The sequence below is a fragment of the Parabacteroides sp. AF48-14 genome, from assembly GCF_003477465.1.
In the GTDB taxonomy this organism is placed as follows: domain Bacteria; phylum Bacteroidota; class Bacteroidia; order Bacteroidales; family Tannerellaceae; genus Parabacteroides; species Parabacteroides acidifaciens.
In genome coordinates this window covers 57,672-115,342 of sequence record NZ_QUDI01000003.1, presented here as the reverse complement: position 1 = coordinate 115,342, position 57,671 = coordinate 57,672, and the positions used below count along the sequence as shown (strand labels likewise).

General features: G+C 46.1%; 33 protein-coding genes and 3 pseudogenes (2 of these 36 cut by a window edge). 21 read left to right on the top strand and 15 right to left on the bottom strand.

Translation table 11 applies throughout. The features are described from left to right. From DW083_RS02570 to DW083_RS02520, 10 genes and pseudogenes are all read left to right on the top strand, one after another. Positions 1-1,002 (top strand): annotated as a pseudogene (locus DW083_RS02570) (ABC transporter permease); it begins 1,370 nt to the left of the window's first position. A 15-nt stretch (positions 1,003-1,017) separates the two neighbouring features. Next, the gene (locus DW083_RS23295) at positions 1,018-1,698 is read left to right on the top strand and encodes a DUF4933 domain-containing protein (protein ID WP_122331325.1); all 681 of its coding nucleotides are present in this window, start codon (positions 1,018-1,020) and stop codon (positions 1,696-1,698) included. Further along, a complete protein-coding gene (locus DW083_RS23290; protein WP_122331324.1) occupies positions 1,695-2,384 on the top strand; it encodes a DUF4933 domain-containing protein in 690 nt (229 codons plus the stop codon). The genes DW083_RS23295 and DW083_RS23290 overlap by 4 nt, the downstream gene beginning before the upstream one ends. Positions 2,385-2,404: 20 nt before the next feature. Further along, positions 2,405-4,813, top strand: coding sequence for an ABC transporter permease (locus DW083_RS02555; protein WP_122331323.1), 2,409 nt, complete (start codon positions 2,405-2,407; stop codon positions 4,811-4,813). Between the two features lie 22 nt (positions 4,814-4,835). Continuing rightward, the gene (locus DW083_RS02550) at positions 4,836-7,235 is read left to right on the top strand and encodes an FtsX-like permease family protein (protein ID WP_122331322.1); all 2,400 of its coding nucleotides are present in this window, start codon (positions 4,836-4,838) and stop codon (positions 7,233-7,235) included. Positions 7,236-7,273: 38 nt separating this feature from the next. Continuing rightward, complete coding sequence (locus DW083_RS02545; RefSeq protein WP_115500909.1) at positions 7,274-7,948, top strand: ABC transporter ATP-binding protein; 675 nt, start codon at positions 7,274-7,276, stop codon at positions 7,946-7,948. A gap of 25 nt (positions 7,949-7,973) precedes the next feature. Further along, on the top strand, positions 7,974-9,173 hold the full coding sequence (locus tag DW083_RS02540) for a 6-bladed beta-propeller (protein ID WP_122331321.1): 1,200 nt from the start codon (positions 7,974-7,976) through the stop codon (positions 9,171-9,173). A 746-nt stretch (positions 9,174-9,919) separates the two neighbouring features. After that, on the top strand, positions 9,920-11,086 hold the full coding sequence (nagA, locus tag DW083_RS02530; RefSeq protein ID WP_115500478.1) for an N-acetylglucosamine-6-phosphate deacetylase: 1,167 nt from the start codon (positions 9,920-9,922) through the stop codon (positions 11,084-11,086). A gap of 30 nt (positions 11,087-11,116) precedes the next feature. Then, complete coding sequence (nagA, locus tag DW083_RS02525) at positions 11,117-12,277, top strand: N-acetylglucosamine-6-phosphate deacetylase (RefSeq protein WP_122331319.1); 1,161 nt, start codon at positions 11,117-11,119, stop codon at positions 12,275-12,277. A 248-nt stretch (positions 12,278-12,525) separates the two neighbouring features. Then, entirely contained in the window at positions 12,526-14,511 is a 1,986-nt protein-coding gene (locus DW083_RS02520) for a glucosamine-6-phosphate deaminase (RefSeq protein ID WP_122331318.1), read from the top strand. A gap of 119 nt (positions 14,512-14,630) precedes the next feature. Here DW083_RS02520 and DW083_RS02515 read toward each other — a convergent pair whose 3' ends face one another. Beyond that, positions 14,631-15,224: a DUF4251 domain-containing protein gene (locus DW083_RS02515; RefSeq protein ID WP_115500475.1), complete on the bottom strand. Its 594-nt coding sequence runs from the start codon at positions 15,222-15,224 to the stop codon at positions 14,631-14,633. A 206-nt stretch (positions 15,225-15,430) separates the two neighbouring features. Between DW083_RS02515 and DW083_RS02510 the strand changes: the two genes are divergently transcribed. Continuing rightward, complete coding sequence (locus tag DW083_RS02510; RefSeq protein WP_115500474.1) at positions 15,431-16,147, top strand: 2-phosphosulfolactate phosphatase; 717 nt, start codon at positions 15,431-15,433, stop codon at positions 16,145-16,147. 16 nt (positions 16,148-16,163) lie between these two features. Then, complete coding sequence (locus DW083_RS02505) at positions 16,164-17,195, top strand: Gfo/Idh/MocA family protein (RefSeq protein ID WP_122331317.1); 1,032 nt, start codon at positions 16,164-16,166, stop codon at positions 17,193-17,195. Between the two features lie 4 nt (positions 17,196-17,199). Here the strand turns inward: DW083_RS02505 and DW083_RS02500 are convergent, their stop codons facing one another. Then, positions 17,200-18,447, bottom strand: coding sequence for a DUF3843 family protein (locus tag DW083_RS02500; RefSeq protein WP_122331316.1), 1,248 nt, complete (start codon positions 18,445-18,447; stop codon positions 17,200-17,202). A 62-nt stretch (positions 18,448-18,509) separates the two neighbouring features. After that, entirely contained in the window at positions 18,510-20,558 is a 2,049-nt protein-coding gene (locus DW083_RS02495) for an ATP-binding protein (protein WP_122331315.1), read from the bottom strand. Positions 20,559-20,808: 250 nt separating this feature from the next. On the opposite strand from DW083_RS02495, the gene DW083_RS02490 reads away from it, so the two are divergent. Then, the gene (locus tag DW083_RS02490) at positions 20,809-22,548 is read left to right on the top strand and encodes a DUF4114 domain-containing protein (RefSeq protein ID WP_158582078.1); all 1,740 of its coding nucleotides are present in this window, start codon (positions 20,809-20,811) and stop codon (positions 22,546-22,548) included. Positions 22,549-22,728: 180 nt separating this feature from the next. On the opposite strand, the gene DW083_RS02485 is transcribed toward DW083_RS02490, so the two are convergent. Continuing rightward, a complete protein-coding gene (locus tag DW083_RS02485) occupies positions 22,729-24,777 on the bottom strand; it encodes a HAMP domain-containing sensor histidine kinase (protein ID WP_158582077.1) in 2,049 nt (682 codons plus the stop codon). A 186-nt stretch (positions 24,778-24,963) separates the two neighbouring features. After that, positions 24,964-27,000 (bottom strand): HAMP domain-containing sensor histidine kinase, encoded by a 2,037-nt coding sequence (locus tag DW083_RS02480; RefSeq protein ID WP_122331312.1) that lies wholly within the window; start codon positions 26,998-27,000, stop codon positions 24,964-24,966. Between the two features lie 247 nt (positions 27,001-27,247). Between DW083_RS02480 and DW083_RS02475 the strand changes: the two genes are divergently transcribed. Genes DW083_RS02475 through DW083_RS02465 form a run of 3 tightly spaced genes read left to right on the top strand, consistent with a single transcriptional unit; the run spans position 27,248 to position 32,217 of the window. Then, positions 27,248-30,046, top strand: a complete 2,799-nt coding sequence (locus DW083_RS02475) for a TonB-dependent receptor (RefSeq protein ID WP_122331311.1) — start codon at positions 27,248-27,250, stop codon at positions 30,044-30,046. Positions 30,047-30,091: 45 nt separating this feature from the next. After that, entirely contained in the window at positions 30,092-31,735 is a 1,644-nt protein-coding gene (locus tag DW083_RS02470; RefSeq protein WP_122331310.1) for an Ig-like domain-containing protein, read from the top strand. Between the two features lie 5 nt (positions 31,736-31,740). Further along, positions 31,741-32,217, top strand: coding sequence for a toxin-antitoxin system YwqK family antitoxin (locus tag DW083_RS02465; protein WP_122331309.1), 477 nt, complete (start codon positions 31,741-31,743; stop codon positions 32,215-32,217). 6 nt (positions 32,218-32,223) lie between these two features. Here DW083_RS02465 and DW083_RS02460 read toward each other — a convergent pair whose 3' ends face one another. The 10 genes and pseudogenes from DW083_RS02460 to DW083_RS02425 all read right to left on the bottom strand — a co-directional run bounded on the left by DW083_RS02460 (position 32,224) and on the right by DW083_RS02425 (position 47,792). Beyond that, positions 32,224-34,146, bottom strand: coding sequence for an LTA synthase family protein (locus tag DW083_RS02460; protein WP_122331308.1), 1,923 nt, complete (start codon positions 34,144-34,146; stop codon positions 32,224-32,226). A 4-nt stretch (positions 34,147-34,150) separates the two neighbouring features. After that, positions 34,151-34,600 carry an ATP-binding cassette domain-containing protein gene (locus DW083_RS23520; protein WP_370038595.1) on the bottom strand — a complete coding sequence of 150 codons (450 nt, stop codon included), beginning with the start codon at positions 34,598-34,600 and terminating at the stop codon, positions 34,151-34,153. After that, on the bottom strand, positions 34,561-35,397 hold the full coding sequence (locus tag DW083_RS23515) for an ABC-F family ATP-binding cassette domain-containing protein (protein WP_370038617.1): 837 nt from the start codon (positions 35,395-35,397) through the stop codon (positions 34,561-34,563). Before DW083_RS23515 ends, DW083_RS23520 begins: the two co-directional genes overlap by 40 nt. Continuing rightward, positions 35,346-35,762 carry an ATP-binding cassette domain-containing protein gene (locus DW083_RS23510; RefSeq protein ID WP_370038593.1) on the bottom strand — a complete coding sequence of 139 codons (417 nt, stop codon included), beginning with the start codon at positions 35,760-35,762 and terminating at the stop codon, positions 35,346-35,348. The genes DW083_RS23515 and DW083_RS23510 overlap by 52 nt, the downstream gene beginning before the upstream one ends. 386 nt (positions 35,763-36,148) lie before the next feature. Beyond that, positions 36,149-39,523: pseudogene (locus DW083_RS02450) on the bottom strand (glycoside hydrolase family 2 TIM barrel-domain containing protein). A 115-nt stretch (positions 39,524-39,638) separates the two neighbouring features. Beyond that, the gene (locus DW083_RS02445) at positions 39,639-40,193 is read right to left on the bottom strand and encodes a DUF3332 domain-containing protein (RefSeq protein ID WP_122331307.1); all 555 of its coding nucleotides are present in this window, start codon (positions 40,191-40,193) and stop codon (positions 39,639-39,641) included. 19 nt (positions 40,194-40,212) lie between these two features. After that, positions 40,213-41,667, bottom strand: a complete 1,455-nt coding sequence (locus DW083_RS02440) for a PD40 domain-containing protein (protein ID WP_122331306.1) — start codon at positions 41,665-41,667, stop codon at positions 40,213-40,215. Positions 41,668-41,673: 6 nt separating this feature from the next. Then, entirely contained in the window at positions 41,674-43,053 is a 1,380-nt protein-coding gene (locus tag DW083_RS02435; protein WP_122331305.1) for a DUF6057 family protein, read from the bottom strand. A gap of 63 nt (positions 43,054-43,116) precedes the next feature. After that, positions 43,117-44,772, bottom strand: coding sequence for a RagB/SusD family nutrient uptake outer membrane protein (locus DW083_RS02430; RefSeq protein ID WP_122331304.1), 1,656 nt, complete (start codon positions 44,770-44,772; stop codon positions 43,117-43,119). 23 nt (positions 44,773-44,795) lie between these two features. Next, positions 44,796-47,792: a TonB-dependent receptor gene (locus DW083_RS02425; RefSeq protein ID WP_233551713.1), complete on the bottom strand. Its 2,997-nt coding sequence runs from the start codon at positions 47,790-47,792 to the stop codon at positions 44,796-44,798. Positions 47,793-49,351: 1,559 nt separating this feature from the next. Between DW083_RS02425 and DW083_RS02420 the strand changes: the two are divergent. The 5 genes and pseudogenes from DW083_RS02420 to DW083_RS02400 all read left to right on the top strand — a co-directional run. Beyond that, positions 49,352-52,446, top strand: a pseudogene (locus tag DW083_RS02420) (SusC/RagA family TonB-linked outer membrane protein). A gap of 35 nt (positions 52,447-52,481) precedes the next feature. Then, the gene (locus tag DW083_RS02415; protein WP_122331302.1) at positions 52,482-54,098 is read left to right on the top strand and encodes a RagB/SusD family nutrient uptake outer membrane protein; all 1,617 of its coding nucleotides are present in this window, start codon (positions 52,482-52,484) and stop codon (positions 54,096-54,098) included. A 180-nt stretch (positions 54,099-54,278) separates the two neighbouring features. Further along, complete coding sequence (locus DW083_RS02410; protein WP_370038615.1) at positions 54,279-55,184, top strand: ATP-binding protein; 906 nt, start codon at positions 54,279-54,281, stop codon at positions 55,182-55,184. Between the two features lie 40 nt (positions 55,185-55,224). Then, a complete protein-coding gene (locus DW083_RS02405) occupies positions 55,225-57,159 on the top strand; it encodes an ABC-F family ATP-binding cassette domain-containing protein (protein WP_122331300.1) in 1,935 nt (644 codons plus the stop codon). After that, a protein-coding gene (locus tag DW083_RS02400; protein WP_122331299.1) for an S-adenosylmethionine:tRNA ribosyltransferase-isomerase crosses the window boundary here: on the top strand, positions 57,156-57,671 show its beginning. 705 nt of this gene lie beyond the right edge of the window; the window shows 516 of its 1,221 coding nt (coding positions 1-516); the start codon lies at positions 57,156-57,158; its stop codon lies beyond the right edge, outside the window. The genes DW083_RS02405 and DW083_RS02400 overlap by 4 nt, the downstream gene beginning before the upstream one ends.

Here is a 57,671-nt window from a genome sequence, read left to right as displayed (position 1 = left end):
CAAAGAGAACATCGTTTCCGTCAAGACAAATCTTTGGTATGAGGTAGACGCTTATAAAAAGGAAGTCCTGAAAAATCCGAATGTGAAGAGCGTGTCGATGGGCACGCAAATAGATAATTATCTGGAAGGTTATGACGTAGAATCCTTAAAGGAATTTACCTGGCAGACGAATGACGAAATGAGTAAAATGAAGGCTGCTTTTCTCTTTGCTGACGGCGACTTTGTGAAGACGTACGGCATTCAGATATTGAAAGGAGAAGCCTGAAATCGGATTATGACGCCTATTGGAGGTATGAGAACCGCATGGTAATGATCAATGAAACAGCCTGGAAGCAGATGCACGTAGAAGACCCGATCGGGATAGAAACAAATTTAGGAAAGATTGTAGGTGTGGTGAAAGACTTTAACTTTTCGCCTTTGCGGAAGCCGATCCTGCCTGTATGTATCTTCTATACTCCTGAAAATATGTATTCCCTCCATTTTAAAATAGCTCCGGAGAATAAAGCGGAGACGATACGTTTTCTGAAAGAACTATATGAACGGATGAACCCGGGGCAGTTCTTCACTTATGAGTTTTTTGACGATGCTTTGTCCCGGACTTATGCTCCGGAACGGCAACAGGGATACGTCTCGTTGATATTTACTTTTATTGCGATCCTCATAGCGATGATGGGCGTGTTCGGACTGGTCGCCCTTTCGGCGCAGCAGCGGACGAAGGAGATCGGGATTCGTAAAGTGAACGGGGCGCATACGGAACGGATTGTCAAGATGTTCTGTCGGGAATATATGCTGAAGCTTGCGATTGCATTTGTGGTGGCATGTCCGGTCGCATACTTTCTGATGCACAACTGGCTGGCAGGTTTTGCTTACCGGACGACGTTGAGCTGGTGGTTGTTTCCGTTGGCAGGCCTGATTATCCTGTTGATTACGCTCCTGACCGTTATCGGCCAGAGTTACCGGTCTGCTTCACAGAATCCGGTCAAGTCATTACGATATGAATAATAATAAGAAGAAGATATGAAACTGATTTATTTTGCTCTTTGCCTGCTCGTGTCGTTGGGCAGCAGTTGTAAGAATAAGAACCCGAATCTGAGTAAGGATGAACTATTTTCGGAGATGGAACAGGTTTCCGAGGTGGAAGTCGCAGATACATCTTCGGTGATGACGGAAGGCCACGTACCGCCAGCCGGAATCCGTTATGCGGCAAAGCTGGACCGGAGCGAACCTTTGATTCATCTGGATATCGAGGCGGCATTGCGGAATGTCCGGCCTGTAAAGTTGAGTGACTTCGGGAAAGAGATTGTCTATCACCGGATTGGTGTATTCGAACATGGAATAGATGCTTCGTTCACTCCGGTGGAGGACGGCTACTTGGTGATTTGTGCGGAGGGATTATGGTGGCTGGATAAAAACTTGAAGAAAGACAAGCTGCTGATAAAGAACGATGTTGAGTTTATGTCGTCCGGTGATTTTGAAGGATACAGTCCGCACTCTATGCTGAAGAGTTATGATTACGATCCGTCTTCCCGCTCCGTTTATTGCCAGTTCTTTTTGGAAGATAAGAAGAATAAAAGTTTTGTAATGTACACGTCGCGTATTCCATTGGCGGAATTACGACAGCGTTCTTCTCCGATGGATCTGAATGATTTGCCGAAATGGCTTAAAACGAAGGATGAGCCGAATGTTTTTGCCGGATAGCGCGTGTTTTTACTGTTAAGAATGGCTTTGCACTGTATCGGGAAAGTCTGAATGCGCTTTATACGTTTGCTGCCAACGGAGATACACTATGCTATTTTGCTCCGGGGAGCGGTGAGTTTAAGGCGATGAAAGGGACTATCAGGAATGCCGAGAGCAGCGATCTCTATAAATATAAAGGGCAGGAGTGTTTCCGGTTGGCCTATACCGACACCTTGTTCCGTATTTTGGATGCGTCTACGTTCCGTCCTGCCTATAAGATCGATTTCGGTACGCATCAGGCAACCCGTGCGGAAGGGCTGAATCCTGCTGTCGATTTATCGGATAAATATCTGGTTCATAACCTCACGGAAACGGATGACTACCTGTTTCTTAGCCTGACACAGAACCATGATTGCCCGAACACCCGGAATGCCGGAACAGTCAAGTTCTTTCAGGTTATTTATAATAAGAAAAACGGCGAGCTCTATTCTTTTGTCGACAAAACAAAAAAGACGGTTCCCGGACTTATCCCGAACGATTTGGACGGAGGTATCGGTTATTGGCCTAAGATACAGATGAACGGGCAGCCTTATATGCTGCTGATCGGGCGTGCGTTGAAACGTGCGGTTCCTGCCGACCGGCTATCGAAAATTCCAGCATTGCAAGGGTTGGAGGATAAAGAAATGGTTTTAATAACAGTACGATAACTATTTTAAGAGGATTAGAGATGTTGAAACACTATGTCAAAGTCGCCCTCCGGTTGATAAAACGGAGTTTCCTGTTCTCGTCTATCAATATGTTAGGCTTTGTGATAGGGATGACTGCCGCTTTCCTGATTTATCTCTGGATTGTGGACGAGTTGACGTTTGAAGATTTTCAGAAGAACAGGGATTCGATCTACCGGGTAATTGCGGTAGAACAAGATGCCGGCGGAGAGGTGAAGGAATCTGCCTATACGGTGGCGCCGTTGAGCAAAGCCTTCCGGGATGAGTTCCCGCAGGTGGAGAATGCTACTTTTACGCTGAACTTCGGAACTTTGAATCTGCATTCGGGAGCGAACCTGATCGAGGCTAAATACATGTATGTGGATACTACTTTCTTTGATCTTTTCAGCTTTCCGGTCGTTGCCGGCGATCCTGCACTGATGAAACGGGACCCGCAACAGATCGTGCTGGCCGAATCGGCTGCACGGAAGCTGTTTGGCGAAACATCGGCTGTCGGCAGGGAAGTGACTTGCCGGTTCCTGGGGCAAACATTCCGCTATAAGGTGGCGGCTGTCCTGGAAATCCCGCGTAAAAGTCATATAAAGTTTGAAGTGTTGTTGAGCGAACAGGCTTATCCGGCTCCGGTCGGTTGGGATTTTACCGAGGGGACAACCGTGTATGTCCAATTAAGGAAGGGAACGGTTTTGTCCGACGCCGACCGGGAGAAGATGGGGCGCGTCTGGCTCAGCCATGATGAAAAAGGGAAATCTCTGGTGTTCCAGCCTTTGGAAGATATCCATTTGCATACTTCTTTTAAAGACCCGGAAGTGGATAATCATGGGAATATGTCCCAGATCTATCTGTTTATGGTTCTGGCTGCACTGATTATCTTTATGGGAGCGTTCAATTTTACAACCTTGTCTACGGCACGCGCTTCCCTGCGCTTCAAGGAAGTCGGAGTGCGGAAGGTGACGGGGGCGAAGCGTAAGACGCTGGTGGTGCAATTCCTGGCGGAGAGCCTGGTACAAGCTTTTCTCTCGCTGGTTCTGGCATTGGCACTGACGGAATTGTTGTTGCCGTTTTTCAATCACCTTGTCGGGAAAGATATCCTGTTGACATTCGGTTGGCAGACTTTGCTGTTTGTCCTGTTCGGGATTATCGGAGTCGGTTGCCTGGCCGGTGCGTTCCCAGCTTTCTATATGTCGTTGTTCAATCCGTTGCAGGCCTTTAAGGGCGGACGGGCGACCGGGAAGAAAGGTTTGCTGATCAAAGGGTTGGTGTGCGTGCAGTTTGTCATTGCCATAACGATGGTGTTTGCGACTTCTGTCGTATTCAGGCAACTTCATTATCTGCAAAATGCGGATTTAGGGTTGGATAAAGAAGATATGATTGTGGTCGATTGCGGATTCTTCGACCTGATGTCTTATATGGGAGGTTACGGGATAGACGATTATAAACAAGCCGTACTGAAAAATCCGAATGTGAAACAGGTCACCGGAGGGGCTGAACTCTCGAATTATCTTCAGGGACATAGTTTTGAGGAGAGTGTCTTCAGCTGGGCGGACGCGACCGGACAGGTCGATTCGTTGAAAGCGGTAGGGATGGCCGGTGACGCGGATTTTATGGAGACATTAGGGCTGACTCTACTGAAAGGCAAGCCGTTCGGCGCAGACAAGAACGCTTTTATGGAGGGTGCGTATGCGAAAGAGTTGTCGATCGTCATTAACGAAACAGCCTGGAGGATGATGCAAGTGGAAAACCCGGTCGGTATGCTTCTCCAGAACAAAGGCGGGTATGGAGAGACGTCGAGGATAGTCGGCGTCGTGAAAGACTTTAACTTCCAACCTCTGCGGGAAAAGGTAAAACCTGCTTTTTTGTATTATTCCCGCCGGTTCTTGAACATCCTTTATATAAAGATATCACCAGTGAACAAGGCTGAAACGTTGAAGTTCCTGAAAGAAGAATATGAGAAGATGCGTCCGGACAATGTGTTTACTTACCGTTTTTTCTCGGATGCCCTTCGCCAGAATTATGCCCATGAACGCCAACTTGGACAGATGTTTTTGATCTTTACTGTACTTGCTATTCTTGTCGCCATGATGGGTGTCTTCGGTCTGGTCGCCCTTTCGACAGCGCAACGGACAAAGGAAATAGGTATCCGGAAGGTCAACGGCGCTCATTCGGACCGGATCGTGAGGATGTTCTGCCGGGAATATATGATTTGGGTCGGCGTAGCGTTTGTGATTGCCTGCCCGTTGGGTTATCTCTTTATGGCTCGCTGGTTGAGCAACTTTGCTTATCAGGCAACGGTCGGCTGGTGGCTTTTCCCGATGGCGGGACTGGTTATTCTGCTGATTACGATACTGACAGTTATTGTCCAGACCTGGCGTGCCGCTTCCCGGAATCCGGTGAGATCATTGCGTTATGAATAAAGAATAAAATAGATATAAAGATATGCTGAAACATTATGTAAAAGTCGCACTCCGACTGATAAAGAGGAGTTTTCTGTTTTCATCCATCAATATGTTGGGTTTCGTGGTCGGGATGACGGCCGCTTTCCTGATCTATCTTTGGATTGTGGATGAGTTGACGTTTGAGGATTTTAATAAAAACAGGAATGAGGTTTACCGGGTGATAAGGGAGGTTGAGAATGCTGATGGGCAGGTTCCGTCTACGGCTACACCGTTAAGTGGAATATTCCGGAAAGATTATCCGAAAGTTGAGAATGCTACATTTATTAAATATAGTAATGCAGCTGATTTTCATTTCGGAAATGATTTTATTGTGGCGAAACTGGCGTATGTGGATACAACGTTTTTCGATGTGTTTGATTTCCCGGTTGTAGCAGGTGATCCCAAGTTGATGAAGAAAGATCCGCAACAAATCGTAATATCGGAAGAAACGGCAAAGAGAATGTTTGGTAATGCTTCGGCTATAGGGAAAGAGGTGATTCATAATTTTTGGAGGGAGCAACGGCCTTATAAAGTAGCCGCTGTATTGAAAGTTCCGCGCAAGAGTCATATCCAGTTTGATGTATTGATCGGTTGGAACTCTTTTTTGTCTTATCATAAAGAAGAGGAAAATAATTGGGGTTGGTCAGAACGAATGCATGTTTATATCCAGTTGAAAAAGGGACAGAAATTGACTGATGCAGATCGGTTGGCAATGCGTAATCTATGGCTCGATCATTCACAATGGGGGAAACCGTTGGATTTCCAACCATTGTCTGATATTCACCTGCGTACGACTTTCAAAGAGCCGGATGATGTGTATAATCACGGTAATATGCAGCAAATCTATTTGTTTGCGGCTTTGGCTGCTTTGATTGTCTTTATGGGTGCGTTCAACTTTACCACGTTGTCGACTGCACGTGCTTCTCAACGTTTTAAGGAGATCGGTGTGAGGAAAGTGACAGGAGCAAAACGCCATATGCTGATTACACAGTTCCTTTCGGAAAGTTTGGTACAGGCTTTCTTGGCGTTGTTGCTGGCACTTGCCTTGACTGAGTTATTATTGCCGTTGTTTAACCGTTTTGTCGAAAAAGATATTGTGCTGATATTTAATTGGCAGACGGTGTTATTCATATTATTCGGAATCTTGGGAATTGGTTGTTTAGCCGGAAGTTTTCCTGCTTTTTATATGTCGTCGTTTAACCCTTTGCTGGCTTTTAAAGGCGGACAAGCAACAGGAAGGAAGGGCGCATTGGTGAAAGGTCTTGTATGCGTGCAGTTTGTGATTTCGATTGTGATGATTATCGGAACGGTGGTTGTCTTTAAACAGTTACACTATTTACAAAACGCAGATGTCGGGTTAGATACGGAAAATCTGGTTATGGTAGATGTAGATGACTGGCGTGAAGAATCTATACCTTATAAGCAGGAGGTTTTGAAGAATTCACATGTAAAAAGCATAACAATAGGTGTTGATCTTTCTGATTTTTTACAAGGATATCGTTGGGAAACTTCGAAATTTAGCTGGCAAGATGAGATTGGAAGGATGGATTCGTTGGAGATGGTAGGACTGGTTGGAGACCGGGACTTCTTCCAAACTTTAGGCTTGGAATTGGTGAAAGGTGAAGCGTTTGAGGCTGATCCTGATAAATTTTGGAGTGGGGCTTATAATGTAACTCCAATTGTCATTAATGAAACAGCTTGGAAAATGTTGGATGTAGAAAACCCTGTGGGTATGATATTGAAGGGTGATTTAAATTTTACCGGTCGAGGAACTTCACGTATAGTTGGTGTCGTAAAAGATTTTAACTACCAACCATTACGGGAAAAAATTCGTCCCGTATTTATATATTATACGAATCAACTACTTGTTAAGATGTATGTTAAAATTTCTCCTGTAAATCAGGCAGAGACATTGAATTTCCTGAAGACAAAATATGAAGAGATGCGGCCTAACCATATTTTTGTTCCTCAATTTTTCAAGAGTGTCCTTAAGAATAACTATACCCGTGAGCGGCAGCTCAGCCAAGTGTTCCTTATTTTTACTATTCTTTCGATTCTTGTCGCCATGATGGGTGTCTTCGGTCTGGTCGCCCTTTCGACAGCGCAACGGACAAAGGAAATAGGTATCCGGAAGGTCAACGGTGCTCATTCGGACCGGATCGTGAGGATGTTCTGCCGGGAATATATGATTTGGGTCGGCGTAGCGTTTGTGATAGCCTGCCCGTTGGGTTATCTCTTTATGGCTCGTTGGTTGAGCAACTTCGCTTATCAGGCAACGGTCGGCTGGTGGCTTTTCCCGATGGCGGGACTGGTTATTCTGCTGATTACCATACTGACAGTTATTGTCCAAACCTGGTGTGCCGCTTCCCGGAATCCGGTGACATCACTACGTTATGAATAAAAAGAAAATGATAAATAAGAAATAAAAAGCAAACAGTTATGATAAAAGCAATTAATCTGACAAAAGTTTTCCGCACGGAAAGCGTGGAAACAACAGCCTTGAACGGCATTAATCTGGAAATAAACGAAGGTGAATTCCTGGCAATCATGGGGCCTTCCGGTTGTGGAAAATCAACTTTACTGAATCTGTTGGGGTTGCTGGATAATCCGACGGACGGCGAACTATGGTTCCTCGGGCAGGAAGTGTCGCGGTACACGGAGAACAACCGGACGGATTTACGGAATGGGAATATCGGTTTTGTTTTTCAGAGTTTTAATCTGATAGACGAACTGACGGTCTTTGAAAATGTGGAACTTCCTTTGCTCTACGCCGGTGTATCGGTGAAAGAACGGGTGGATAGAGTCAATGCCGCCCTCGACCGGATGCAGATAGCCCACCGCTCGGAGCATTTCCCACAGCAACTTTCCGGCGGGCAGCAACAACGTGTGGCGATTGCCCGTGCCATAGTCACGAACCCGCATATCGTGCTGGCGGATGAACCGACCGGGAACCTGGACTCTGTCAACGGCAACGAAGTGATGAACCTGTTGCAGGAACTGAACCGGGAAGGAACGACAGTCGTAATGGTCACCCACTCCGAAGAGAATGCCCGGATGGCCGGCCGTCTGATCCGTATGATAGATGGGAATATACTGACTGAAAGCAGAAAATAGGATAACATTTAAATCTAAGAAAAAGATGAATAAATTAAGTTTGAGTTGGGTGTTCTTTCTCTTAATCGCTTGCAGTTCACCTAAATCGGATACATCAACTTATCCGGTAGCAGATGTAAGGGCCGGAATCAGTAATCCGGGCACTCTGAAGCTGAGTGATGAAATAGAAGAAGTCATGTATGTGCCCCTGGAAGTAACCTCCGATGATGCTTCGCTGATAGATGGCGTTGCCAATTATGCTGTTACGAGTCAATATATCTATGTGCTTCCGGTGAAAGAGCAACGAATCGTCTTGTTTGACAGGCAAGGTCATTTTATCAAGACATTGATCCCGTTCGGACAGGGGCCGGGCGAGTTTAGCGGCTATGTAGCCAGTATGCAGGCGGATGAAAAGAATAACCGTCTTTATTTGTTCAGTACAGACCGTGTCGAGGTATATACGTTGGACGGGGAACCTGTCCGGCATTTTGCTCATGATTACCAGGTTGTCTATCAATACTCGGTTGGCAAGGACCGCCTGGCAGCTGTGTCAATGCCCTACGTCCCTTTTCAGGAGGGAAGTTTTGGTATCGGTGTCTTTACGGAAAACGGTGACACGGTTGTTATGAAGAATGATTTTTATTCTCCTTTGGTCCCACATGATAAATCAGGGTTGACTATTCGGATTGCTGCAGCTTATTCCGAACAGTTGAAATCCGTTTTATTTAAGACCGGCAGTAATGATACGCTATACCGGATGTCAGACAATCAGATTCAGCCTGCTTGTGTTTTGAGTTTACAGAATTCGGACAAAGAGATCATCAGTTCGGTCGATGTTACGGACTTTAATAGTTTGAGGGATTTCGGGGATGATAAAGATTACTTTGTTTCCGATATCTTTGAAACGCCTGCACGTTATTATTTCCGTTTGAGGAATAATCAAGGACATTTGGTTGCTTCCGTCGATAAGAAAACAGGTGAGACATTGGTGGAGAAGTGTGAACAGCCCGTTTCGTTGGCAGAACTGTCGGTTGCTACTTTGCTGCATGGAATGTTAGGAACAAGAAGTTATCAGGGTTTCCCGGTTTGGGGAAGTACGGCGGGGAATGATCTGGTCCAGGTCGTAACGGCTGGCGAACTTGATTTCTACAAGAGCCTTCATTCCGTCTCAATTCCCGACCAACTGAAAAGTATGGAAGAAGATAGTAATCCGGTCTTTATCTTTTACAAGTTGAAAGGAGTGTAAATCGTTATTTATGGCTCATATTTGGCAAGTTTTGAACCTCCTGCAAATCTGATGAATATTACAATAACCCCCATTTCGGACGTTTTTCTATTTCGTCCGAAATTCTGATCGATTTTAGATTGACTCTTTTCACGGTTTAAACTCCCCTTCCTGACAATAGAAAAAACGAGGTGCGCAGCCCGTTCCGAAAAGCGTGCAATTTGATTGCCGAAAGACGGAAACGCCGACAATGTGATAAAGCTTAACTCCCGGAGAATCGAATATTTGAAAATAAAACGGACGGCGTCCCAAATATCCCAAGGAAATTCAGGTGCTTTTTTGCCCTTACAACGGTCCTCTTTCCAATTACGACCGTCCAAATCTCCATTACGACCGTCCTAATCTTCGCGAGCTGCCGAGTACACTACACATTAGCACGGTCGCGATGGCAAAGAGGACGGTCGTAATTGCTGGAAACGCTCAAAAAAGAGGAAAAAGTCCCTTTTTGAGGTCCAAAAAGCGGATTAACATTTGTTTTGTTTCGGATGTCTTTTGAACCTTAAAAAAGCGTTTTATACAATAAGCCCCCCCGATAGTTGAAAGTATCGTCAACTATTCCGGCCTGACGGAAGAAGAGATTGCTTCTTTATAATCGGATTATTTGTTTGCCAAAAGCAAATATTAACGCTTGATTCTTAATTGTCGTTTAAATTTCTTTCTACCTTTGCCTACTTAAAACTAAAAAACACAAACTTAATTCTTGCGCTATGTTAACTCAGATTATAAATGGCAAGATCCTTACCCCACAGGGCTGGTTGAAAGACGGTTCTGTTCTGATAAGCGATAACAAGATTCTGGAAGTGACGAACTGCGACTTAGCAGTTGTTGGAGCCACTTTGATAGACGCCAAAGGCATGTATATCGTGCCGGGCGGAGTAGAAATCCATGTGCACGGCGGTGGCGGACGTGACTTTATGGAAGGCACGGAAGAGGCGTTCCGGGTGGCAATAGCCGCTCATATGCAGCATGGTACGACCAGTATTTTCCCTACGCTGTCTTCTTCCACAATCCCGATGATCCGCGAGGCGGCTGCAACGACCGAAAAGTTGATGGCTGAAAAAGACAGTCCGGTTCTGGGACTTCACCTCGAAGGGCACTACTTCAACATGAAGATGGCTGGCGGACAGTTGCCTGAAAACATCAAGAATCCGGACCCGGAAGAATACATCCCTTTGCTGGAAGAAACACATTGCATCAAACGTTGGGACGCAGCTCCCGAACTTCCGGGCGCTATGCAGTTCGGAAAATACATCACATCGAAAGGCGTGGTGGCTTCCGTCGGGCATACACAGGCTGAATACGAAGATATCCAGACAGCCTACGAGGCCGGATATACGCATGCGACCCACTTCTACAATGCAATGCCGGGTTTCCACAAACGTCGCGAATATAAATATGAAGGGACGGTGGAAAGTATCTACCTGATCGACGATATGACGGTCGAGGTTGTGGCTGACGGTATTCATGTACCGCCGACAATCCTTCGTCTGGTCTATAAGATCAAAGGGGTGGAACGCACTTGTCTGATTACCGATGCGCTGGCTTGTGCGGCAAGCGACAGCCAGACGGCGTTCGACCCGCGTGTGATCATTGAGGACGGTGTTTGCAAACTGGCGGACCGTTCCGCCCTTGCCGGCAGTGTCGCCACGATGGACCGCCTGATCCGTACGATCGTCCAGAAAGCGGAGATCCCGTTGGAGGACGCTGTCCGTATGGCTTCCGAAACACCGGCACGCATCATGGGCGTGTATGACCGTAAGGGCTCTTTGCAGCGTGGTAAGGATGCCGATATCCAGATTTTGGATAAGGACCTGAATGTACGTGCTGTTTGGGCGATGGGGAAATTGGTTGAAGGAACCAATAAGCTGTTCTAATTGAAAATTGAGAATTGAAAATTGAAAATTATGCTGACTCAGATTATAAATGGCCAGATTCTCACCCCGCAGGGATGGTTGAAAGACGGCTCCGTATTGGTAAGTGACGGTAAGATACTGGAAGTGACAAATAGCGACCTGGCTGTAATAGGCGCCAAGGTGATAGATGCCAAGGGAATGTATATTGTTCCCGGTTTTGTGGCTATGAACGTGCACGGCGGTGGCGGCCACGATTTTAAGGAGTGTACGGAAGAGGCCTTTCGTACGGCGGTTGCAGCCCACTTGAAACATGGGGCGACGACTATATTCCCTACTTTGTCCGCTTCCCCGAAAGAATCCATTTGCAAAGCGGTTTCTATCTGCGAGGGCCTGATGGCTGAAAAGAACAGTACGGTTTTGGGGCTCCATGTGGAAGGCCCTTACCTGAATGCAAAGATGGCAGGCAGCCTGTATGATGTGAAAGACCCGGATAAAGAGGAATATACTTCTATTCTGGAAAGTACCGGTTGCATCAAGCGTTGGGATGCCAGTCCGGAATTGCCCGGTGCGCATGACTTTGCCCGTTACCTCCGGTCGAAAGGCATTTTGGCGGCTATCACGCATACGGAAGCCGAGTTTGGAGATATCAAGGCTGCTTATGCTGCCGGTTTCACACATGCCGCCCAGTTTTATAATGCAATGCCCGGTTTCCATAAGCGTCGTGAATATAAATATGAGGGAACGGTGGAAAGCGTGTTCCTGATGGATGATATGACAGTTGAAGTGATAGCTGACGGCAAGCATTTACCTTCCACGATCCTCCGCCTGGTCTACAAGTTGAAAGGTGTGGAACGCACTTGTCTGGTGACCGACGCGTTGTCGTATGCCGCCAGCGATATAAAGCCGGATGAAGATTCGCGCATTATCATAGAAGACGGTGTTTGTAAGCTGGCAGACCACTCTTCGCTTGCCGGAAGTATTGCGACGATGGACGTACTGGTCCGCACAATGGTCCAGAAGGCGAATATCCCATTGGCCGATGCAATCCGTATGGCTTCCGAAACGCCGGCGCGCCTGATGGGGGTTGCCGACCGTACGGGAACTTTGCAGCGCGGCAAGGATGCCGATATCATCATCATGGACCGCAACCTGGCTGTCCGTGCCGTTTGGTCGCTGGGACATCTTGTTCCGGATGCCAATACATTATATTAATGTTTGTATTACCGGACGCAGACGGGCGCAGATGACGCAGAGGAACGCAGACTTATTTTCTTTTAAAACAATAATTATCTGTGTTCCTCTGCGTCATCTGCGCCTGTCTGCGTCCAGTAAATCTAAGTTTTATATATACTTCCTATCGATGTATTGATTTTTTAAATGGTTTGTAAAGCTGGATTCGTAGATTAATTGTTATATTTGTGATTCAAGTTATGAATGATATACTAAATCAATAATTAAACATGAAGACAGACCTTAGTTCGCAGATTACCCTGACGAGAATACCGCAACGGTACTATCGTCCGGAAAATGCTTTCGAGCATTCAGTTTTAACCCGTCTGGAAAAGATTCCGACAAACATCTATAAATCGGCCGATGAAGGCTCGTTTGCTATTGCCAAAGAGATCGCAGATCAAATCCGCAAGAAACAGGAAATCGGAGAAAACTTCGTGATGGCTATTCCCGGAGGCCGTTCTCCGTTGAGCATATATAAGGAATTGATCCGCATGCATAAGGAAGAGCAATTGAGCTTCCGCAATGTGGTTCTCTTTGTTGAGTATGAATTTTACCCGCTTGTTTCTTCTTCCGCCGGTAATGTGGCACAGTTGAAAGAGGCTTTGTTAGATCATATCGATATCGCTCCTGAGAATGTGTATGCACCCGATGGTTGTATGCCGAAAGATGCTATCATCGATTTCTGCCGGATGTATGAAGAAAATATCCAGAAGGCAGGCGGTTTGGATTACATTCTGTTAGGCGTAGGACATGCCAGCAATATCATGTTCAACGGTGTCGGAGCAAGTTTGAGTTCCCGTACACGCCTGGTTCTGCTGGAAGGTGCAGCCCGTAAAGAGGCTTCCCGTACATTCCCGTCATTAGATAATGTTCCGGCCGGCGTTATTACGATGGGTATTGCAACCATGATGAGGGCACGTAATGTGATCCTGATGGCATGGGGCGAGGATAAAGCCAATATCATTGCAAAGACAGTGGAAGGCAAGGTGAGCGACGCTGTTCCCTCTTCTTATCTGCAGAACCATACGAATGCGAAAGTAGTGGTCGACTTGTCCGCCGCTTACGATCTGACCCGTATCAGCCATCCCTGGTTAGTGACCAATTGCGAATGGGACAATAAGCTGATCCGCCGTGCAATCGTTTGGTTGTGCCAGTTGACCGGCAAGCCGATCCTGAAGCTGACAAACAAGGATTACAGCGAAAATGGCCTGGGTGAATTGCTTGCCCTTTACGGTTCCGCTTATAACGTAAATATCAAAGTATTCAACGATATCCAGCACACGATTACCGGATGGCCGGGCGGCAAGCCGAATGCCGACGATTCGAACCGCCCCGAACGTGCCACTCCGTATCCGAAGAAGGTGATAATATTTAGCCCGCACCCCGATGATGATGTGATTTCCATGGGTGGAACATTCCATCGCCTGTGCGAACAGCACCACGATGTGCATGTCGCTTATGAGACTTCCGGAAACATTGCGGTCGGCGATGAAGAGGTAATCCGCTACTGCGAATACCTGCGCGACGTATGTGAAAAGTACACAAAAGACGAAACGGTGAAGAAGAAAGCCGAAGAAATCATCCACTTCCTGCGTTATGAGAAGGTGGAAGGCGAGGCTGAAAAGCGTGACGTGCTCTTTATGAAAGGTACGATCCGCCGGGAAGAAGCCCGTGCCGGTGCCCGTTACAGCGGCATCAAGAGTGACGACCATATCCACTTCCTCGACCTGCCGTTTTACGAAACCGGGTTGGTGAAGAAGAACGACCTGGGAGAAGCCGACATCGCAATCGTAAAAAAGTTGCTGATGGATGTGCAGCCCGACGAAATGTTTGTGGCCGGTGACCTTGCCGACCCGCACGGGACTCACCGTGTCTGTCTGAATGCTGTCCTGGCAGCCCTCGATGAGCTGAAAGACGAAGAATGGTTGAAGAACTGCCGTATCTGGATGTACCGCGGTGCATGGGCCGAGTGGGAAATGGACCATGTGGAAATGGCTGTGCCTATCTCTCCCGAAGAATTGCGCCATAAGCGGAATGCGATCCTGAAACACCAGTCGCAGGCCGAAAGCGCTCCGTTCCTGGGTGATGACGAACGTTTGTTCTGGCAGCGTGCCGAAGACCGTAACCGGGCTACAGCCGAGCTGTATCACCAGTTGGGCCTTGCTTCTTATGAAGCGATGGAAGCATTCGTGCAATATGTTCCGGTTCGATAAACCCTGTTAAAACCGGACGCAGACAACGCAGAAGACGCAGAAAAACGCAGACTTTTATTTGTAATAAATATTGTCTGCGTTATTCTGCGTCTTCTGTGAAATCTGTGTCCGGTAATTTATTAGTAGGTAGTTCCCTGGAACACGTTAGAATCTGAATAAGGAAGCAAAGTTCCGTTCATTGTCAGATCGTTTCCTGAGAAGTTCGGGTCTACGGTTACCATTGCATTGTTGGTCCCGCTGTACAAGACGAGATTGACGGTAGCAGAGATAAAGATGCCCTGTACACTCATGGACAGATATACGTTTCCGTTGTTTTCCTGTTTGACCTGTACGTTGGAGGCAGATCCCTGTACGGTGATACCGCCTAATCCGTTAGGGCCGGGATAGGGAGAGTTGGAAGCAATCTGTACCATTGCCTGTCCGTCGTTCAGCGAAACGAAGTTGGTGTTGGAGTTTACATAGTAAACGCGCCCGTTCAACGGTTGTACGGAGTTGGCTTCGAGAACGAACGACTGGTTTGTGATAGCCTGCATGGCATTGTTGAATGCCTCTTCGCCCATAACGGCATCCTTAGCTAACCTTTCCTCTTTTTTCTCTTTTCTTTCCAGCTTTTTTTCAGCCTTTTCTGCAGCCTTGCTTGTCTGAGCCTGCACGTGTGTCATGCCACCCAACAGAAGGGTGCAGACCACCATCATTGATACAATTCTTTTCATACAATTTAGTTTAAAACGTTTATTCAAAAATGTAATAGAAAAACAACCGGATAGTGGAAATGTTTCTGGCAAGTACGCGATTACAGATACAATAACATTCTATCGGAGTATTTATGTTAATCGCGATATTTATGCGGGAAACTTGCCTGGAATGGTGCTCGGAAATGATTTATCCTGTATTTTTGTACGGATAATAATCGATTGATATGAAAATAGATGTTTGTTTTTCACCGGCTTTATACCCGGTTTACCATAATCCGGAAGCGATCGTTGTCGTGGTGGATGTATTCCGGGCAACAACGACAATGGCTGCCGCTTTCGGTAATGGCGTGCGCAGTATTCGTCCGGTGGCGACGGTCGAGGAGGCACAGGCGTATAAGGCAAAAGGGTGGCTGGTCGGTGCCGAACGGAATGTGAAACGGTGTGAGTTTGCCGACTTCGGCAATTCTCCGTTCGACTATACGCCGGAAAAGGTTTCCGGAAAAGATATCGTCTTTACCACCACCAATGGCACACGTGCGATCACGATTGCCCGTTCGGCTTACCGGGTGGTGACGGGAGCGTTTATCAATTTGCATGCCGTAGCCGGTTATTGCCTGGCGTATAAACGGGATGTAGTCGTGCTGTGTTCCGGATGGCAGGATAAGGTGAATATGGAAGATACGCTTTTCGGGGGAGCCTTGGCCGATATCCTGGTCAATACCGGCCTGTATGGGACGGGGAGCGATGCCGCTGTGATAGCCCGTGATATGTGGACGAATAACAAGAAAGACCCGGCTGGCTATCTGGAGCTGTCCGAGCATATAGCGCGCCTGAAAGCCAATCATCTGGAAGATGCCGTGCCCTATTGTCTGACGTTGAATCTGACAGACAAGGTGCCCGAACTTGTTGTGACCGAAGATGGAGTATTGATATTACGTTAATGAGGAGATAGAATAGATGGATAAACATACCGGAAAAGTACGTTTTGGAGTGGTCGGTACGAACTTTATAACCGACTGGGTGATCGCCGGGGCCCGGCAGGACGAACGCTTCGAGTTGGCGGCAGTCTGTTCCCGCAAGCAGGAGACGGCGGATGCTTTCGCAGCCAAACATCAGATACCGCATACATTCACTTCACTGGAAGAGATGGCGAAGAGCCCGCTGGTCGATGCGGTGTATATCGCCTCGCCGAATTTCCTCCATGCCGAACAAAGTATCTTGTGTATGAAACACGGTAAACATGTGCTTTGTGAGAAACCTTTCGCGTCGAATGCCCGGGAGGCGGGGGAGATGATTGCTGCATCCCGTGCATATAATGTTACGTTGATGGAGGCCATGAAGCCGACACTTACCCCTAATTTCCTGTCTGTACGGGAGAATTTAGGACGGTTGGGGATTGTGCGCCGCTATTTCTCTTCCTATTGCCAGTATTCTTCCCGTTATGACAAATTTAAAGAAGGGATTGTCCTGAATGCTTTCAAGCCGGAATTGTCGAACGGGGCGATGATGGATATCGGCATCTATACGGTTTATCCGATGGTTGTTTTATTCGGCCATCCGAACAAGATAGATGCTTCCGGAATCGTCCTGTCATCAGGAGCGGACGGGCAGGGGGCGGTCAACTTTGAATATGACGGAATGAATGCGACGGTTCTCTATTCCAAGATTGCCAACTCGTCTCTTCCGACGGAGATACAGGGTGAAGACGGCAATATGACGCTCGACCGGATCAATATCATCAGCAAAGTCACCTATACGCCTCGCCTGGCAGCGGCTTCCGGTAAAGGTCCGGTTGCCGAACCGCAGGATATCAGCGCCGTGACGGATCGGGACGAGTATTATTATGAGGTTGCCGAGTTTATCGACCTGGTCCTGTCCGGTAGACGCGAATCCGCGATTAACAGCCATGAGCATTCACTCATCACCCTGGAAATAATAGATGAGGTCCGCCGGCAGTTAGGGATTGTCTATCCGGCGGATCAGGAATGACAGATCAATATTCCCGGAGGAAATAGCGCATCAGGAAGTCCCAGTTCTCATGAATGATCGCCTTGCTGCGTTCTTCGCCGAGCAGGCTTTTGGCCTGGGCGTCTGTCAGCATGCCTTTTTCTTCCAGTATCCGGAGCAGATAAGGGCTGCATCGTTTGACCATAAAGAAAGAGATACCTTGGTCTTCCGCTTTCTTCTGATCGTAGAAGGGGTTGTTTTCATCTTTGATATATTCGACTCCGTTAGTCAGGACTTGCAGTCCTTCTGTTGGTGTGGCGTAAACGGCAAATTTCTGTGGAACGGTGTCACCGGCTGCGCCTTGCGTGTCTATGCCGATATTTGTGAGAAAATCCAGGAACTCTTGTTTGGTTTTGAAATAAAGAAGCGGTTTGCCTTCTGCGGCAGCAGTGAACTTCCTGAAATGTTCGGCTAATGTTTTTTCGGCTTCTTCCGATACCGGTTCTTTGAACGACTGGGTTTTCTCGCCTTCCCCGACAAACAGCTCATGGTCCGGGTGTTCGGCCGGAAGGATCAGGGAAAGCCATTTCGGAGACGTGTAGGCAAGGAAAGGACTTTTTGAGATGCGGGCCAGAGAATCGTGGATGACCATAATGGCCTGATCGTTCCGTTCTTCGGTTTGTTGCCAGTATTCTTTGATTGCTCCGGTTAATACTTCCTGTGCATCGGTAAACAGATAACATTTATAATGGAACCAGTACAACAGTTCATTATATTGCGATTCTTCTTCATACCGGGTTTCCGGTGCAAAAAGCTGTTGCATCCTTTCGTTTTCGGGAGCAGTAGTCCATTCGTCGCAAAATAACTGGTAAATCAAGCCTGCCGTATCCCCGTTTGCCGCATTGTCCGGACTGACAAATGTCCCTTTACGGGCTCCGTGGTATTGTTGTGTATAATGCCAAAGCAGGAACCGGATATCTTCGTAGTTGACCTCGTCTTCGTAGTAGTAGTCGCCGGGCGTATAGAACGGCAGGTATTTGCCGTATAGCGCCTTATGTTCCCTGATAAACGAACGCCAGATATTCAGGCCGGAAATGACATCTTCGAAATGGGCGGCCATACGCATACTGATCTGCTTGACTTCTTCTTTATCAAAAGAGTTGGCAAGATGCGTCTCTTCCAGCATATCATAAATACGGTTTGCTATATGGGTATAATATAGGTCTGTCGAGTCGGATTGTTTATAGGGATGCAGTTGCAACCAATCTTTCGGGTAAATTTTAATGTTCTTCATATCTTGGACTTATTTGTGCTCATAATTATTAGTTAATTAAGGGCACAAATGTAACAAATATTTTAGAGGTGGAGAGAATGCGTGAAAATAAAGCGTGCCCCGTCGGTGTAATCTTTATCCAACGTAACCTCTCCTTCAAAACGTTCGGCTATGATACGGCAGATGGAAAGCCCCAATCCGGTTCCCTGCACGCATTCGTTCAGTTTCTCAAAGCGTTCGAATATAGCGTCTTGCTTATCCGCCGGTATTCCGCAACCGGTGTCGGTGACGGTGAAACGTACGACTCCGTTTGCTTCGTCGATCGTGTAAGCCAGTTCGATGAAACCGCGCTCCGTAAATTTGGTTGCGTTCCCGACCAGGTTGATCAGCACTTGCTGGAGGCGTAGTTTGTCTGTTTTCAGGGTGAAGTTTTCGTTTTCGGGTGTGAGTCTCAGTTCGACTCCGGGTTTCACACGGTGTTCCACGCTCATCAGTGCGCTGCGGCAACACTCCGTCAGATTCTCTTCGGCAAAAGTGAAGCGGTATCTTTCTGATTCCAGGCGGGAAATATCCAGAATGTCATTGACCAGGTTGAGCAGGAGAGCCGAGTTATCCATGATGATACGCGTATATTCTTTCCGTTCGTCTCCTATTTCCGTTTCCACATCCAGAATCTGGGCAAACCCGACAATGGCATTCAACGGAGTGCGGATCTCGTGGCTCATATTTGAAAGGAACAGGCTTTTCAGACGGTCGGATTCTTCCGCATGGTCACGGGCGATTCTCAATGCTTTCTCCGATTCCAATAAGGCCTGTTTATCTTTTTGCAGTTCATTCTTCAGCTTGTGGGTGTGCATATAAATGATTGTACCCAATATCAGTATGACCAGAAATAAGCCGGCCAGGGCAAGCGTCCATTTCAACTGTTGCTGTTTTGCTCCCAGTTCGAGCTCTGCCACGCGAAGCTCTTTTATCTGGAGTTCGAGGTTGTTCATGTCGTGGAGTGCATGCAGTTGGCTCAACTGCCGGACAAAGGAGGCGCTGTTTATCTCTTCATTTTGTACTAATGCTTCCTTGTATTGCAGGGCTGCTTCGCGCGTGTTTCCCATATCCATCAGTATCTCGGCTCTCAGCTTTTTTACGTCCGGACTGTTATCCAGTTCCGCCACAGCGTTGATTGTATTCAGAGCCTGTGTATATTGGCCTGCTAATTTGTAGTAGCTGGCCACATTAAACATATAGAAGATGCGCACATATGTATCATCCAAATTGTCAAGATAGGGAATTGCGGCCTCCATGTGTTTTTTGGCTTCCGGAGTATTCTTCTGACGGACGTATAGACTGAGATAAAAGGCCTCCGACAGCAATGTGCAGCGGTCGTAGGGAAAGGAAGGGTCGGGACCGTAATTTCCGCTTTTGATGTCGGCAATCAATGTTTGCAACTGATCGAGATGTTTGTGGACGCTCTCGAACCTATTCAGTTTTAACTCGGATTCGATCATATTGTTGAGGTATTGGACGACGTAGCGATACTCTGTTTTTCTTGTTTGCAGTAGATCCAACCCTTCGAGGAAAAAATCGACGGCGACACTGTCACGGCCAATTCGTTGATTGATCAGTCCCTGTGTTTCGCAACTACAGATAATACCGGTTTCATTCTTTTCTTCTTTAGCCAGGTTATACAAACGTATGGCAGCGTCTGCTGCTTTCTCAAATTGGTCGTCCCAGAGCAGGAGTTGGCAGAGGAAGGTATGAGCATCGAAATAGTAATCTTTATACTCTCCCGTCACTTTGGCAAGAGAATCGATTCGGGACACATAGTGCGAGACGTTGTCTACATCTCCCATATTGTAATAGAAGCGGACCAGTGTACGGATCGCCCATCCTTCTTTATCCGTATCCCGTGCTTCACTTGCCTCTTTCCGTAATTGGTTCAACCAGAAATATCCGGTTGAATCGTCCATGGAAAGGTAAGACATCTTTTCCAGTAATTCCAGACGTTTATTGGTTTCGGATGTAACCATAAGCAATTCTTTAATACTGTCTTTTCGCTGTTCCAATTCGGAACCATATAACGTGACAATGCTGCAGAGGCAGAATATCAGTTGGAGGAAAATCTTATTCTTGCTCATGGGGCCTGTTTATGTATTAGTATGTATAGTATTTTTAATTCATGATATGTTTACAAAGATATATATAATGTTTGATAAATCATATCATATCATTCTTAATGGTTATTCTATTTTTGATATTCAAGCGTTAAAAAAAAAAGATCGTTGCCCGGCGAATATATGCATGTTTGAATAAATATGTCATTTATATGCTTGTTTATTGATAATTATTACTTTCTTTGTGTAGTAAAAAGGGTTATTAATGTTGCCTATGAACACAAAATGTATTCTTCAGAATTCTTTATGGAATCTTGTCTTGTTATTGCTCGTTTCCTGTTCGGATACGGACTTGAAAGAGATTGGAACAGGTGATTCCTATGGCCGGCAAAATGCAATTGCCGAGATCGGTGCACAACCGGTAATGTTCAATCTCAAATATGACGTGCCGGATGGTTACCGCGTGTCATTTGAGGTCTATGGAGAAAATCCGCTCGAAACTCAGGGTGGCTTATTGGTTAAGAAGTCGAATCTGTCGCCTATCTTTACCGGCATCACGAACGGTCGGGGAGAATATATGCTGTCCCGCCTGCTACCGGAGCAAGCCGGGGATTTGTATGTCTATTCTTCTTATATAGGAGTCCCCTCCCTGTTGTATGGTCGGATTGCAAATGGAACGGCGGATTTTAAAGAAGTCGAACAGAGCCGGAACGATGCGGAGACAAAAGCTTTGCTCGGTTGGTCCGATAATTTCCCCTATCTGAAGCTCGGCGGCTGGAATTCGTTGGGTAAGCCGGATTATATTACCAAGAAGGAAGACGTCAGCAGTTCTATCTTGAAGGCGATTAACCAGGCATTTCCGGAATGGAAGAGTGCCGCGCCGGAGTATCGTAAGCGGACTGACATCTATGTGCAGAAAGACGCTCAGATTTGGGTGAGTATGCTCCATTCCGGCAGTTTGTTTGATAACGTGCTGGGATATTTCTCTTACAAAGGGGATATTAAAGATGTAGATCCCGCTTCGATCAAAGAGATTATAGCGTTCCCGAGGGCAAGCATTGTCCGTCTTCTCAGTTCAGGCTTGAAAGCCGGAGAGGCTGTCCAGTTGAAGTATTATAATCCTGAGACAGGTCGGTTGGAAAACACCTTCCCGCAAGGGACTTCCATCGGTTGGGTACTCCGTTCCGATGGTTATAATTTGTTGAACCGTACGGTCAGTGACGGTAAGTTCCGTTTCTATTCTTATCCCGAATGGAACCCGGAGTCCGGTAATAAGAGCCATACGGTGTTGTTCAAGAAAGATAATTTCGTCGTTGTCGGTTTTGAAGACCTGCCGAACGAACGTATCAACCTTCTGAAGGGTGATGGCGATTGCAACGACCTGATGTTCCACGTTTCCTCTTATCCGGCTGACGCTATCACGTATGACATACCGGAGATCCCGGATGGCAGCGGTGCTACTGAAGAAACGGAAGATGTGGATGCCATACAGCAGTTGTCTGAAGTGATGGATCTCCCTTCCGACGATCCTGATTTCTGGAATGATCTTTGGATTGCCTCCAAGTCTACATTAAACTGGAATGTCTCCGATCAGGAGAATTTGGATAGCTACGGCAGTATCGTCGGGCTGAAAGAAGAACTGATCGTTGCTAACAGCCGTACGATGAACAGTTTGATAGTCGAACAGCCTGTTAACGCTGCGTCTTCCCGTATATTCGTTAAGACGACGATCCGCAGGACCAAGACGGCTACCACGGAAAAGAAACGTATCTTTGTCAAGACTACCGTACGTGGCATGACAGTCGAGGTCGAAATGGAAGTTGATGCCTACGCTATGTCGATCCGGAAGAATACAGCGAACGAAGAAATTCTCCGCAAGATTCTTTCCTTACGTAACAAGATCGATGCGAACGAACCAATCCGTATTACGGTGGAAATGGAGTTCGATCCGATCCCTTGGGAACAGTTTGAGGATTTAGTTCCCGGTCCCTATTCTCCGCATATTGTCGAATAGGAGTTGGATGGTCCATATTTAGGGGGATGTGTCAAAAGTCCTATTTATAGCGTCTGTGTCTTGGCGGGCTTGACCCGCCATCTTATCCTAATTACTGTAAATCAGTTTAGTATGAGGCTGCGGGTCAAGCCCGCAATGACACACTAAAGCGTTAGAACTTACTTTTGACACATCCCCTTATTATATATTTAAGGAGTGTGTGAAGATGAAGCGTGCACCGCCGGTGTATTTTTTGTCCAGCATAACATCGCCACCGAATCGTTCGGCAATGATCCTGCAAATGGAAAGTCCTAACCCTGTACCTTGTACATATTCGTTCAGCTTCTCGAAACGCTCGAAGATGGCGTCTTGTTTATCCGCCGGTATGCCACAACCGGTATCTGTGACGGTGAAGCGAACCAGATCATTTTTCTTATCAACAGTGAATGCCAGTTCAATAAAACCCTGCTTGGTAAACTTGGTCGCATTGCCGACCAGATTGATTAATACCTGTTGCAGGCGCAGCTTATCCGTGTTCAGTATGAAGTCTTCACTTTCGGGAGAGAACCGCAGTTCCACGCCCGGTTTTACGCGATGTTCCGCGCTCGTCAGTGCCGCCCGACAACACTCTGCTAAATTCTCTTCGGCAAAAGAGAAACGGTATCGTTCCGATTCGAGGCGGGAGATATCCAAGATGTCGTTGACCAGGTTGAGCAGAAGGGCTGAATTGTCCATAATGACTTTGGTATACTCTTTCCGTTCATCCCCTTCCTCTGTTTCAATATCCAATAGTTGGGCGAACCCGACGATCGCATTCAGCGGGGTACGTATCTCGTGGCTCATATTGGAGAGGAACAGACTTTTCAGGCGGTCCGATTCCTCGGCGTGGTCGCGGGCAATACGCAGTTCTTTTTCCGATTTTAGTAGAGCCCGCTTATCCTTTTTCAACTCGTTGTTCAGCCTGCGGGTATGAATAAAGACAAAAGTTCCCAGTATCAGGATGATGAGGAAAAGGGAAGTCAGGGCAATCGACCATTTCAGTTGCTGTTGTTTGGCTTCCAGTTCGAGTTCTTTGACACGGAGTTCTTTCACCTCCAATTTCAGCTGGTTCGTGTCATGGATGGCGCGGAGTTCGCTTATCTGGCGGATGAATGTCTCGACGTTCTGGCTCTCATTCTGTTCGAGTGCATCACGGTATTGGATGGCGGCTTCACGGGAGTCTCCCTTGTCGAACAGTATTTCTGCTTTGAGCTTCATCGTCTCGGGCGAGTCGTTGAGCTCCATCGCCTGGTTGACGATGTTGAGTGCCTGGGCATATTGTTTCGTCAGTTTGTAGTAGGCGGCCAGACTGAGCTTATAGAAGTGTTCGACGTATCCATCGTTTATATCATTCTCATACGATTGGGCCATTAGGAGGTGTTTCTTAGCTTCGTCTGCATTTCCAAGTTGTACGAACAAGTTGATGTAAAATGCTTCAGACAACAGATAATTGCTGCTGTACAATTGGGACATTCCCGAGTTAGGAATGTTCTTCTTCATTTTGTCTAAGTGGGCCTGTAACTCTTCTATATGTTTGCGGGCATCGTCAAACCGCTTGAGTTTCAGTTCTGAGTCGATGATACTGTTGAGTACGCGGATGATGTAGGGTACTTTTCCCGAGGTTTCGATCAGCATATCCAGGCTTTCCTTCAGGTAGGTGACGGCAATACTGTCCTGTCCGATTTGTTGGTTGATAAGTCCGAGAGTCTCCCCAAGGTTAATAATGCCGTTCGTACTATTCTCCTCCTTCGCTTGCTTGAAGAGGCGGATGGCAGTGTCGGAGGCCTTTTCCCGTTGTCCGATCCACAGGAGGTTTTGGCATAACAGTGCTTGTGAACCATAGTAGTAGCTGCTGTGTTTCCCCATTACCTTGGAGAGTGAGTCGGATTGTGATGTATAATAGATGAGGCTATCCAGCATTTCGAAATTGTAGAAGTAGACTGCCAGATGTCCGAGTGCCCAGTCTTCGTTTTCCCGCGAGTTGTTCTTTCGGGCTTCCAGTCTGGTTTGCTGTATCCATTTCAGTGTTGCCGGTGTGTTGGTTGTTAGGGCACATAGTTCCTGTAATATTTCTATACGTTTGGCAGGGTCTGTTGTCTTAGCTAATACGTTGCTGAGGCTATCCTCGGATTGTACCATTGAGTCTTCGTTAGCCATTGAAACGTTGCAGATGCAATAGAGAAAAAGGATGATAAAAGAGTATGTCTTCATTCTGAATATTGGTTCGATTATATTTGAGAATAAAGACAAAGATAGTAAAGAAATATGGATTATGAATGATGTATTAGATGCCTGAATCATAGATAAGTGGACGGAATCAGGGCTGTCGGATTGTTTTACATCGGCTGAAAGAAACCGCAAGAATATGCGATTATTTTCAGCCGCCTTTCCGGAATCCTACCGGGTCAGAGCATGCGTGAAGATAAAGCGTGCGCCACCGGTATATTTCTTGTCGAGCGTCACTTCCCCTTCGAACCTTTCGGCAATGATCCGGCAGATGGAAAGTCCCAATCCCGTACCCTGCACATGTTCGTTCAGCTTCTCGAAACGTTCGAAGATGGTGTCTTGTTTTTCTGCCGGTATGCCACATCCCGTATCTGTGATGGTGAAACGGACCAAGCCTTTTGCCTTATCTACCGTGTAAGCCAGTTCAATAAAGCCATCTGTGGTGAACTTGGCCGCATTGCCGATCAGGTTGATCAACACTTGCTGCAGGCGCAGCTTGTCCGTGTACAGTACGAAATCCTCGCTTTCGGGGGAGAAGCGTAGTTCCACACCGGGCTTCACGCGATGTTCCGTACTCGTCAGTGCTCCCCGGCAACACTCCGCCAAATTCTCTTCGGCGAAGGAGAAGCGGTAGCGTTCCGATTCGAGGCGCGAGATATCGAGGATGTCATTTACCAGGTTGAGCAGCAGGGCGGAGTTGTCCATGATGATCTTCGTATATTCTTTCCGCTCGTCCCCCTCTTCCGTTTCGATATCCAGCAGCTGTGCGAATCCGACGATCGCATTCAGCGGCGTGCGTATCTCGTGGCTCATATTGGAGAGGAAGAGGCTTTTCAGGCGGTCCGATTCCTCGGCATGGTCACGGGCAATGCGCAGTGCTTCTTCCGAGCTCAGCAAGGCCTGTTTGTCTTTTTGCAACTCGTTCTTCAGCTTATTGGTGTGTGAGTAGATGACGGTACCCAATATCAAGATGAAGAAGAAGAGTGTCGCCAAGGCGATCGTCCACTTCAGCTGTAGCTGTTTGGCTTCCAGCTCGAGCTCTTTGACGCGCAGTTCTTTTACCTCCAGTTCCAGTTGGTTCATATCGTGGATGGCACGGAGTTCGCTTATCTGACGTATGAATGTTTCGACGTTCCGGCTCTCGTTTTCTTCGAGCGCCTTGCGGTACAGGATGGCGGCTTCTCGGGTATCTCCCTTGTCGAACAGTATTTCGGCTTTGAGCTTCATCGCTTCGGGAGTGACTTTGATGGCCAGTACACGGTCGATCATATCCAGCGCTTGGACGAACTGCCCTGTTAATTTGTAGTAGGCGGCCAGGCTGTATTCGTAAAAGTGTTTTACGAAATCGTCGTCTATATCTTTTTCGTAAGGTTGGGCTAACAGATAGTGTTTATGAGCCTCGGCTGCATTCTTAAGCTGCACGTTCAGGTTAATATAATATGCTTCGGACAGTAAGTAGTTGCAGCCGTATGAAAAAGAGGCGGTACTTTCCTTTCTTTTGATTAGGTATTCTTGCAGCAGTTTTATGTGTTTCCGGCTGTCATCGAACCGCTGTAACCGTAGTTCCGATTCGATAATGCCGTTCAGAATCTGGATTGCACGCCCGTATTTCCTGGAAATCCCGGCCAACAGTTCCAGACCTTCCGTCATGTATGTGACGGCAATGCTATCTTGTCCGACCTGCTGGTTAATAAGGCCAAGGGTTTCACTAAGGCTGACGATGCCTCCCGTATTATTATCTTCCTTGGCCTGTTTGAACAGGCGGATCGCTATATCGGATGCTTTTTCCTGTTGTCCAGCCCATAACAGGTTCTGGCATAGCACAGCTTGTGTTTCGTAGTAATATTTAGTCCGTGTTCCCATTTCCTTGGCGAGCGAGTCGGCCTGTGCAGCATAATGGATGACGCTGTCCAGCTTTCCGGCGTTATAATAGTAGATCGTCAGGGAACGTATCGCCCAGTCTTCCTCCTCTTGCAAATTGATTTTCCGGGCTTCTGTCCGGGCTTCCTGTATCCATTTCAGGGAGGCAGGTGTGTCGAGTTTTATTTCATGTAGCTTTTTCAGCAGTTCAATACGGTTCTTTGGATTCGTCGTTTTGCTTAATGCGGCGCTAAGGCTGTCCTGACGTTGTTTCAAGAAGTTTTCATTGGCCAGTAGCATCTGGCAGTAACAGCAGAGAAACAGTATGATTGTTATGTTGGCTTTCATTCAAGAGTTGATTGTAAGTATGTTGAAAATCAAGGCAAAGATAATAAAGAAATCCGGATTATGGCGTAAAGGGGAATAATATGGAGGGAGATTTGTTGCTCTTCGCAGAGATAGCGACTAATTCGGATTGGGCAAGCATGTAAACGAATTGTAATAATTGTTTTAGCATTGTAATAAGGTTTACATTCTTTTGCAATATACCTGCTCTACTTTTGCCGTCAAATAAATGTAACAAGTATTAAAAGGAATGAGACGTATTGGTGAAACAGGGAACGGCAGGTCGTTCTTTCTTCTGGTGTTGGGTTGTGTCCTCTCACTGTCCGCCTGGGCGCAGACAGGTGTTATCTGCGGAACGGTGTCGGATGCTAAATATAAGGATGCGCTGATCGGTGCTTCGGTTGTGATCGAAGGGACGACGGTAGGGGCGATTGCTGATGTGGAGGGTAATTTCCGGATCGAGAATGTCAAACCGGGGAAATATACCTTAGTAGCGTCTTATGTATCTTATAAATCGGAAACAATCAAAGATGTGGTAGTGAAAGCGCACCAGGAATCGGTACTCCGGATCGAACTCTCGGATGCCGACCTGCAACTGCAAAACGTGGTGGTCGTGGCACAACGGAAGTTAGGGACGGAAACCGCTATCATCAATACCGTACGTAAAAGCCTTCCCGTCGTGAGCGGTATTTCTGCCCAACAGATCGGTAAGACGCAGGATAGCGATGCAGCCGAAGTGCTTCGACGTATTCCTGGGATCACGATCGTGGAGGACCGCTTCGTCGTCGTGCGCGGACTGGCGCAACGCTATAACAACGTATGGCTCAACAATGCGACTACACCTTCCAGCGAGACGGATAGCCGGGCATTCTCGTTCGACGTGCTTCCCTCTTCGCTGATCGACAATATGATGGTCTACAAGAGTCCGTCAGCCGAACTGCCTGCCGATTTCTCCGGTGGTTTTGTGCAGGTGATGACGAAGAATATCCCGGACGGGAATACCTTTAATGTATCCTACCAGATGGGTTTCAATACGAATGCCACTTTCCGCGACTTCCGGTTGACGGATGGGACGTGGAAGGATTACCTCGGGTTCGGCGCTGGCGTGCGAAGCCTGCCTTCTTCTTTCCCTGCCCACTTGGGGGAACACACGACGGAAGAGGCCGCCGCCTTTACCCGGCAGATCAACCAGCGTTGGGGAATCGACAAGTTTACTGCCATTCCCGACCAGAAGATATCACTGACGGCGCACCGTTCTTATAACGTGGGTGACTGGAAGATCGGGAATATCACGAACGTAAACTGGAGTACCGAGTACGATTATTTGGAGACGGTAAACAACAACTTCATTGCCTACGACGTGAAGAACGATGCCTCCCGGCCCCGCTTCGAGTACGATGACATTCGCTATAAGAACACCTCCAAGATAGGCGCCCTCTTCAACTGGTCGTTTCTGAAAGGCAACAACAAATATGAACTTCGCAACTTCTTCAACCAGCGCGGTGTTTCCGCCCTGACACAGCGGGAAGGGGTGAACTATTATTCCGATAAGAATATCCGCAAATGGGAATCTCTCTATACCGGGCGTACGACTTACTCCGGTCAGATCAGTGGTACCCATACCTTGCAGGAAAATATCAATAAAGTGGATTGGACAGCGGGCTACGCTTTCGCTTCCTATCGCGAACCGGACCGTAAGATCGTGAACTCCATTCTTGATGAGAACCGGACGGAGAAGCCGGACTACTACGTATCCGACCCGATGCGCTACTATCAGGACCTGAAGGATCACAGTGCGTCGTTAGCGGCAAACTATGAACATAAGTTCGTGGTGTCCGATATGTTCGCCCCTGTTTTCAACGGAGGTATCTACGGAGAATATAAGAGCCGTACGTTCGACGCACGCCGTTTCGGTTACAACCTGTTGGGTAAAGGATATGACCGGTATGCAGACTGGGACTATACTGGTTTGTTCACCGACGAGAACATCTCGGCAGACAAGATCTGGATGCGCGAGACGACGACGAACAGCGATTCCTATACGTCCGACAATATGCTTGGCTCCGCCTATGTCTCCGTCAAGCTGAACTACGGGGAGGTACTGAATGCCAATATCGGTGTCCGGATGGAATACTACCGGTTACAGATGGACGGATACAGTTCAGATGGTACGACACCGGTTCATCTGGATAACAAGACGACGGACTTCTTCCCATCTCTCAATGTGGCTTACAACCTGTCGCCGAAACATTTGGTACGTGCCGCTTACGGCCGTTCGGTCAACCGGCCGGAGTTTCGTGAGGTGGTGCCTTATGTGTACTTCAACTTCGAGCGGGATGCGAACATTGTGGGAAATACGGAACTGAAGAATGCCTATGCCGACAATATCGACTTGCGGTATGAGTTCTATCCTGCCTCCGGCGAGATGATTACGATCGGCGGTTTCTATAAGCGTTTCAAAGACCCGATCGAGGAAACCTACAACGAAGCCGGTTCCGGTTTGCAATATACCTATCATAATGCGAAGAACGCCGAAGCCTTCGGTGTGGAACTGGACGTGAAGAAGAATCTGGACTTTATCGGCCTGCGGGGACTGAGCCTGGTCTGCAACGCCGCTTACATCCATAGCCGCGTCCGTTTTGAGAAAGGAGCGCCTGAACGCGACCGTGCGTTGGCGGGACAGTCTCCCTATCTGGTCAATGCCGGACTTTTCTACCAGCATGATGACAAAGGGATCTCCGCTTCGCTGCTCTATAACCGGATCGGTAAGCGCATCGAGTCGGTCGGTGTTCCGATGCAGAACCAGAATGAAGATATACCCGATATATATGAAATGCCCCGCAATTCGTTGGACCTGACTTTCTCGAAGAAGATCGGCAAGGTTGTCGAGATCAAGGCGGGTATCCAGGATATGTTGAACTCCAAAGTCGAGTACAAGCAGTTCGTGAAACTGACAGACGAAAATGGAGGCAAGCGCGAACGTGAACAGTTGATCCGCAGCTTCCGTCCGGGAGTGGATATCAATGTCGGCGTCTCTCTTAAGTTTTGAAGTTTAATTGAATAATATTTCTATTACAAACAAAATGTTTTTATTATGAACAGATTTCTTTTAAAAGGTTTGGCCTCTGTGTTTACGATGGCCGTGATGTTTGGAACAGTTTCTTGTAGTGACGACGATGACGACAGCAAGCCTGTGGCAGTCTCAGCCGTTTCTGTGAGTCCGGCAACTGCAACAGTTAAGGTTGGCGAGTCGGTCACATTGTCTGCAACAATTACTCCCTCTGATGCTGCGGAGAAAACAATAACATGGACTTCTTCCGATGACAAGATCGCAACGGTAGACGCCGGTAAGGTAACGGGTGTTGCCGAAGGTTCTGCAACAATTACAGCTACAACTAAGGATGGCGGTAAGACGGCTACTTCTACGGTAACAGTCTCTAAGGATGCTCCGGCTTCCAAAGAAGTGATTCTGGAAGGTAATATCACTTCTGATCTTACGCTTAATGCAGCCGACAAGAATTTCCTGAAAGGGTTTGTATATGTGAAACCGGGTGCAACCCTGACGATCGAAGCAGGTTCTGTTATTAAAGGTATTTCCGTAAATCCGGGTGAAAAAGCTGCTTCCCTGATTATCGAGCCGGGGGCTAAGATTATGGCTGTCGGAACAGTTGAGAAACCGATTGTGTTTACTTCCGATAAACCGGCCGGACAGCGTCTGACAGGTGACTGGGGTGGTTTGATTATCTGTGGTAATGCACGCGTGAATCGTGTGACTCGTCCTACTATTGAAGGTGGTCCTGATACGCCGTACGGTAATACGACTTCTGATGAGTTTAATGGTGAAAGCTCCGGTAAGCTGAAATATGTTCGTATCGAGTTTGCCGGTTATCCTCTGGAACCGGATAAGGAAATTAATGGTTTGACTTTCGGTGGCGTTGGTAGTGGTACGGAAGTTGAGTTTATTCAGGTTTCTTATTCAAATGACGATTCATACGAATGGTTCGGTGGTACGGTGAATGCAAAGCACCTGATTGCTTATAAAGGTTGGGATGATGATTTCGATACTGACTTCGGTTACAGTGGTAACTTGCAGTTCTTGCTGAGCGTACGTGATAAGGATATTGCCGATACATCCGATTCCAACGGTTTTGAATCTGATAACGATGGTGACGGTTCTTCCAATACTCCGCTTACTAAACCTGTCTTTTCTAACGTAACCCTGATCGGCCCGTTCTATGGCAAAGTGTCTGACAAGACACAGGCTGAAGTTGAAGCTAAAACTGCCGATGCTGCAAATGGTGCCAAAGGCGGTAAGTTCCAGGCTGCTATGCACCTGCGTCGTAACACAAGCCTGAATGTTTATAACTCCGTATTCACGGGATGGCCTTACGGATTGCGTGCAACAGATAAGAAAGGTTCTGCTAACGATGGTGCGATCGTAAAGAATGTTATTCTTGCCGGTATGTGGAGCAACTTTTATGATGATGAAAAGTTCAGCGAAAACTTCTTCAACCGTGCAGGCATGAACAACACCATCTTGGAAACAACCAATGCAATCATCTCTAAAGACGGCGATTACTCTTCCGTAGTGGCTTCTGCCGTACAGGGTGCTGATTTTGCCGATGCAGTCCTGAACAACAGCTTCTTTGAAAAGGTAACTTACAAAGGCGCTTTCGACGGAACAAACGACTGGACAAAAGGTTGGGCTAACTTTGATCCTCAGAATACTGAATATTAATAGATATGATAAAGAAGTTATTATTAACATCAACATTATTGGCAAGTTCTGCCCTGGCAATCCAGGCGCAGGACTTGTTCCTTAACGAAGGCCAGTACTACACAGACGAAACGCAAACCAGCCCCTATACCGGTCGTTACACCGAGTTCTATGACGACGGTATGCTGAAGATGGAGCTTTTCCTTAAAGACGGTCGGCCCGAAGGAACGTATGTGATTTATTATCCCGACGGAAAAATTGCCGAAGTCCGTTCTTACTATCATGGTATCTTCCACGGAGAATGGCGAACCTACAACGAAGCCGGACAGCTAACCGGTATCGCAACCTATAAAGACGGGCAGAAAGACGGTCCCTGGCGTGTATGGAACGACAAAGGCATCCTCCGCTTCGAGATGTTCTACACCAAAGGAAAGAAAAGCGGCGTTTGGCGTACCTGGGATGATGACGGTCAATTGATAAGCGAGGAAAAGCAGGAAGAATAGATGTAGTTACCTGCTGCCTAAATCGTCATACAACGTTTGCAGCAGGGCTTTCCCTTTGCGGAGACGCTGGTCGCTACCTTCACGTGGCGTTTCGATCAGAGGCTTATTCCCTTCATTGTCGTAGACGGAGATGCCGGTGCTGTCGATAAACCCGAAGCCGTTCGAATAGGTATAGAAGGCATATTCGGGATAATCGGGACTAAGCACGTTGCGGCTGAAGGTAAAGGCGTCGTGCCCGATCCCTAATTGGTTCAGCAGCGTGGCGGCAAGGTCTGTTTGGTTGGCATATTTGTCGATGACGACCGGATTTTTCACGGCACCGCCGATCCATAACATCGGGATATGATAGCGGCGGGGTTCGTAGTTGACCACATCTTTTGGATAAGGATATCCGTGGTCGGAGACGAAAATAACTAACGTGTTCTTCCATACCGGCAGCTCTTTCAGCTTGTCGATAAAGTTACCGATGCAACTGTCTGTGAAGGCAACCGAGTTCGCATACAGTCCCATATCATCCAACCGGTGGTAAGGCACTTCAAACGGCTCGTGGCTGCTAAGCGTCAGGAAGGTGCTTAGCCAGGGCTTTTGGCTATCACGACTCTTGATATCTTCATATAAATGGCGGAAGGTGACGTCGTCGTTCGCTCCCCATTTGCTGAGGCGGCTGGTGAGCGGGAAGTCGCGGTCTGCCGTGATCCGGCTGTAACCGGAGCTGAAGAAATAGCTTTGCATATTGGTGAAGTTGATATCTCCGCCATACAGCATGTCGGCTACATATCCTTCGTTTGTCAGGCTTCGGGCAATAGACGGCAGTGTCTGGCTCTTGGCCGGATACTTCATGATGGAAGTGGTCGGCTGTGCCAGGTAACCATTCAACACCGACACGATTCCCCGGTCCGTGCGGAATGAGCTTGCATACATATTCGTGAAAAGCACTCCCTCTTTGCTGAGCCTGTTCAGGTTCGGTGTAACGGTAGAATCGCCACCGACAGCCCCGACAACATTCGCCGAGAAGCTTTCCATAATAACAATCAGGATATTCGGACGCTGCGTATTCAGAAGGACTTTCGGTATCGTATCACCTTTCTCGTTCCCGCACTCGATGCGGGATCGCAAAGACGCGGACAGTGAATCCGTCTCAACAAGGTCTGTCCCAGTGCGACCCCGCATCGAGTGCGGGGACAGGCTTCCCATTATCTCCCTCCGTTCCTCCTCCGGGAAGAAATTGAACTGCGCCGCGAAATCTTGCTGTTTGCTGAGCGATGCAAGTAGGCTGAAGCAAGGATTGATCGCCGAATGGTTCAGGAATTGGTTCTTACTGAAATAGACCATTCCCACATTCGCAGTCGAAGTCGTCACGCCTCCCCGTATCGGGATAAAGAGTATTCCGCCCAATAAGAGAACAATCAGGCTTCCCCCTAACCGCCTCCGTACCGGCGTTTCGGGAAAGAGCGGCACGATAAACTGTTTTAACAGCCAGTATATTCCGGATGCATAGACAATGAACATCAGCAGTTGGCTGAAGAACTGCCCCATCGGAACGCTCGCCATCGCATCGCCGGGCGATTGCAGATAGAAGAAAAGCGTTGCATCCAGCCTGAACCCCCAGTAACCGTACAGCGCCACATCTACCGCAAAGATAGCTGCGATCAGTATGGCCATAATTCCGAAGTAGCCTTTCAGCAGTTTCCTGTAAAACCTCCCCGGCAGCCATACCGACACTAACGTCATCAGCAACGGCAACGCTGTCAGATACCCGGTTATCGTGCAGTCCAGCAGTAACCCGTGTGTGATTACCCGTAGGTAATCGCTTAGCGAACATCCGTTCGCTAAGGCATGATGATACAGCATGAACACCGGCTTCTGGATCGCCAACATCGGCAACCAGATGATAAACAGAGCGAGGAGGAACAGGACTCTTTTCTTCATAAGACTATTTGTACAACTTTTCTCTCAGCTCTGCCACCATCGGATCGGTGATATAATCGTCATACTCCATCATACGGTCGATAATGCCGTTCGGTGTCAGTTCGATGATACGGTTGGCGACCGTCTGGATAAATTCGTGGTCATGGCTGGAGAACAAGACGTTTCCACGGAATGACTGCAATGTGTTGTTGAACGCCTGGATGGATTCGAGGTCCAGATGGTTGGTCGGCGTATCCAGGATGATACAGTTGGCATCCGTCAGCATCATGCGTGAAATCATACAACGCATCTTTTCACCTCCGGACAGGACGCTTACTTTCTTCAACAGCTCTTCGCCGGAAAACAGCATACGGCCGAGGAAACCTTTCAGGAACACTTCGTTCGTGTCGGGTGAGAACTGACTCAACCAGTCGATCAGGTTGTAGTCCGAGTTGAAGTAGGCGGAGTTGTCCAACGCAGGTAGGTCGTCGTGATGGTCTGTCCCCACTGGTAAGTTCCCGCGTCGGCCTTCTCTTCTCCGTTGATGATCTGGAAGAGGGCGGTCATCGCACGCGGGTCGTGGCTGATGAACACGATCTTGTCGTCTTTTTCTACGTTGAAGTTCAGATCCTTGAACAGCACTTTGCCGTCGATGGATTTCGTCAGTCCCTTCACCTCCAAAATCTGGTTGCCCGGTTCGCGGTTCGGAGTGAACAGGATGCCCGGATAGCGGCGTGAAGACGGCTTGATTTCCTCGATGTTCAGTTTTTCCAACATCTTCTTACGGCTGGTCGTCTGTTTGGATTTCGCTACGTTGGCGCTGAAACGGCGGATAAACTCTTCCAACTCCTTTTTCTTCTCTTCCGCCTTCTTGTTCTGGTTCTGTTGCTGGCGGAGTGCCAACTGGCTGGATTCGTACCAGAAGCTATAGTTTCCGGCAAACATTTGCAGTTTACCGAAGTCGATGTCCACCGTATGTGTACAGACAGAGTCGAGGAAGTGACGGTCGTGGCTGACTACCAACACCGTGTGTTCGAAGTTCGCCAGATAGTTCTCGAGCCACATAACGGTTTCGAGGTCGAGGTCGTTGGTCGGCTCGTCCAGCAACAGGTTGTCGGGTTGTCCGAAGAGGGCGCGTGCCAGCAAGACACGTACTTTCTGCTTACCGCTCATGTCCTTCATCAGCGTGTAGTGAAATTCTTCCGCGATACCTAAGCCGCTCAACAAGGCGGCTGCGTCGCTCTCGGCGTTCCAGCTTCCATCTCGGCGAATTTCTCTTCCAGTTCCGACACGCGGATACCGTCGGCATCGCTGAAATCGGGTTTGGCGTAGAGGGCGTTCTTTTCGCTCATCACATCCCAAAGGGTCGTGTGTCCCATCAGCACAGTGTCGATTACCGTATATTCATCGAATGCGAAGTGGTCCTGGCTCAATACGGACAGGCGTTCGCCCGGCCCCAATGATACCGTCCCACGTGTAGGGTCGAGTTGCTTACTGATCACGCGAAGGAATGTTGATTTACCGGCGCCGTTAGCCCCGATGATACCGTAGCAGTTGCCCGGTGTAAATTTCATATTGACATCCTGGAAAAGGATGCGTTTCCCGAACTGTACGTCCAGGTTGTTAACCGTTATCATATCTTGTTTACCTATTAATTTGCTATCGAGTGTGCAAAGGTACAAAAAATATACGTTACGCCCTATTGATACATTCTTCCGTTGACTCACAATTTGGCATATTTGAAACAATAAATGCTGATTTAACGGTGTGTTTGCTCGTATTTACCGGACGCAGACGGGCGCAGATTACGCAGAGGAACGCAGACTTATTTTCTTTTAAAACAATAAATGATCTGCGTTCCTCTGCGTCGTCTGCGAAATCTGCGTCCGGTAATATAAACATAGCGACGCACCGATAAATCATCATTTATGAATGAAAAAGAGGAAAATGCCTTATGAAAAAGAAAAAAGCTGCTTCCGGTTGAACCGGAGGCAGCTTTTAGTATGGTTTAAGCAAGGTTGCTTTATTTATAGCTGTAACCTGCTTTCTTTTGTGCACCGTTGGCATTTGTGCCCGGGATCAAAGTGAAGCCCCACTTGTATTCCTGGTCTGCCGGTAAGGTGTATTCAGGTTCGGGACGTGAATACCAGCTATCATAACCGGCCAAGCCCTGTTGTTTGAGGTCAACACATACTTCAACGAAGTTACGCGGTGTAATGTCGTTGATATGTGTCTGGCGAGGTTTGTCGTACGGACCGATTTCCGGGCGGTTGGCAATCTCTTCCGGTGTGAAGTTGTTCCACTGGTACGGACGGTTTGTCGTCTTGCCGGCGTCGAAATCTTCTACGGAATTGCGCATGGCGTTAAATTCCATTTCGTCGTCTGCCACGATCAACAGGTTCTTACCCTTGCCACCCAATGAGATCCAGCGTGTATCGCAATGATGGCCGTTTTCCTGCGGGCGTACATAGGGGAAGTATTGTGCTTCTGCCGTGCTCTTATACTGTCCGATCGGATAACCGGCTTTGCGGTCCCAATAGTTTTCCAGCGGACCACGGCCGAAATATTCTAACTGATCCATTGTCACCGGCAGGCGGAAACGTACACCAATACGCGGAACAACCATCTTGTCGCGTTCGCTGACATTGCTACGGCCCGGTGAGAAAGTCGCCGTTGCAGTCGATTCGGAAATACCGATCTTCACGCCATCCAGATGAGCCGGAGTGAAGTGGGTTGCCACGTTCATGACACCGTCAGGATAGATCTTATAGGTTACCAGGAACTGGTTGCGGCCGGCAGTTTGTAGTCGACCTTTACGATCGCATTGCCGTCGACGATTTCGCCTGTCGCACTTGTTACGTTGAAGTTACGGCTGGAGATTTCCCATATTTCGAGACGTTTCGGGTTGCCGCTTCCGTAGTCGTTGTCATTCGGTGCGCGCCAGAAATTCGGCTGGATACCGAAACCTCGTTGAAGTATTCCGTGCCACCCACTTTGTAAGAGGTGACGACGCCGGCTTTCTTGTCGAATACGAAGTTTACTTTGGATGAGGTCACTTTCAAGGCATCTCCTTCTTCTGATACGGCGAGCTTCGGACCACCTGCCTTGTAAGCCGTTTTCTCGGCTGTAACAGGTAATACGAACTGATCCTGTGCGATGTCGTATGCGGCAGGAATTACACCGTCCTGCTTAGTTGTTGTTACAACGAAGTTAACCGTATAGTCTACGCCAGCCTCCGGTTTCAATCCTTCTACAGGAACCGTGATTTCCTGTGAAGCCTGCGGAGCTAAGTCGAGCGACATCTTATTGCTCTTGATCACTTTATTGTTTGCCTTGACCGTGTAGCTGATCATGTAATCTTTCAGACCTGTGAAATAGAAACGGTTTGTAACCTTGAATACGCCGTTAGCAGCGTCCACAGCCTCGAAACCGATATTCTGGTGGGCATATTTCACCTCTTCCATAGCCGGATGCGGCGTGCGGTCCGGGTTTACGATACCGTTGCAAAGGAAGTTCCCATCGCTCGGCATATCCTTACCGAAGTCGCCGCCATAAGCATAATAGTCTCTTCCGTTTTCATCCTTGACAAGAATGCCCTGGTCCACCCAGTCCCAGATATAACCGCCTTGGAGGTTCGGGTATTTGTAGATTGCTTGCCACTGGTCCCAAAGGTTACCCGTGGAGTTACCCATTGCATGTGCATATTCGGAAGGAGCCACCGGGCGGTCGCTGCCGTTCTTGCCGATTTCTTCCAGCCATTTTGCACTCGGATATTGCGGCACGTACATGTCGGAGTTCCATTCCCACTGTGCACGCTCGTAGTTGACCGGACGGCCCATCATTGTTTTCTCTTTATCCTTAATATATAGATAAGTCTGATAGAAGTTATAGCCGTTTCCAGCCTCGTTGCCCAATGACCAGATCGTTACGGACGGATGATTCTTGTTACGTTCGTACATATTTACCGTGCGGTCCATGTGCGGTTTCAGCCATTCCGGATTGTTTCCTAACGTGCCGCCCTTGCGCAGGTTGTAATACATACCGTGCGATTCGATATTGGCTTCGTCGTACACATATAATCCGTATTCGTCACAAAGTTCGTAGAACTTGCGATCCTGAGGATAGTGGCACAGGCGGACAGAGTTCAGGTTGTTCAGCTTCATCAGCTCGAAATCCTTACGCATCAGCTCTTCCGGAACGTAGTGGCCGGTCAGCGGATTGTGCTCGTGGATGTTCACGCCTTTGAACTTGATCGGCTGTCCGTTGAACAACAGCACGGTGTAAGGCTTGCCGTTGCCTGCAATCTGGTCGATCTGTTTGATTTCGATGCGGCGGAAACCGACGTTTTGCGGGATTACTTCCGTTACTTTGCCGTCTTCCTTGATCGTCATCAACAGTTTATACAGGTTCGGATGTTCGGCGTTCCATGTTGCTACATTATCCAATGTTTTTTCAAATGAAGTTGTCGCAATCGTGTTCGGGCTCACCCACAGCTTATTCTCAGCCGTAGCAGCCACATTGCCTTTTGCGTCCAACAATTCGTATGTAACGTCGATGTCCTTCACTTTGTCGGAATGGTTCTTGATATCCATTGCCAGACGGAAGATACCGTTTGTATAAGTATCGTCGAGTGTGGAAACGACGCGATAGTCATTCACGGCGATTTTAGGTTGCGACCACAGATATACGTCGCGTTCGATACCGCTTATGCGCCAGAAATCCTGGCATTCCAGATAGGAGCCTGTGCTCCAACGGAAGATTTTCAGTGTCAGGACGTTCTTACCCGGTTGCAGGTATTTGTTGATCAGGAACTCGGCCGGATTCTTGGAATCTTCGCTATAGCCGACTTCCTTGCCGTTTACATATACATATAAGCCTGATTTGGCTCCGGCGATGTTCAGATATACATCGCGTCCGTCCCAAGTGGCAGGAATCTCGAAGTCGCGGCGGTAAACACCCACCGGGTTTGCTTCAGGCAAGAGCGGGGGCTGCGGGTTACGCGGCTTAAACTCGTATCCGTGGTTGGTATAGATGGCAGTGCCATGTCCCTGTACTTCCCAGTTGCCCGGAACCGTGATGTCGCTCCAGTCGGAAGTGCTGACAGAAGGGTCTGTGATATTGGCCGGGAGCTTTTTGTATGAATCTACAAAATAGAATTTCCACGTACCGTTCAATAAGGAATAGAAAGGACTTTTTTCATATCGGGAGGTGAGAGCTGTGGCGCGGTCTCCATAGCTCATGAAAGAGGAGCGGGGCGCCTCTTTGTTGACGGCAACGACTTGTATGTCCTGCCAATAAGCTTCGCCGGCTGGTTAACCGCATTGTCTGCCAACGCGGTGCCCAAGAGGAAGCAACTCAATGCTCCTGCGAACATTGTTTTCTTGATCACGTGTTTCATATGCATTTTTAATTTAGATTAGCACTTAATAGTTGAAAGTTGAAAGGTGAAAGTTGAAAGTTTTTGAATCATCGACCCCCAACTTTCACCTTTCACCTTTTAACTTTCACCTGTTTTATCTTGCGGCGTAGAAAGAATAGCCTTCAGCAACCTGCTTGAATGCAAGTACGCCGGCCTGGTTCAGTTCTACATTCATTTCCTTACCGTCGGGCAGGAACATGACAACTTCGTCATTACCTTTGAACTGCAGCAATTTGGTTGCTTCGCCGTCTGCTTCGACGCTCCAGCTCTGGTCTGCTTCGTTGAAGACAAGATCAACCGCTTTTTCTTCTCCTTCTTTCTGGATATGATAGCCGTCTTTCTTTGTCTCGATCGCATACGTACCGTCTTTTGTTTCGATTGTCTTTACTGTGCCGGCATCAGCAACAGGGTTGCTGCCGCTCCAGAATTCGATAGAGTTTAAGACCAAAACATCTGCCAATGCAGAGATTTCGTAAACCGGAACGATCCAGAATGCGATGAATACAAGCTCGTTCACAAACTTACTGTCGATGTTTCTGTTCCAATCCAACAGTTTATTGGACAATCCAAATGATCCAATACATGATGAGAATAATACACTGCTGGCAAGAGTCGTTGCCACCAATAATGTTAAGCTTTTTTTCTTCATGAATATTTAATGTTTACAGTTAATCTGGGGACGAAGATAGTAATTTATTTCGGATTAGCTTGAGGCTGTGTTCGTTTTCTGTAACTGGATTTATGATAAGTTCCGGTAAATTGAATGTTTTGGTAAATGTTTTATAGAACTCAGGATCTTTTTGAGGAACCATGAAAGGTTTACCCGCAATCCCTGTTTTCGGATCGAAAAAAGCAATGAATGGATGTGCCCAAAGCCCGTCTATACGTTTGCTGCTGAACACAAACCATTTTCCGGTCGATGACCAGGTATGGAAACTCTCGACATTATCACTGTTTACTTCTTGCATGTTCCGGATATTCCCGTTTTGCAGGTTTAATAGATACAGTTCGCTTTCCGGATGCCATATTGAGAAGTTCCCATAATCGGAACAAGTAAACATTAAATAGTTCCCGTCCGGTGATACCCGCGGAAAAGAGATACTTTTATGCAAGGCTGATGCGTTGTAAACACATTCCGGCTTGCCGAAGACTCTGTTTTGCGCATCGAATGATATTTTGTACAGATCATAATAAATACTGTCCAGTGGTGTTTGTTGAGTAATGGCTTTACTCCGGGAGAAATAAAGTGTTTTCCCGTCCGGGCTCCAGGCCGGGAATGTCTCCATCCATTCCGGGCCATAAATAAGGGAATCAGTAATCATCTGATTTGTTTCGCAATCCCATACGATCAGGTCCGATTCCAAGTCTGATACTTCGATAGGCTTTTTCCCCGTAGAATGGAAGAATTGCTGGATCTCATTGACAGAATAAGCGATATATCGTCCTTCCGGATGCCAGGCGGCATACGTACCGCCGTTGTTCATCCCTTCTTTCTTTATGTTTACTTTTTCTACATTCCCATTCCGGGAGATGACTGTTCCACCGGCTTTTCCCCGGATATGCAACATCATTGTTTCCGGATTATTCCGGCAGAAAGTATGGCAGTTCATACATTCTGACTTTGCGGATTTATTCTCGATGATGGGAGTTACTTCATACGAAGTCAGGTCGCGCTGGTAAATCCCCATCTCGTTCCACAGCTCATACCCGGGATATAGCAGGCGGTAAACTAAATACGGATCGACCGATTCTGTTGAAATCGTGTTCCGGATATCTTTGTATTGTATCCATTTCCCTTCTTGCCGGACGCAGATACGGATGTAAAACTCTTTTCCTGCCGTTGCTGTAGTCAGGGCTTTCCACTTTTCAGCGGGGATACGGACATTGGCATTCCGGGATTTTTGGGAGAAGAATACCTGTCCTTCAGAACCGATTTCGGTATAAAAGGCTTCTCCTTCTTCTGTTATCAGGAAGTTAGGTGCAGCTATATTGCAGGGAAATGTTACGTCTGTATAATCCGGAAAAAGAACAGGGCTGGTGTCGGTCTGTCTGTCCGGTGAAACACGTCCGGGTTGACAGGCTGTTAAGAAAAGAAGTGTATATAATATTATGTATCGTGCCATATTTGTTTATTGCTGGTCTTGTTGATAACGATTCAAGATTTCCTGATAGAGGGGCGGCATTCCGGGATAGGAGAAGGCCTGTATGCGCGGCAGGTTTTCGACAAACTGTTTCTGCCGGTTGCTCAATATCAGGTAACTCATCAGATATTCAAATGCCATTTGGTTGGAAGAATCCCGGTCACAGATATAGATTAGTTCCGGTCCCAGATTCTGTATATTGGAGAAGCGGGCTTTTTTATTTTCTGCATGTGGTAACGCTTTCAGACCTCGAATCTGGCCGGTATAAGCTATTTTCTCGTATTCTTCGGCTTGTTTCCGGTAAAATAAAGATTGTTTGAGAATCCGGATAAAGCGTAGGGCGACTTCCGGGCGTCCGTTTGCAATATTATAGCGGATCAGGTTCGTCAGGTTGGGCGCTGTTTCTCCGTTGACAACCAGTGACTCGAAGGCCCACCGCTGTGCTTCGTTCAAATATCCTAACTGTTCGTAAATATAATGTCCGTACCGGCTTTGTTGCGCGTCTCCCGTCCAAGGTAAAAAGAGGGAGTTGATGCCGTAACTTTGCGAATAGTTCAGTAAGTCATAAGGCATGCGTCCTGTATGATAAAGCGCCATATTCCGGAAATAGTCGTTCAGTTGATTTTCTCCTCTGTATTTCCGGGTACAGTCAAGAACTTGTTCCCATTCCTGTTTCTTGAGATGACCTTCCGCTTCAAGCAGTAACCGTTCACGCATATTATAGGAATAGACGAATAGATAGAAAGTACCGGCAGCGTAGATTCCTAAACAGAGAATACCGCCACCAATGTAAATCTTTCTGTTCTTTCCGAATCGTGAGAAAAAAAGAGCGGAAAGCAATGTTACGACACAGATTAAAATTGCAATGGCCGGATATATCCATCCCAGTGCAAAGCTCGTTAACAGAAAAAAAGGCAAGAGAGTTATATAGAATATCTTTTTAGGTAACAACGACAACATGAATAATAAGAAGAAACAACAGAAAAGGCTGGTTGCCCAACTGATTTCAAAACCAAGCGATTCAAATTGCACGAATAAGAACAAGGGAAGCAAGATTGCCAGATGCAATGGATCGTGTTTTCCTGTTAGCTGCTTGCAACAGAGTACCGGAAACAGATAAAGAAGTGACAGAATAAACGTAAATATAATTTTTCCCGTATAAGGCAGGTAGAAGAATTGGACGATGAAGTTTGCCAGATATTCCCCGAGTTTACCGGGGGTGGATAAAAATGTATCCAGGTAAGCGTGGGAAAACAGAAATAAGTTTTGTTGTTCGTGATAAGGGAAAAGATAAGCCAGACTGTCCAGGAACATGAACAGAAACAAGCCGCAAAGAGCAGTAAAGAGTAGCCAGTGAATATACTTCATAAAAGAATGAAACACGAGAGGATATGACTCCTCCCGTGTTTGTTATGACAAATATTTAGATATTTACTTTGTCGGATATCCCGGATTCTGTACCAATGCCGGATTCAGGTCGATTTCTTCCTGTGGAATCGGGAACAGGTAGTTGTGATCTTCATATTTACTACCGGTCAGTTTGATATTTTCGCCCTGATACAGGATACATTTCTTTCCATTATCCTCTTTCGGTGCATTCGGATCGTCAACCATCGTATATTTCATTCCTAAGAACGGAGCGTTCAATACATCTTTAGCGATACCCCAACGGCGGATGTCCCATTTGCGCTTGCTACCTTCGAGAGCAAACTCAACACGCCATTCGTTGCGGATACGTTGGCGGAGCGCGTCTTGCGTGCCGCAATAGGTCGGTTTGCTTGCATCTGTATTTTGCAGTTCCGGCATACCGACACGGCGACGTACCTGGTTTACGGCTTCAAATGCAGAAGCATCTAATCCTGTAAGTTCATTTTTAGCTTCTGCGTAAGTCAATAAGACTTCTGCATAGCGGATTACATGCCAGTCTTTTCCCATATCCCATCCTGTCGATTGCGGGTCAATGCTCGGATCCAACCATTTTTGCTGGTAATAACCGGTAGCTGTTGCGTCGTTATGCTGGGCAACACCTGTTGAGCCACTTGATTTCAGAGGAGCTGTCTTGATTGTTACACCGTACATTTCTTCACCGTCATGCAGTACACAAACTTCCAGACGCGGGTCGCGGTCTTTGAATGGATTTGTAGGGTCATAGGTTGTTGACTTGTCAATCGGAGAACCGTCGGCACATTCAAAAGCATCGACCAAGCTCTGGGTCGGATTGATACCTCCCCAACCTTTTGTCGGGAAGCATTCCCAACCAATCAGGTAGTGGGTAAGTTCAGGAGCTTTGAATTGTCTTACCAAGATGGCCTCTTTGCAGGCTTCCTGCTCTTCCCAGAACAATTTAGCATATTGTCCTGTGTTATTGGCATCAAACAATTCATATTCTCCGGAATCCATAACAGCTTTTGCTGCTTCTGCAGCCGTATCGAAATGCTTGAAATATAATGCAGCACGAGCTTTCATTGCATTAGCTGCACCCTTTGTTGCACGTCCATAATCACTGCTACCCCATTGTGTTGGCAGATGGGCGGCTGCATAGTCAAAATCTTCCATTACTTTGGCATATACTTCTTCGACCGGTGTACGAGTGATACTTCCCATCTCTTTCAGATCGAGAGGTTGATCCACATAAGGTACGCCTCCAAATGATTGGATAAGCCCAAAATAAATGAAACCACGTAGAAAACGAGCTTCACCCATTACTGCTTCTTTGTCAGCCTGGTCATAATCAGGAATATTGTCTATTTTAGCCAATAAAATATTGCAGGCACGAATCGCTTTATAATCATCACTCCATCCCATCTGTGCCGGATCATAAATACCTTTTGATACATCTCCAGCTGCCCATTTGATACCATGTACGGCATTATCGGATTCGATATCACCGTCAACATCTCCATTATATTTTCCTGGCATAACCTGGCGATATACATCAGCAATAAACATTTTTGCATCATTAGGGGTTTTCCAGAAGCTACCGTCAGACAGCTCATCATCCGGTATACGATCTAAAAAATCGCTACATGAACTGAAGCCGAATAATGTGATAGCCAGAAGAGCTATGTATATAAAATTCTTTTTCATATTTCTAAATTATAATTTGTTGTTTAAAAACCTACTTTAAGACCGATTGATATTTTTCTTACGTTTGAGTATAAACCTCCACGCGGATTAGACGGTGCTGATTCAGGGTCTAATGAATCCATTCCAGTAATTGTGAACAGGTTTTCACCAGTCAGGAATACTTTTACGCGATCCAGATTGATCTTGCTTAATAATGCTTTCGGTATGTTATAGCCGATCGTCAGGTTTTTCAAGCGGACATAAGAAGCGTCTTGCAACCAATAAGATGAGAACTGGTAGTTGATCTGATCATCCTTTGTAATACGTGGATATGAAGCGTTGTGGTTGGTTGGCGTCCAACGATCCAGATGACGTTCCAAAACTTTACCTCCATTAAAGAAAGCATAAGCTGCTTCACCATTAACGTAAGCGTCTACATCGAATGCGCCTTGGAAGAAGAATGACAAATCAAAATCTTTGTAATACAGATTGGCACCTAAACCAGCGGTCCAACTTGGAAATTCCTTACCGATCACTTTTTTATCGTTTGCAGCATCGATTTTTCCATCACCATTCAAATCTTTGTAACGGATATCACCCGGTTGTTCCGTTCCGGTACGTGTCGGACCTGCTGCCACTTCTTCTGGCGAATTGAACAGCCCGTCAGCTTCATACCCATAATAAGAACCGATTGGATAACCTTCCAGGAACCAGAAATTATCTCTACCGTCATCCGGTTCTTTTCCTTCAGTACCTTGTAAGTCTGTTAACTCATTGTGGACATAGGCGATATTGAAATTAATATCATAGCGAAAATCTTTGCTGATAGAATTGTTATGGAAAATACTCAAATCGAATCCGGTGTTTTGCACCTGGCCAGCATTCTGACGCGGAGCATCTAAGCCCAGCACTCCCTGTACAGGAAGTAACAGCAACATATCATTGGTTGTCTTTTTATAGCCGGCTAATTCAAAACCAATCTTATTGTTCAGAAATGAAGCTTCGATAGCACCTTCGATACTTGTAACTGTAGCCCATTTCAAGTCTTTATTAGCGTAACGACTTTCATAAGCCGTAGAATAAAGGGAATTTCCGAACATATAACTTTCATAGGCGTATGAAGGAACTGTCAGGTAGGCTTCTCCATCTTTCAACTCTTCATTACCTGTTTGTCCCCAGCCTGCGCGCAGTTTCAAATTACTCAACCAATCAATACTGGCGTTTTTCATAAATTCTTCTTCTGTGATTCTCCAACCGGCAGAGAATGCAGGGAAAGCACCCCAGCGGTTGCCGGAAGCAAAACGAGAAGATCCATCCAGGCGGACATTCGCTTCGAGCAAATATTTATCAGCAAAGCTATATTGAGCGCGCCCGAAATATGAACGGTGAGCAATTTCATATCTTGATTCTTTGTTGGTCTGTGAAGAAGCATCCAGCGTACTCAATGATTCTTGCAATTCATTGTTACCTCCACCTTTTCGTTCAGCCTCAAGATGTTTATAGCGATAATCGATCTGTTCGAAACCGGCTAATAAACCTAAATCATGTTTGCCCCATGTTTCATTGTAATTGATCAATACCTGTGTCGTGTACCAGTTCCACCAGGTTTGCTTTTCATATCCTTCGCGAAGTCCTGTCGTTGCTTCGTTATTAGCGCCATAAGTGATTTGAGTTTTGAAACCATCTTCGCTTCTTTCATCATTACGAATGGAAAATAACGCTTTGGCGGTCAGGTTCGGCAGAATATTTACCTGTCCATACAGTGTCCCGTTTACCTGTTGATCCATTGTCCTTCTGAAGCCGTCACGTCCTAACATTGCCAGTGGGTTGTCTTTTCCGTGATACAGGAAATCACCTTCTTCATTACGGACTGCTTCAACCGGAGTTGCACGGTTAGTAAATTGGGTGATACTGGCAACACTATTCCATCCATCCATAAGGGTTCCTCTATAACCTGAAACATTCAAGCCTGCAGAGAACCATTTGTTGATTTGCGAGTCTACGCTGGTACGTGCATTAAAACGTTTGTAGTTATTGGCGTCGATCAACCCATTTTGTTGTGTATAACCGACAGATGCGCTATAACTTGTTTTTTCAGAACCACCACTGATAGATATATGATGCATGGTTTCAATCGCATTTTTGTTTAGCGCCTCTTTATACCAATCGGTATTTGGGTGACCATAAGGATCTGTTCCGTTACGATATAATTCAATGTCTTCATCAGTGAAACGAAGCGGATTGTTTGGATTGTCATTGAGAGTCGCTTCATTATATAACATAGCGTAATCTGCAGAACCCAGGAATTTAGGACGCATAGTCGGAGTCGACCAACCTACATTTCCTGAATAGTTAACACGTGCCCGGTCGCCTTTTTTACCTTTCTTGGTTGTGATCAAAATAACACCGTTGGCAGCCTGTACACCGTAAATAGCGGCAGAAGAAGCATCTTTCAATACTGTCAGGCTTTCGATATCAGCCGGGTCAATCGTATTCATGCTACCCGGAACTCCATCTACAATAACTAACGGACTTGCTGCATTCACGGAGTTCTTACCACGAATCGTGATAGAACCTGTCTGTGAACCCGGTCTACCAGAACTTTGGATAGCTGTCACACCCGGCATCTGCCCTGCTAAAGCTGCAGAAACGCTGGATACAGGTCTTGTTTCCAAAGTCTCGGCTTTTACTGTCGATACTGAACCTGTCAGGTTTACTTTTTTCTGTACGCCATAACCAACAACAACAACCTCATCCAGTTTTTGTGTGTCTTCTTTTAAGTTTACCTTAATGGATTGTTCTCCATTGTACTTAATCTCCTGGGTCAGGTAACCGATAAATGAGATAACGATCACATCTCCTTTTTTAACATCCAAGACGAAATTACCATCCATGTCGGTAACTGTACCGTTAGTAGTACCTTTTACAACAACGGAAGCTCCGGCTACAGGGCCAAATTCGTCTTCCACGATACCTTTTAAACTCGCTTGTTGCTGAGAAATGCCAACTTTAGGAGTTGCTGTTTCATTGGCTGCAAACATCGTTCCTGATGAACAAAGAGCAGTAGACAACAGCAAAAAGCTGACTGGTCTTACAATTTTCAACATACTAATTGTTTTTTGTTTAATAATAATAGTCACTATATGAATAAGATCTAAGGAGGTGACAATCACCATACTTATAGACTTAACACATTTTTTTTCTTGATTTTGAACGTCCAGAAAAAACTTGCCTTCAAAACTTAACTTAGTTCTTGTAGGACTACGTTTCTTCGACGTGACAAATGTAATACATATTTATTACAGTACATACTTTTTTTTAGAAAAAATTAGCACGATACCTGTGAAATGTATTTTAACATCGCCTTTATATAACGCGACAAATATATTAAAATATTTCATTAACGCAAACAATATTATCTGCTTTTTTTCTTATATAAGCCTAATGTTTGCTCTTCTTCCTTTGAAAATCTAAATATTGATTACTTTTATTCGGTGTGTGTAAAATTAATCTTTTACTATATTAAGTGTAATTTAATATTTGCCGATTTACCCAATGATAGAACTTGAAATGTTAATTAACAATTAAAGGGCGTTTCTGTGGATTATGTGAGTATGTTTGTAATTAGGCTTTTATCCCTTCGTACTTATTGTAATAAGTATTTAATTAACATCGAATAATAAACCACATATCATATGGCCTGATTAGTGACAAAATCCGATAGTGGCTTTGGTAAAATCCAATGCCCATGAAAATCGGATTGCATGGGCATGAAATTTTGGATGGATGGGCATGGATACTTTTTTCAATCCTTAGGGGCTTATTGTATAAAATGCATTTTTCAGGCTTGAAAGACATCCGAAACCCAATAAATGTTAATCCACTTTTCTGCCATCAAAAAGGACTTTTTCGCCTTTTTTGAGCGTTTCCAGCAATTACGACCGTCCTCTTTGCCACCATGACCGTGCTAATGTGTAGTGCACTCGGCACCTCGCGAAGATTAGGACGGTCGTAATGGCGATTAGGACGGTCGTAATTGGAAAGAGGACCGTCTTCAGGGCAAAAAAGCCTCTAAATTTCCTTGGGATATTTGGAACGCTGTCCGTTTTATTTTCAAATATTCGATTCTCCGGGAGTTAAGGTTTATCACTTTGACGGTGTTTCCGGTTTTCGGTAATCAAATTGCATGCTTTTCAGAACGGACTGCGCACCTCGTTTTTCCTATTGTCAGAAAGGGAAACTTAAACCATGAAAAAAGTCAAACCAAAATCGATCAAGATTTTGAACGAAATAGAAAAACAGCCAAAAAAGGGGGTTATTGTATATCTCTCATTATTTTTTCGAGCACGTTTGTCGAATTTATTTAATCATAGTCCTACAAGAACTTCGCATTAAAATCCTCCTTTTTTTCTATCATTCATTATGTTTTTTACAATAAGTAATTAGTCCTACAAGAACTAAGTCAAGTTTTTGGATATAAGTTTTTTTGAACGTTCAAAATCAAGAAAAGAATGTGTTAAGTCTATAAGTTGGGTGATTGTCACCTCCTTAGATCTTATTCATATAGTAACTATTATTATTAAACAAAAAACAAATTGGTATGTTGAAAATCGCAAGACCAGTCAGCCTTATGTTGTTGTCTGCAGCATTGTGTTCCGGAGGAGCAGCTTATGCATTAGACAGTACGGCAACTCCCAAAGTTGGCATTTCTCAGCAACAAAAAAGTTTGAAAGGTACAGTGAGTGATGATTTAGGCCCTGTAGCCGGCGCTTCTGTAATTGTAAAAGGAACGACTAACGGTACGGTTACCGACATGGACGGTAATTTTGTACTGGATGTTAAAAATGGAGATGTTATCCAGATTTCTTTCATCGGTTATTTGACTCAGGAAATACCGTACACCGGACAAGCGTCGTTAACTGTAAACTTAAAGGAAGACACACAAAAGTTGGAAGAGGTCGTAGTTGTAGGTTATGGAACACAGCAGAAAGCGAACCTTTCAGGCGCTGTTGCTTCTGTTGCCAGTGAAGAACTGACCAATCGTCCTATCTCTAATGTATCATCTGGTTTGCAGGGTTTGATGCCTGGTGTAACGATCACTGCCGGTGAAGGTCGTCCGGGTGAAGACGGAAGTAATATCCGTATTCGTGGTGTCGGGACATTAAATAATTCTGATCCTTACATTTTGATTGACGGTATCGAAAGTGGTTCGATGGATAGTGTTGACCCCAATGATATCGAAAGTATCTCTGTATTGAAAGATGCAGCGTCGGCCGCTATCTATGGTTCGAAGGCATCGAATGGTGTAATTTTGATTACGACTAAACGTGGTAAATCAGGTGCTCCCCGCGTTTCATACAACGGTTATGTCGGCGTTTCAAGCCCGACGGCTGTTATTGACCGTGTAAGCTCTGCCGAATATGCAATGCTGTACAACCGTATTGACGATACGAATGGCCAGCCGCACCGTTATAGTGATGAAGATATTCGTCTGTTCTAGGACGGTTCAGACCCTTATGGTCATCCTAATACAGACTGGAATGATGCTGCTTATCAAACAGGTGTGCTGCATAAACATAATGTAAACGTAAGCGGAGGTTCTGAAAAAGCAAAATATATGGCTTCTGCCGGTTATTTAGGACAAACAGGTATTCTTCCTAATTCGGAACGTAAACAGTTTAACGGTCGTGCTAATCTGGATATGAATGTCACGAAGAAGTTGACAGTCCGTTTGAACATGGCTTATATCAAGAATGATTATAAAGACCCGAACTCCAACTATGGTGGCGGTTGGTCTGACCAGATCATTCGTCAGTTGAACATTCTGAGCCCGATGATCCCTGTTTATAAAGAAGATGGTACTTATGGGGCAACAAATGACGGTAACCCTATCGCATGGTTGGATTCCGGACAGACTGTTGATAAATACAATCAGAACTTTACAGGATCTTTGGCTGTCGATTATCAGATTATCGATGGTCTGAAAGCAACTGTTTCAGGTGCTTATGTAAATGACGATCAACACTACAAAGCATTTGTAAAGAAAATTGACGCTGACCCGGCGCAGGCTGCCCGTCCGAATAGTTTGTCGGAAGCATTCACAAACTGGAGCCGTTATAATCTGGATATTTTGTTGAACTATGATAAACAGTTCGGTAATCATGGTTTGAAAGCCATGTTGGGTTATCATGCAGAACAGTATGATGTGCGTTACAATTATATGTATCGTGAAAACTTCCCTAACAATGAGTTGGATGATATGAACGCCGGTGCGACAGCTACTCAAACAAACTCCGGATTTACCCGTGAATTGGCTATGCTTTCATACTTTGGCCGTGTAAACTATGATTACGCTGGTAAATATCTGTTGGAAGCTAACTTCCGTGCGGATGCCTCTTCCCGTTTTGCTCCGGGACATCGTTGGGGATATTTCCCTTCTTTCTCAGGTGCATGGCGTATCAGTGAAGAAGGATTTATGGAAAATACGAGAGATTGGTTGAACAGCTTGAAGATCCGCGGTTCTTGGGGTATGCTGGGTAACAGGATGCATTGAGTGACGGAACTCCGACAGGCGGTGACTTCTATCCTTGGTTGAACACCTATAATCTGGGTGCTAATTATCCTTTTGGCGGTGCGTTGACAACTGGTTATTATCAGGGCAGTTATAAAATCGAAGACCTTTCATGGGAAAAATCTACAACATGGGGTATCGGTTTGGACGCTGTGATCAATAATAAGATCAACTTGACATTCGATTACTATGATCGTAAGACTACAGACATTATTATGGAAGTTCCGGTTCCGACAGAGTTCGCATTAGGAGCTTATAAAGATAATGTAGGTGCGATGCGTAACCGTGGTGTTGAAATCCAATTGGGTTACAATAACCGTTGGGGTGATTGGAAATTCGGCGTAGTCGGTAATTTTGCTTATAATAAAAATAAGATAGAAAATTTAGGTGGTGTCGAACGTATGTCTGATGGTGACTTCCTGCGTAAGGTAGGTTCGCCGATCAACTCCTGGTATGTTTATAAAACAGATGGATTCTTCCAGTCTGACGAAGAAGCACAAGCTTGGATGGATAAGTATTCCAAACAGGAAGGATATCCGTTCGGACAGAAGTTTAGAGCCGGTGATTTAAGATATGTCGACACAGACGGTGATGGCAAGATTACGGCTGAAGACCGTGAATTGTATAAAACGAAAGATCCGGTCATGACATTCGGTTTGAACTTGAATGCAGCTTATAAGAATTTTGATTTGACAATGAATTTCACAGGAGCCGCTAATGTAGGATTTGCTTATACAAAAGAAGCTTTTGGTGAATTCTCCGGTAGTGCAGGGCATCCGTCCACAGCATGGCTGGACTCCTGGACTCCAGAAAATCCGAATGCAAGTATGCCACGTGTAGCTGAAGCTCGTATGTCTCCGAGTGAAGCTTCCAATGTTTTGTCTGACTTTTGGGTAATCAACACAAGCTATCTGCGTTTAAAGACTTTACAATTGGGCTATACTTTCCCGAAAAGTCTTTTGGAAAAAGTAGGTGTTCAGAATTTGAGAGTGTATTATTCAACTGAAAACTTGCTGACATTTGATTCTATGCCGTTGAATGTAGATCCGGAAACTGTAAGCTCTCGCTTGTCAAGCTATCCTCTGTCAACAACACATTCATTTGGTGTTAATATTACATTCTAAACAATTAATGATTATCTAATTATAAGTTGAATTATATGAAACGTATATCAATATATCTATTGGCTGGAGTAGCACTATTGTCTACTGCCTGCTCGGACTTTTTGGATACAGCTCCGCATGATGCGCTGTCTCCTTCCACAACATGGAAAACAGAAAATGATGCTGAAAGCTTTGTTGTAGGATGTTATAATGGACTGTGGGATCCAAGTTCTATTTTGTACCTGGATTGCGGTTCTGATATCGGTTATAATAATTTCCCTTGGGAAGGATGGCGTCCTTGGGGTGATGGCTCTTTGGCAAGTTCCAATACCGGAGCTTCATTCTATAATTTTTCTATTATCCGTCGTTGTAATACGGTATTGGACAATATTGACAATGTCGAGTTTACGACACCGGGAAAGAAAGAAGATTTGATCGCCCAGGCTAAAGCCATTCGTGCTTATTGCTATTTCCGTATGAACTGGTGGTACGGCGGTGTGCCTATTATCGGCTCTTACCTGACAGCTGAAGAGGCTCAGGTTCCTCGTAATACGGAAGAAGAAGTGCGCCGGCAAATTGCACAAGATTTGGATGATGCGCTTGCAAACATTAATGCTGAGCCTTCCGAACGTGGACGGATTGCGAAAGGAGCGGCCCTTGCGATCAGAATGCGCGAAGCTTTGTATTATGATGAATGGCAAAAAGCTAAAGATGCGGCTCAAGCTATTATCGATTTGAAACAGTATGAATTGGATCCGGATTATTCCAATCTGTTTAAACTGACGGGAATTGATTCCAAAGAAGTTATTTTAGCGGATCAGCGTATTGCAAATATATATGGTTTAGGTGTTGTCGGCCAGATGTATAATAACAAAGATGCTGGTTGGTCTTCAATCGTACCTACTCAGAATTTAGTTGATATGTATGAGATGAGTAACGGTTTGACAAAAGATGAACCGGGTAGTGGTTATGATGCTACTCATCCGTTTGCCAACCGGGATCCTCGTATGGAAAAGACTATTCTTTTCCCCGGACAGGAATGGAGAGGTGAAGTCCTGAATACTTTGGATGAATTTGAAGCTGATGGTAAATCGAAAAATATCAATTATCCGACTTATACCGATAATGCTTCTAAAACGGCTTTGACATGGGCTAAATATTTGGATCCGATCGATCAGTATTCGAACATATGGAATACGGCTACTTGTGTGATCGTTTTCCGCTATGCAGAAGTATTGCTTACTTATGCTGAAGCATCGAATGAATTGGATGGTCCTTCGGCTCAGGTTTATGAATATTTGGATCAAATCCGTACACGTGCAGGCATGAAGCCGGTCGATAGAGCCAAATACGGTACAAAAGAATCATTGCGTGAGTTGATCCGTCGTGAACGTTGTGTCGAACTGGCTGGTGAAGGATTGCGTCGTGCAGATATCTTGCGCTGGAAAGATGCCAGTGGTAAGAGATTGGCTGAAACATTGTTGAACGGGGAATTGAATCGTATCACAGGAACTATCAACTACAGTGAAACTGATCCTTATAAACGTGCAGTTATTTCTGATAAAAGAGCGTTTATCGAAAATCGTCAATTTGTAGAGAAGAATCGTTATTTGCCGATTCCGCAAGGTAGTATCGATAAGAACCCGAACCTGAAACAGAATACAGGTTATTAATAGGTACGCCATTTGGCGAAAAGTCTTTTTATTAAAATAGAAAGCCGCGACTTTATGTTGCGGCTTTTTTCATATAAATTATATCTTTATGAATGCAAAAGCTTCGATTGTATTCGAAAGTTTTGTAGTTTTGTGAAAAACTTTCGAGTATGGACGAATATTTTAATCTTCTGAAAACTTATAATCTTTGGGGAGGGAACACTCCACAGATGGGATTCTTCAGGCGTGGTTATACGGATAGGTTCCAATTCAAATATGTTGTCTGGCGAGTTGGCTACTCTATTATCGGGGCGATATGTCAATTTTGAGATATTTCCATTCTCGTACACGGAATATGCAGAACTGAATGGAAAAGATCTTTGCAAACAAAGTTATCTGGATTATCTGGAGAGTGGAGGATTGCCGGAATTAGTGCATTTGTCTTTACCGGAGATTCGTCGGAATTATATATCGGCATTAAAAGACACAGTGCTGTTACGCGATATCATACAACGTTATAATATAAAAGAAGCACGTCTTTTAGAAGATATATTTATTTATATAGTAAATAATGCATCAAACTTATTGTCAATTAGTAATGTGACGAATTACTTTAAAAGTAAGGGGCGAAAGACCAGTTATGACACTGTGGCCGCTTATATTCGATTTATCGAACAGACTTACTTGATTCATCGCGCAGAACGATATAATATTAGAGGAAAAGATATAATAGCAGGAAATAGCAAGTACTATATAAATGACCTTTCTTTTAGTAATTATCTCTATAGAGGATTTGCCTATGGCGTTGGTTATAAGCTTGAAAATTTGATCTATTTGGAGTTGTTACGGGAAGGATATGATGTTTATGTCGGTAGCATTAGGGATAAAGAGGTGGATTTTGTCGCCATCAAAGGAGATCGGACTATTTATTTGCAAAGTACATATTTATTGGCAGATAAAGATACGATCGAACGGGAATATTCTGCATTAGAAGCTATTGGTGATAATTATGAAAAGATAGTCGTTTCGCTTGACGATGTGCTTCTGCCTTCGAAAGAGGGGATTCGTCATTTGCAAGCCTGGAATCTGACTTCTGCCATTCAATGAAAATTTTATATACCTTTGCAGCCATAATAGAGAAAAATATATGATTTCGGTTGAAGGACTTACAGTTGAGTTTGGCGGGTTTACGCTTTTTGATGATGTTTCGTTTGTGGTGAATAAGAAGGATCGTATCGCACTGGTTGGAAAGAACGGGGCGGGAAAGTCTACGATGCTTAAGATATTCGCTGGTTTGCAGTCTCCGACCGCGGGGACAATCAGCGTGCCGAAAGAAACGACAATCGGTTACCTTCCCCAGCAGATGAAACTGGCGGATACGCAGACGGTTCGCGAAGAAGCCGAGCAGGCTTTCGAGCATATCCATGAAATGGAAAAGGAAATGGAGCGGCTGAACCTGCAATTGGCCGAACGTACCGATTATGAGACGGAATCCTACCAGAAACTTATCGATCGTGTCACCCATCTGACAGAACACTTCCAGCTGATGGGTGGAAATAACTATCATGCGGAACTGGAACGTACGCTTATCGGTCTGGGGTTCACCCGGAATGATTTCGACCGGCCGACTTCCGAGTTCAGCGGGGGATGGCGTATGCGTATCGAGCTTGCAAAACTCTTGTTGCGTAAGCCGGATGTTCTGTTGCTGGACGAGCCGACAAACCATTTGGATATCGAGTCTATCCAATGGCTCGAAAACTTTATCGCGACACGTGCCAATGCTGTTATTCTCGTTTCTCACGACCGGGCGTTTATCGACAATACGACTTTCCGTACGGTCGAGATCGAGCTTGGAAAAATCTATGACTATAAAGTAAAATATTCCGAATATGTCGTGTTGCGCCAGGAGCGGCGTGAACAACAGCTCCGTGCTTTTGAGAACCAGCAGAAGAAATTGGCCGACACGGAGGCTTTTATCGAACGCTTCCGCTATAAGGCGACTAAATCCGTTCAGGTACAATCCCGCATCAAGCAATTGGAGAAAGTGGAACGCATCGAAGTGGATGAAGTGGATACGGCTATGCTGAACCTGAAGTTTCCGCCGGCTCCCCGTTCCGGTTCGTATCCGGTGATAGTGGAAGACCTTGCCAAACGGTATGGCGAACACTTGATCTTCGAGCATGCGACATTTACGATCAACCGGGGGGATAAGGTCGCTTTTGTTGGCAAGAACGGGGAAGGTAAATCGACATTGGTAAAATGTATAATGGGAGAGATTACCGACTTCACCGGCAAGTTGCAACTGGGGCATAATGTCAAGATCGGTTATTTTGCCCAGAATCAGGCACAGCTTTTAGATGAAAATCTGACGGTGTTCGATACGATCGATTATGTGGCGCAAGGGGATATCCGTACGAAGATACGCGATATTTTGGGCGCTTTCATGTTCGGGGGAGAAGCTTCGGATAAAAAGGTCAAGGTCTTGTCGGGAGGGGAGAAAACGCGTCTGGCAATGATCCGTTTGCTGCTGGAACCGGTGAACTTCTTGATTCTCGATGAGCCGACGAACCATTTGGATATGCGTTCTAAAGATGTGTTGAAAGATGCATTGAAGGAGTTTGACGGAACGGTAATTGTCGTTTCACACGACCGTGAGTTCCTGGATGGCCTGGTGGACAAAGTATATGAGTTTGGCAATAAACGGGTGGTCGAACATCTGGGAGGAATTTATGATTTCCTCGAACGCAAGAAGCTGGATAGTCTGCAAGAACTGGAACGTTCCGCCCAGGCGGCATCTGATGTTGCTGCGGCAGATGTACAACCCACTCAAAATAAGCTCTCGTATGAAGCCCGCAAGGAGCAGAGTAAAGCGATCAAGAAAGTGGAAAAAGCGATTGCGGAATCCGAAAAGAAAATTGCGGATTTGGAAAAATCCATAGCGGCAATCGAAGCTAAACTGGCAACGCCTGAGGGAGCGGCGGATGTCTCTTTATATAGCGAATATTCGGCCTTGAAGAAAGATTTGTCGGATACGATGGATCTTTGGACTGAACAAACAATAGAATTGGAAGAATTATCATGACAACAAAGACGCAACAGATACGTATTGAAGATTTCGATTATCCGCTGCCTGACGAGCGGATCGCTAAATTCCCGTTGCCTAAGCGGGATGAATCGAAACTTTTATTATATAAGGAAGGAAAGGTCGGAGAAAGTATATTCAAACACATTACGGACTATCTGCCGGAAGGCTCGTTGATGGTCTTTAATAATACGCGGGTGATCCAGGCCCGTCTTTTGTTTCAGAAAGAGACAGGGGCCAAGATCGAGATTTTCTGCCTGGAACCGGTCGAACCGCATGATTATGCATTGGTATTCCAGCAGACCGAACGTTGCCGCTGGACGTGCCTGGTCGGTAACCTGAAAAAATGGAAAGAAGGGCTTTTGACTAAGATGGTGCAGCTCGATGGCGAAACTGTCACGCTAAAAGCGGAGAAGCTACAGACTTGCGGAGATAGTCATCTGATTGAATTCTCCTGGGATCATCCGACTTGTACGTTTGCCGATCTCCTGGATGCGGCTGGTGTATTGCCT

Coding starts and splice junctions, on each gene's coding strand:
- DW083_RS02440 (WP_122331306.1), bottom strand. CDS start 41,667: ATGGCACGATACATAATATTATATACACTTCTTTTCTTAACAGCCTGT.
- DW083_RS02545 (WP_115500909.1), top strand. CDS start 7,274: ATGATAAAAGCAATTAATCTGACAAAAGTTTTCCGCACGGAAAGCGTG.
- DW083_RS02465 (WP_122331309.1), top strand. CDS start 31,741: ATGATAAAGAAGTTATTATTAACATCAACATTATTGGCAAGTTCTGCC.
- DW083_RS02405 (WP_122331300.1), top strand. CDS start 55,225: ATGATTTCGGTTGAAGGACTTACAGTTGAGTTTGGCGGGTTTACGCTT.
- DW083_RS02555 (WP_122331323.1), top strand. CDS start 2,405: ATGTTGAAACACTATGTCAAAGTCGCCCTCCGGTTGATAAAACGGAGT.
- DW083_RS02490 (WP_158582078.1), top strand. CDS start 20,809: ATGAACACAAAATGTATTCTTCAGAATTCTTTATGGAATCTTGTCTTG.
- DW083_RS02470 (WP_122331310.1), top strand. CDS start 30,092: ATGAACAGATTTCTTTTAAAAGGTTTGGCCTCTGTGTTTACGATGGCC.
- DW083_RS02520 (WP_122331318.1), top strand. CDS start 12,526: ATGAAGACAGACCTTAGTTCGCAGATTACCCTGACGAGAATACCGCAA.
- DW083_RS02495 (WP_122331315.1), bottom strand. CDS start 20,558: ATGAGCAAGAATAAGATTTTCCTCCAACTGATATTCTGCCTCTGCAGC.
- DW083_RS02480 (WP_122331312.1), bottom strand. CDS start 27,000: ATGAAAGCCAACATAACAATCATACTGTTTCTCTGCTGTTACTGCCAG.
- DW083_RS02435 (WP_122331305.1), bottom strand. CDS start 43,053: ATGAAGTATATTCACTGGCTACTCTTTACTGCTCTTTGCGGCTTGTTT.
- DW083_RS23510 (WP_370038593.1), bottom strand. CDS start 35,762: ATGATAACGGTTAACAACCTGGACGTACAGTTCGGGAAACGCATCCTT.
- DW083_RS02415 (WP_122331302.1), top strand. CDS start 52,482: ATGAAACGTATATCAATATATCTATTGGCTGGAGTAGCACTATTGTCT.
- DW083_RS02430 (WP_122331304.1), bottom strand. CDS start 44,772: ATGAAAAAGAATTTTATATACATAGCTCTTCTGGCTATCACATTATTC.
- DW083_RS02425 (WP_233551713.1), bottom strand. CDS start 47,792: ATGTTTGCAGCCAATGAAACAGCAACTCCTAAAGTTGGCATTTCTCAG.
- DW083_RS02460 (WP_122331308.1), bottom strand. CDS start 34,146: ATGAAGAAAAGAGTCCTGTTCCTCCTCGCTCTGTTTATCATCTGGTTG.
- DW083_RS02445 (WP_122331307.1), bottom strand. CDS start 40,193: ATGAAGAAAAAAAGCTTAACATTATTGGTGGCAACGACTCTTGCCAGC.
- DW083_RS02510 (WP_115500474.1), top strand. CDS start 15,431: ATGAAAATAGATGTTTGTTTTTCACCGGCTTTATACCCGGTTTACCAT.
- nagA (WP_115500478.1), top strand. CDS start 9,920: ATGTTAACTCAGATTATAAATGGCAAGATCCTTACCCCACAGGGCTGG.
- DW083_RS02475 (WP_122331311.1), top strand. CDS start 27,248: ATGAGACGTATTGGTGAAACAGGGAACGGCAGGTCGTTCTTTCTTCTG.
- DW083_RS02550 (WP_122331322.1), top strand. CDS start 4,836: ATGCTGAAACATTATGTAAAAGTCGCACTCCGACTGATAAAGAGGAGT.
- DW083_RS23295 (WP_122331325.1), top strand. CDS start 1,018: ATGAAACTGATTTATTTTGCTCTTTGCCTGCTCGTGTCGTTGGGCAGC.
- DW083_RS02515 (WP_115500475.1), bottom strand. CDS start 15,224: ATGAAAAGAATTGTATCAATGATGGTGGTCTGCACCCTTCTGTTGGGT.
- DW083_RS02485 (WP_158582077.1), bottom strand. CDS start 24,777: ATGAAGACATACTCTTTTATCATCCTTTTTCTCTATTGCATCTGCAAC.
- nagA (WP_122331319.1), top strand. CDS start 11,117: ATGCTGACTCAGATTATAAATGGCCAGATTCTCACCCCGCAGGGATGG.
- DW083_RS02505 (WP_122331317.1), top strand. CDS start 16,164: ATGGATAAACATACCGGAAAAGTACGTTTTGGAGTGGTCGGTACGAAC.
- DW083_RS02540 (WP_122331321.1), top strand. CDS start 7,974: ATGAATAAATTAAGTTTGAGTTGGGTGTTCTTTCTCTTAATCGCTTGC.
- DW083_RS02500 (WP_122331316.1), bottom strand. CDS start 18,447: ATGAAGAACATTAAAATTTACCCGAAAGATTGGTTGCAACTGCATCCC.